The sequence below is a fragment of the Micromonospora sp. NPDC049049 genome (genome assembly GCF_040649115.1).
Classification (GTDB): domain Bacteria; phylum Actinomycetota; class Actinomycetes; order Mycobacteriales; family Micromonosporaceae; genus Micromonospora.
The window spans coordinates 1-56,238 of sequence record NZ_JBEZEX010000033.1; the positions used below are offsets into that span (position 1 = coordinate 1).

Consider the following 56,238-nt stretch of genomic DNA (forward strand, 5'->3'; position numbering starts at 1 on the left):
TGTTGCCGTACACCTGGAGTTGTTTGCCCGAGGTGTAGGTCCAGGCCTGGTTGGTCTGCTTGTTGCAGTCGTAGAGCTGGACCCGGGTGCCGTTGTTACGCGAGGCGTTGGGTACGTCGATACACCGGCCGGACTGGGTGCCGACGATCTCACTGGCGGAGCCCGGTGGGACGGTGGGGGTGGGGGTCGGCGGGTCGGTGGGGGTCGGCGGGTCGGTCGGGGTTGGCGTCGACGGCAGCAGCGGGCAGGTGCTGCGGTAGGTGACCACGCCGCTGGAGTCCAGCAGGGGGCAGAGGAACTGGCTGTACCGGGTGTCGTTGTCGAGGAACATCTTGACGAACGGCAGCATGGTCCGGACCATCACCGGGTTCGACCGCCCGACCATGAAGCCATGATCGGCGCCGGCGACCTCCACGTAGACGCTCTCCGTCGTGGCCGGGAGGCTGTTGTACAGGCCGGTGGCGTAGGACGGGGTGACCACCGTGTCCGCCTGACCGGCGAAGATCATGGTGGGGACCCGGTCGTTGGCCAGGTTCGACGACGGCGAGTACGGCGCGATGCCGACCACTGCCTTCAACGACGGGCGTCGCGTGGCTGCGCTCAGCGCGCCGCCGCCGCCCATCGAGTGACCGGCGACCGCCAACCGGTTGGGGTCGACCCGGTCGCGTACGGGGCTCTGCTGCGTGAGGTAGTCCAGTGCGGCGAGCAACTGGGTGCCTCGGGCCGTGTCGAAGTCGTTGCGGCTGTTGGTCTCGATGCCGATCACGACGAAGCCGTGGGACGCCAGCCACGGCCCCATCCAGGCCAGTTCGGCGGAGAACAACGCCGTGTAACCCGGCGAGATCGCGATGGCCCCGAAGGTTCCCTGGCTGGTGTCGGTCGGGTAGTAGATCCGGCCGCCGTTGAAGCCGTACCCGGTCGGGACGCTGACCGACGTGTTGGCAAAGGGGCCGTTCACAGCGGTGACGCTGGTCCGGGTGGGGTCCGGGCCCCGCTGGTACGGGTTGTCGGCGGCCGACGCCGACCCGGTCGCCAGGGTGATGGTGAGCAACCCGACTGCGGCGGCGATCCCGGCTGCGGCGAGCGTGAACAGTCGGCCCTTCAAGCCGGTCGACACTCGGTCGGCCTTGGTGTTCCCCGTGGGCGGGGAGTGGTCTACAGGTCCTCGCACTGTCGGTACCTCCTGGTGGTGGGAGAGCGAGGGGCGGGCGGGCTCGTCGTGTGCCGAGCCTGCCCGCCCCCGGTGATGTCCGATCGTCAGCGTTGCAGGGTCAGCAGACCCGGCCGGTACGGCAGCAGGCCGTAGTCGCCGCCGGAGCTGGGGGAACGACCCTGGTAGAGCAGTTGCAGGTTGCAGGCGTCGACCGTCATGGTCTGGTCGGCGTTGGTGCGCAGCAGCTCACCGTGGCTGATGTCGTTCGTCCAGGTGGCACCGCTGTTGGCCTTACCCGCGAACGGGTTGCTCTCGCTGGTGGCCTGCGGCGTCCACGACCCACCCAGGCTGCTGGCCGTGAACGAACGGAAGTAGCGCCCGTTCGCGCCGATGGCCTCGACGATCATGAGGTACTTGTTCAGGCCCTGGAGCTTGTAGACCTGGACGGCCTCGAACAGGTTGTTCGTCGAGTCGGTCATGATGGTCGTGTAGTTCGAGCCGAAGCTGCCGGGGAAGTTGCCGATCGGCATGCTGGCCCGGTAGATCCGGCCGTTGTCGCCGGCGAAGAACAGGTACATGTTCTGGTCATCGCCGATGACCGCCTGGTCGATCGGGCCGGTGTTCGAGTTGGAGATGCTGCCGGTGAACAGCGTCTGCGCCGACGACCACCCGTTCGGGTTGGTCGGGTCGCTGGAGGTCCGGTACGAGAAGGCCGTGCCGCCCCACTGGTAGGCCAGCACCCAGATGTTGCGCGGCGCGAAGTAGAACAGCGACGGCGCGACGGTCGCCGAGTTCATCGCGTTCTGGCTGGCCGAGCCCATCTGGGAGTAGTTGCTGAAGAGGCCGAAGTTCATCGAGCCCCACGTGGTGCCGGTGTCGTGGGTGGTGGCGTAGACGAGCTGCTGGCCGTTGTACGGGGCGACGGTGAAGTCCTTCAGCGACACCCACCCGGACCTCGGCTGCGCCAGCGCGCCGGTCGATGACCAGCGGTACGACGAGGGAAGGTCACACGTGGTGGTCGGCGGCGGCGTGGTCGGCGTGGGCGTGGGTGTGGGCGTCTGGGTGCCGCCGCCGAGGGAGGCCAGCCGGAACTGCTGGTTGCTCTGACCGTTGCAGTCGTAGAGCTGGATCTGGGCGCCGTTGGCGGTGCTCCAGACGTCCAGGCATCGCCCGGACTGCACGCCGCTGATGGTGCCATTGGAGTTGACGTTCCACTGCTGGTTGGTCTGGCTGTGGCAGCTGTAGATCTGCACTGCCGCGCCGTTGCCGGTTCCGGCCGCGTCGAGGCACATGTTGCCGTACACCTGGAGTTGTTTGCCCGAGGTGTAGGTCCAGGCCTGGTTGGTCTGCTTGTTGCAGTCGTAGAGCTGGACCCGGGTGCCGTTGGTGGTCGCCGCGTTCGGCACGTCGACGCACCGGCCGGACTGGGTGCCGACGATCTCGCTGGCCGAGCCCGGTGGGACGGTGGGGGTGGGGGTGGGGGTGGGGCCCGGCGTGGTGGGCGTGGGGGTGGTGCCGGGGCCCGCGCTGTTCAGGGCCTCCAGCGTGGAGGTGTAGGCGGCCTTCTTGTTGCCGTTGCAGTCGAAGAGCAGCGGAGTGCCGCCGGAGCGCCACGAGTCGCAGTCCCGCACCCCCCACACGGTGAGCCCGTTGCAGCGAGCCACGGCAAGGCAGTCGTTGACCACGCTGCGGTAGGTGTTGGCCTGCGTCGTGCCGGACCCCTCAATGTCCAACTCGGTGATCTGCACGTCCACCCCGAGCGCGGCGAAGCTGGACAGCGTGGTGCGGTAGTTGCTGTTGTACGGCGAGTTGGCGTTGAAGTGCGACTGGAACCCGACGCAGTCGATCGGCACGCCACGGGACTTGAAGTCGCGCACCATGTTGTACACGGCCTGGGTCTTGGCCCAGGTCCAGTTGTCGGTGTTGTAGTCGTTGTAGCAGAGCTTCGCGTCCGGGTCCGCCGCGTCGGCGGCGCGGAACGCCGCCTCGATCCAGTCGTTGCCGGTGCGCTGGAGGTTCGAGTTGCGACGGGCGCCGCTGTTGCCGTCCTCGAACGCCTCGTTCACGACGTCCCACGAGTAGATCTTGCCGCGGTAGTAGGTGGCCACCCGGGTGACGTGGTTCAGCATCGCGTTGCGCAGCGTGGTGCCCTCCATGCTTTGCATCCAGCCCGGCTGCTGCGAGTACCAGGCCAGGGTGTGGCCGCGGACCTTCCAACCCCGGGAGAGGGCGTGGTTCACGATCCGGTCCGCGTTGCCGAAGGTGAAGTTGTTCTGCTGCGGCTCGGTCGCGTCGATCTTCATTTCGTTTTCGGGGGTGATGGCATTGAACTCGCGGTTCAGGATCGTCGTATAGGCGCTGTCGTTGAGTTTGTTGGCGGCGACTGCGGCACCGAAGTACCGGCCGGACTGGGCTGCGGCGGCACCGAGGGTCGTCTCGGCGGCCTGGGCCAGATTGGGCATCAGTGACACGACCAGGGCCAGAATTATCGCGGCCGTTCCGGAAAGAGTGAGTGTTCGTAGTCGGGTGCGCCCGATGGGACGGGTCCGGGAAACCATGCTGATCCTCCAGTGGTGGGGTAGGGAATTCCTGTCGCTGTTCCAGCGGGAGGCCCCGGTGGAACAGCGGCGGACGCGATGGTGAGTTCGCCCGAGCGGGGGGCGGGACTCAGGTCGGGCGTCCGCCTGGCTGCGAGTCGGTTCGGGCTACCTGGCCAGCGGATAGAGGAGTGGTGACAGGTAGGCCCGGTCGCCCGTGGGGGAGTGGTTGCGGCGTTGGGCTCTTTCGGTGGTGGACGTGGTCTCCTGGCAGGTGGGTGGGCCCGACGGTCGCGTGGAGCGCCTCCAGTGCTAAGTGATCTTGTTAACGTTCACACTTGTCGATGGCTCCCAGGCTGGCAGAAAATTCCAGAGTTTTCAACCGGTAGTTTCGGACCTGTTACGGGTCCGGGCGGACGGGGTGGAGTCCGCGCGCACTGCGGCTGGTCGACCCGCGTCACGCGTGGACCAGACCGGAGGCGACAAGCTGGACGGCCGCATCGGCGGGCTCCACGCGCTGTGGCGGATCGCGGAACCTGCCCCGTACCCGGCGCAGAGTCCGAGTCGGTCTTACGGCTGCTCGTCGGCCTCGGTGTTGAGCTGGCGCATCAGCACCGCGAACCCTTGCCCCGACTCCACAAAACCCAGTTTCCGGTAGAGCGCCAGAGCGCTGTGATTGCTGTCGGTGACCTTGAGTCGTAGTTGTCGGATGCCGGCCGAGTGCGCACGGTGCAGGACCCGCGAGATCATCGCGGTGGCCAGACCACTGCGGCGCCACTGTGCTCGGGTGCCCAGGCAGTGCAGAATCGCCGTCGGCGTGTCCGTGCTGCCGTCGGCGAGTGCGAAGAGGAAGGCGGCCACCGGGTTGTCGCCTCGGTCGGCCTCGGCGAGCACCAGGCAGGAGAGGTCGGGCAGGAACCGCGGGTGCCCGGTCGCGTGCTGGGGCCAGGTGCGCTGGTCTGGTCGAACCGCTGCGGGGCTGTCGGCGTAGGCCTCGTTGTGAGCCAACCGGGCGAGTTCGTCGTAGCGCTCGTCGACAGGTGTCAGCACCAGGCCGGGCGGCAGCGCGGGAGCCGGCGGCTCGTCAGGCACCGCCAGGACGAGGTCCCGTTCGTGCCGGACCAGCGCGAAGCCGCCACGGATCAGCAGCTCGCGGCCGGCCGGGTCGTTCTCGGCAGACCGGATACCGAGGACGGCCTGTGCCGACCCCCGGTCGTCCCGCACCTGCTTCGCCTGGTCGATGAGCCAGTGGTGCAGCTCTGTGCGGACGTCGTCCGCGACGTCGGGATGAAACACGTTGGTCAGGCGGATGCGGAGCATGTCGTCCGCTGTTCCCATGTCGGCGACCTCGCCGTACGCGGCGACGCTGCCGGTGTCGTCGCGGCCGACCCGGGTGCGTCCGGCGCTGCCCGGCCCGAGAGTGTCCAGTCGGTTCCGGACGTCCTCAGCGCGCTGCTCCATGCCGACCGGGGCGACCGCCTCGGCGCGCTGGAAGAGTGCTGCCAGCTCTGCTGCCTCGGCTGGTGTGGCGCGACTCCAACTCGCGATCCTCATCAATGGCCATCCTATGGACCTGGCTCGATGAAGGTCAATCGCGGGCCGGATCGCCGAAGGGCGTCGACCTAACCTCCTAGGATGCTCTACGGATTGTGCCTCAAGCGACAGTGTCGCCACTGCGGCAGTTAGGCGAAGTCGCCAACAGCCTCAGCTGCTCGAACCGCCCGCGGCGACGCTTCTGGCAAGCGGAGCGTGACGCTACGGAGGTGGCCGCACACGCCCTGGAACGCTGCGCTCCGCCGACGCGGGTGGCTGAAAATTCCCGTCGAAATCCGGTAACCAAAGCGGCTTGCCAACCCGTCAGGTCAATGACGGATCGCCACTGCGGGCGGTCGGCCGAGGAGGAACAAGAACATGGGCGACGTGCGTGGGCGTTTCAGGGACGACCTGGCCCGACACCCCGCCCCGCCATTGGGTGACCTGGTCCAGCAGGCGGTGGTGCAGGGCCGCCGACTGCGCCGCCAGCGTCGCCTGGCGCAGTTCGGCGCCGGCGGATCGGCGTTGGCGATGCTGCTCGTGATCGGCCTGGCCGCCGGTCCGCTCGGCATCGGAGCGGATGACACCGGCCAGCCCGGCGGGCCGAACCTGGTTTTGCCGGGCGGGTCGGTCGACACCGGCTCGCCGTCCCCGGCCGATTCCCCGACTGGCGCCCCGCGCGGGTTCGAGCCGGGCACCGACGAGAACCCCGCTCCGCCAGTGGGGCCGACTCCCTCCACCACTGTGATCGACACTGTGAGGATCGGGGCGGGGCCGGACGGTGAGCTGGCGACCACCACACCGCAGGGCGCCCTGGAACTGCTGACGCGGCTGCTGCCCCCGGGCAAGACCAGCGGTTACGCGAATCTGGAGAGCAGTGGGGCGGGCCCCGGCATGCCGTTCGTCCAGCTCTACCTCGACCGCGGCGACGGACCGGGCATGCTGCGGCTCTCCATCTACCGAGACCGCCTCGGCGACGACCCTCGCCCGGGGACGGTGGAGCTGACCGAGGTACCCGGCAACTGCGTGCAGAGCCAGATCATCACCGTGCATCACGACGCCGGCCTCCAGGTCGACCTCATGATCGCTACCTGTCTGGTCTGGGACCCCAAGGGAACCGTTGCGGCACCGGCCGTCCTCTCCGTGGAGGAGGCGACCGAGATCGCCGCCAACCCGACCTGGGGGACGCGACTGCCGGCCGAGTACGTCATCAACGGTGCCAAGAGGTTCCCCAAGTTGGCCCGGTCGAATGGCTGACGAAGACTTCGTGGAGTTCGCGCAGGCGGCCGCCGGCCGGCTGCGCGACGCCGCCTTCCTGATGTGCCGCGACTGGCATCTCGCCCAGGACCTCACCCAGACGACGCTGGCCAAGGTGTACGCCAACTGGAGGCGGGTCCGCCGGGCCGACGATCCCCACGCGTACGCCCGCAAGATACTGCTGCGCTGCATGCTCGACCAGCAGCGGCGTCGTTCCAGCCGCGAGTTGGCGATGTCGACGCCGCCGGAGCGGGGCGAGGAACATCCGGCTGAGCTGCGCATGACGTTGCTGGACGCGGTCGCCACCCTGCCGTTGCGGGACCGGGCGATCATCGTCCTGCGTTACTGGGACGACCTGAGCGTGGAGGCGACCGCCGAGGTTGTGGGCGTCTCCATCGCCGTCGTCAAGAGCCAGAGCATGCGCTCCCTCAACCGGCTGCGCGAGCTGCTCGGCGAGACCCGTTCCGAGCTGTTCGCCGAGGAACGCCATTGACGGGTCCCGTCTGCGGGCGGGGTGTGGCGGATCCCAATGGGGTCGGACCGTCGGCCGGCGAACCGCCGCCTCGGTGCTGCGGCGGCGACGAAGGTGCCGCCACGCCTCGTCGGCCGAAGCGCCACGTGTGGTGGCAGGTATCTGCGTTTGGGGAGGTTTTCGGTGTCCGTATCGAGCAGCAGGACGAGCCGAGGCCGGATTCGCGGCAGAGGCCGAGGTTCGGTCGCGGTCCTGTCGGCGTTGTTGGTGATGGCCGCAGGGTGCCATCGGGGGGAGGCCGGTGTCGGCTCCGACGAGCTGCACACAGTGAACGCGGACCGGGGCGACCCGGGTCTGCTGCTGGGAGCGGGCGATCTGGGAGCGGACTGGTACGAGGACGACGCGCGACCCAGTCTGGCGGCCTGGCCGTGGGAGCAGGACAGCTGCCCCAACTACCGGAGCAGCGACTACCTGGCCAAGTCGCATCGGCGCGTTGCCGTGGAGCGCTACTACCGGCTGTCTGACGGCTCGTCGCGGGCCCACCACGTCGTGGAGACGTACGAACCTGGATGGGCCGAGCGGAACGTCGATGACGTCCGTCGGGTCCTCCTGCGGTGTGCGAGCTACGCGGTCCTCGGGTCGCATGTCTCGTTCGACGTCGTGGATCCGCATTATCTGGAGGGCGCCGGGATGCTCATTCGAGGTCGTATCGCGCGTGCGGACACCCCGAGCACCGTCACGTACTTCGTGATGGTGAGACGAGGCGAGACGGTCTCGACGGTCCGCCTGCCCGATCCGGGCAGCCAGGCCGTGGTGGACTCGATCGCGACGAGGGTGGTGGCCCGCCTTGGCTGAGCGGACAGGGCGGCAGCTGTCGCGACGCTGGGTCCTCTCCGCGGCCACCGTGTCGCTGGCCGGCGTTGCGACGGCGGCCTTCGGTGCCACGCGCGGCCGCGACGGCGACGGAGCCGGACCATCGCACGGTTCCTCCCCGGCCAGCCCGATCCCCACGACGCCGGCCATCGACTGGATCGGCCAGGCGAGAACGCGCATCAAGGCCTACGTGGAGCGGTACGACGGCCACCTGGCGGTCGCGGTACTGGATCGGCTGGGAACGGCTTCGGTGACGGTCGGCGCCAAACGGTTCGAGACCGCCAGCATCGTCAAGGTCAACATTCTCGCGGCTCTCCTGCTGCGCCAGAACCCGCCGGGCAAGGCCCTGAGTTCTGGCACCCGGCGGTTGGCCGAGGCCATGATCGTGTCCAGTGACAACGATGCGGCGGTGGCCCTGTGGCAGCGGATCGAGGGCTCGCGCGGCCTCAACGCCGCGAACCGCGAGCTCGGCCTGCGTGAGACGAAGCCCAACTCGCACTGGGGACTCACCACGACCACGGTCGCCGACCAGCTTCGTCTGCTGACCGCGCTGACGTCGCCGACGGGACCGCTGACCCCGCAGGACCGTACCTTCGTCATGGGTCTCATGAAGAAGGTGATCCCCGAGCAGCGGTGGGGAGTCACCGCCGCGCGGGAGCCGGGCGGTCGTTCCGAGTACGTCAAGAACGGCTGGGACACCGCTGATGTCGACGGGGGCCGCTGGCTGGTCAACAGCATCGGGCGGATCGTCGAGGCCGATCATGACTGGCTGATCGCTGTGCTCTCCGACCATCACGTGAGCCAGAAGGAGGGCATCCGCGTCGTCGAGAAGGCTGCCACGTACGTGCTCAAGGAGCTACGCGCCGCCACTGCGCACGACGGGCTGCCGCAGGGGTAGGTCCAGTGCTGTGACGCATGGCGGTGACGCGCGGGCGAAGCGACAAGAGATTGCCCCGCGCTGTACCGCATTTCCCGTAGCGCGCGGACGTGAGGGTCTCCGATTCGGCGCCCCCATTCGTCGAGCACCTGCCAGAGTGGTTCATGCCCTTGAGTACGTACCACCTCAGAGCCTCGGTCGCCGTGTCCGACATTCAGAGGGCCGTGGCCTTCTACGAAGGGGCGCTCGGTCTGCGGGCGTTGCGGTCCGGTCCCAGCGCCACCATCGCCGACGGCAGCCGCGTCTATGGCTCCGGTGGCGGGCCGGCGCTGAACGTGTACCAGTCAGTCACCGCCGGGAAGACCTCGGCGACGCTGGCGACGTGGTACGTCGAGGATCTCGACCAGATCGTCGACGAGCTCACCTCGTCCGGCGTCGAGTTCGTTCGCTACGAGCAGTTCGAGCACGACGACAAGGGGATCACCGCGCGGGCCGGAGGTGGACGTATCGCGTGGTTCCAGGACCCGGACGGCAACACCTTCGCTCTCGAAGCCGACGTGTGACCTCCAAACGGAAGGACCAATCCGGCTCAGGGCGTCAACGCCCTGAGCCGGATCAGCATCGCAGTTGTTGGAACTGTCGATCAGGTGACGTTGATGTCGCTGCACCACATGTAGGTCTGGTCCAGGTGCGACGCCCGCCAGAGCACGAACAGGATGTGGTTCCCGCTGCGTGACGGGAGCGAGACGTTGAACGAGATGTTCTGCGCCGGCGCGTAGCGCCCGGTCGTCGTGATCAGGTCGAGGTTGCCCCATCCGAGCTTCTGGGTGGACGGGTTGAACCCCTGCTTGGTGACGTAGACCTGGAAGTAGTCAGCGCCGTGGCTGGCCTGGTCGTACAGCTGGACCGTGAGGTTGCGGCTGACGGTGGTCGTCTTCCACGCGCCTGGCTGGTTCACGCTGTCGTTCCGGGACAGGGCGTTGCTGCACAGCTGCCCGTCCGGGGTGCGAGCCTGGTACTGGCCGCCGAGGCCGTCCCGCAACTGACTCATCCAGTTCCACATGGTGTCGGGGTTGGCCTGGAACGCCTGCCAACACATGGGGTCCTGCTGCTGCATGGCGGGGTTCATGTGCTGGTTGCCCCACGCCTTCCAGCACTGGTAGGCGCGGCTCATCGGGTTGATGATCGTGCCGTGGGCCTGGGCTGCCCCGGTGAAGGGCAGCATGCCGGCCACGATGGCGAACACCATGACGAATGCTCGCAGGGACCGACGGACTGGTGACCGGGATCGTCCGCCGGATCGATCGGACTTGAGTGAACGCACTGTTCATCCTCCGCTCTTCGGGACTGCAACTCAGAATGGGAACGCTCCCAAGCCAACTGTTGCATCTATCGACTTAGATATCAATGCTTATCTATCTATGGTCGGATGTGGATCGAGCTGACCGGGGTGTCCGCAGCCGCCCGGTTCGGATCCGGGTGCGGGATACGTCCACGGCACCGGCCGCCCAGCCTGGTTACAGGCCGGCTGCGGCGTCGTACCGACGCCGAAGGTCGGCCATCTCCGACTCGGTCAGCGCTTCCCTGGTCGCCGGTTCGGCGTACTTGGGCGGGAACATCTGCCGCAGTCGGTCGATGAACCTGACGTCGGCGGTCGCCTCGACCACCTGGATGCCCGGAGGTGTGGTGGACACGTCCATGATCACCGGGCCGGCCAGTTTGACCGCCACGTCCCAGGGGCGCTGCTTCTCGGCGACCCCGCAGAGGTGGAAGCCGTAGACGGTCTGCACGTCGGCGAGCGCGGTGGCCTCGGTCGGCTCGTAACCGTAGACGCGGACCCCGCAGATCACTGCCGCCTTCTCCGCGGTCGCCGCCTGCTGGGCCCCGTGGCCGGCGTGGTTGTGCTGCCCCGGGTCCGCCTTCTCGAGCGTGGTGCGCATCCGGGCGATGATCTGCGACTGCAGATCCGCCGGCTTCGCCTCCGGGTCGGCCCGGTTGACCAGTACGACAGCGCCAGCCGACACCACCAGCAGAATCACCGCCACCCACACGAAGCGGTTTCGGTACCAACCCGCGAAGTTCTCTCGGGACATCATTGTTGCTTCTCACCTCGTCGCCGGTTCTGGTGCTGGCAGGCCGAATCGGACGCCCCCGGCGGGTCAGGCGTCGAGCGCGTCAGCCGTGGGGGACACGTGCCAGGGGTTACCTACGGCGGGCGAGGATGATTGCCCGGCAAAGCGCCCGTCGTCGTAGAGGTGGCCCGGCGATCCGCCAGGCGAGCGTCCGCCGAGGCGGCGCGCTGCCGGCGCTGCGATGCTCCCGTGCTGGCCGTTCCCAGCGCGGTTGCCCCCGCGCTGCGGCGATATGAGCCATTCCAACACGTCTGGATCGGCTTCGCAACATCGACGAGCGTCAGCGAGGGCTCGGCCGGCCACCAGCACCCTCCTCGCGCGGGTGCTCATCGCCGCACCGCCGCCGGGTCCCCCGGAACGGAACTGCGGCGGGCGCAATCGGGATTGGATATGGTCGGTTTAACCCGATTTACTGCATACTGCTAACAAGGGGAAACATGAGTCGCTTGCCGTACGTGAACCCCGCCGACGCCCCGGCGCCGGTCCGCGAGACGCTGCAGGCCGCGCTTCCTCTGGGCTTCTTCCGCGTCATGGCCCACGCCGAGACGGCGTTTCCAGACTGGATGCGCTGGGGCGGCACGCTGCTCAAGGACCTGGCCCTCGACCCACTGCTCCGCGAAATCGCGATCCTGCGAGTCGCTCAGTTGAGCAACGTGACATACGAGTGGGTTCAGCACGAGCCCATCGCCCGCTCCGTCGGCGCCACGGACGAGATGATCCACGCGCTCGGGCGCGACGAGATCGGGGACGACTGTTTCACGTCAGAGCAACGGATCGTCCTGCGCTTCACGACCGACGTCGTCCGTGACGTCCGCCCGCCCGACGACACCACCACCGCGCTGACCGGGCTGCTCTCCCCGCGCGAGGTGGTCGAGCTCCTGATGGTGATCGGGCAGTACATGATGATCGCCCGGGTCGCCGCGGTGACGGACCTCGACGTCGACAAGCCGATGGGCGCCGCCGTCTACGGCGGGCGGGCCTGACTAATGTCATGAGTGCCTGTGCGCACCGCATCGAACGTCGTGACTAAGCGCACTGGAGCCCACCACGTCCCGTCGATGAGACTCGATTCGACGCCGGAACAACAGCCGGCCGAGTTCGAGAGGCGGCGAGACGGTGGACGAACGCTACGACAGCTACTGCGCCGCGGATCGGTTGTTCTACGACTCGCTCGGCAGCGCCGTCGCCCAGCCCGTCTTCCCGGCCGCCGAACGAGCGCTTCCGACCGGCTGGCGTCGTGAGCCACTCGACGACTGGCTGATCTACGCGCCGGACGGCGGCTCGCTGCCGCAGCAGGGCTGGAAGATTCATGTCTCGGCCGGTCTGGCGAACGCCGAGCGGGTGCTGGACGCGGTCTGGAACTACTGCGTCCCCCGCGGCCTGTCCTTCAAGTTCCTGCGCGGGCCGCGCACGCTGCTGCTGCGCAACTCCAAGTACGCCGCCCGGGCCGCCAGCGGCAAGTTCGTCACCGTCTATCCGCGCGACGACGCGGAGCTGGAGCTGGCCTGCAAGGAACTCGACGAGCTGCTGACCGGCGAGACCGGGCCGTACATCCTCAGTGACCTCCGCTACGGCGCCGGCCCGGTCCACGTGCGCTACGGCGGCTTCGCCGCCCGCTACTGCCACTCACCCGACGGTCAGGTGGTGCCGGCGATCGAGGACGACTCCGGCACGCTGGTGCCCGACCGCCGCGAGCCCGTCTTCCACGTACCCGCCTGGGTCACGCTGCCCGACTTCCTCGGCCCGCACCTGGCCGCCCGCAACGACACCAGCACCAACGAGGTGCCGTACCGGATCGAACGGGTGATCCACTTCTCGAACGGCGGCGGGCTGTACGTGGGCAGGGACCTGCGTACCGACACCGAGGTGGTGCTCAAGGAGGCCCGGCCGCATGCCGGCCTGGACGCCGACGGCACCGACGCCGTCGCCCGGCTGGCCCGTGAGGCGCAGGCCCTGCGGAAACTCGCCGACCTGCCGCAGGTGCCTCGGGTGCACGACGAGTTCGTCCTCGGCGAGCACCGGTTCCTCGCGCTCGAGTTCATCGAGGGCCGACCGCTGAACAAGGTGCTGGTCGACCGGTACCCGCTGATCGACGCCGACGCGACCGACGGCGACCGGGCGGAGTACGCCCGGTGGGCCCGCCAGACCTACGAGCAGGTCGAATCCGTCGTGGCGGCGATCCACGAACGCGGCCTGGTCTACGGGGACCTGCACCTGTTCAACATCATGATCCGGCCGGACGACCGGGTCGCCCTGGTCGACTTCGAGGTGGCCGCCCCGATCGCCGGGCACCGCCGACCCGGGCTGCGCAACCAGGGCTTCGCGGCCCCGAGAGACCGCAGCGGACCCGCTGTCGACCGGTACGCCCTGGCGTGCCTGCGGCTGGCGCTGTTCCTGCCACTGACCCAGCTCGTCCGGCTCGCCCCGGCGAAGGTGACTCACCTGGCCGACATCATCGCCGCGAACTTCCCGGTGCCGAGGTCCTTCCTCGATCCGGCGGTCGAGGAGATCACCGGTGAGCCGCGTGTCACCGCAAACCCGCGAGGGAATCTCCGCGCCGCCGATTGGCCCACCTCGCGGGACCGGTTGACGACGGCGATCCTGGCCAGCGCCACCCCCGAACGCGACGACCGGCTCTTCCCCGGTGACATCGAGCAGTTCCGCAGCGGCGGCCTCAACCTCGCCCACGGGGCGGCAGGAGTGCTGCACGCGCTCGACAAGAGCGGCGCCGGACGGTGGCCCGAGCACGAAGAGTGGCTGGTGCGGCGGGCGACATCGCCCCCGTCCGGCACCCGCTGCGGCTTCTACGACGGGCTGCATGGCGTCGCCTACGCCCTCGCTCACCTCGGACGCCGGCAGGACGCGCTGGACGTTGTCGACATCTGCCTGCGGGAACCCCTCGACGGGCTCGACCACAGCCTGGCCAGCGGACTGTCCGGGATCGCGCTCAACCTGGCCGAGATGGCCACGCGTACCGGGGAGCTGTCGCTGTACGACGCCGCGTGGCGGGCCGCCGAGCGTGTGATTCGGCAGCTCGCCGACGACCCGGGCCCGGACGTCAGCGGCGGACGAAACCCGTACGCCGGGCTGCTGCGGGGCCGGACCGGACCGGCGCTGATGCTGGTGCGGCTCTACGAGCTCAGCGGCGACGACGAGTTGCTAGCGCACGCCGCCACGGCTCTGCGTCAGGATCTGCGCCGGTGTGTGCTGCGCCCCGACGGTGCGCTGGAGGTCAATGAGGGCTGGCGCACCATGCCCTACCTGGCGCACGGCAGTGTCGGGATCGGGCTGGTCCTCGACCAGTACCTGCGTCACCGGGCCGACGAGCAGTTCGTCGAGGCGAGCGCGGGAGTCCGCCTCGCGGCGCGCTCACCGTTCTACGCGCAGTCCGGGCTCTTCGCCGGCCGGGCCGGCATCATCGCCTACCTCGCCGCCTCGACCGACGCCGCCGACCGCCTCGAACTTCGCGCACAGGTGGACCGGCTGGCCTGGCACGCGCTGCCGTACCGGGAAGGGACCGCCTTCCCCGGTGAGCAGTTGCTGCGCCTCTCCATGGACTTCGGCACCGGCACCGCCGGCGTGCTGTACGCGCTGGCCAGCGCGCGGCACGACCAGCCGCCGGCGCTGCCCTTTCTCGCGCCCCTGCCGGGCGCGGACAGACTCCCTCGCGACAGCGGGGGCGACCCGATCGGCGAACGGATGGAAGGGAGGTGAACGACATGGCACTTCTGGACCTCCAGGGCCTGGAGATGGCTCCGGCCGACCGTACCGGTGGCGGTAGCCGGGCGAGCCTGCTGCTCTGCGGCGACAGCTCGCTCTCCGTCACGACCTGCAACTGATCCACGCACACGTGGGCCCTGGGTGGGTAGACGTGCCCACCCAGGGCATCCGTGTACCAACGGGAGGACCGATGCCGACGTTCGCCGCGGGGGACAGGCTGCTGCGGCAGACGGTCCTGGCGGGCGGCGGCTGGACGGCCGCGCTCGCGGCGGTCGCGCTGCTCGGCGCGGCCGCCGAACTGTTGCTCCCCGCGGTCCTCGGCCGCGCCGTCGACGCCGCCCTCGACGCCGGCTCCGCCTGGTGGGCGGTGTCCGCCGGCGCCCTTGTCGTCGTCCTCATCTGCGTCGACACCCTGACGGACCTGGCCAGCGGGTTCGGTGCGGCGCGCGCCACCGCCGGGCTGCGCCGGCGTCTCCTGCGTCACCTGTTCGCCGTGGACGTCCGCGCCACCCGCCGGTACCCGGTGGGTGACCTCGTCGGCCGACTGGTCGGCCAGGCCGCCGACACGGGACAAGCCGGCAACGCGGTGGTGCTGGCCATCGTGGCGGTGCTTCCGCCGCTCGGCAGCGTCGTCGCGCTCGCCATCATGGAACCGGTCCTCGGAGTCACCCTGCTCGCCGGTCTCGGCCTGCTCGCCGTCCTCATGCGCGCCTTCGTGGCCGACGCCTCGACCGCGACCGCCGGGTACCAACGGGTCCTCGGCAGCATCGCCGGCCGGCTGTTGGAGTCGCTGACCGGTGCCCGGACCATCGCCGCCGCCGGCACCACCCGCCGCGAGGAGGACCGGGTGCTGGCGGCCCTACCGGAGCTGGACCGGCACGGCCGGCGTACCTGGGGACTGCTGGCCCGGGCGAGTGCGCGCACCTCGGCCGTGGCGCCGCTGCTGAACCTGAGCGTCATCGCGGTCGGCGGGTACGCCCTGACCGCAGGCTGGCTCACACCGGGTGAACTGGTCGCCGCGGTCCGGTACGCGGCCATGGGCGCCGGGCTCGGTGCGGTGCTCGCCACCCTGAACCACCTGGTCCGCAGCCGCGCGGGAGCACACCGGGTCGCCGAGCTGCTGACACAGCCCACCACGTCGGTGGGCGATCGGCCCCTGCCACCCGGCGGCGGCGCCCTGCGACTGCGTGGGGTATGCGTGCACGCCGACGACGGGCGACCCGTCCTGGACGGCGTCGACCTGGACGTGCCGGCCGGCGCGACAGTGGCCGTCGTCGGAGCGTCCGGTGCCGGCAAGTCGACCCTGGCTGCCGTGGCGGGACGCCTGTACGACCCCGACCGCGGTGAGGTGCTCCTCGACGGGGTGCCGCTGCGGGACCTCGACGCGGTGGCGCTGCGCCGGGCCGTCGGCTACGCCTTCGACCGGCCGGTGCTGATCGGCGTGACCGTCCACGACGCGATCGGCTTGGCGCTGCCGGTCGATTCGGCGGTGCCGCCGGCCGATCGGAGCCCGGCCACACCGGCGGTTCTGCGGGCGGCCCGGATGGCGGCGGTCGCCGACGTGATCGAGCGTCTGCCCGGCGGTTACCGCACTCCGCTGGTGGACACACCGCTCTCCGGGGGCGAGACCCAACGCATCGGCCTGGCCCGCGCGTTCGCCGCCGAGCGGCTGCTCATCCTGGACGACGCGATGTCCAATCTCGACACCGCGACCGAACACCGGATCACCGAGGCGGTTCTCGGGCACGCCGGGGGGCGTACCCGACTGGTGGTCACCTACCGGACCGCGGCGGCCGCGGCGGCCGACCTCGTCGCCTGGCTGGACGGCGGTCGGCTGCGCGGCCTGGCACCGCACCGGCAACTGTGGGCCGACCCGGACTACCGTGCCGTCTTCCAGCCGGCCGGCGGTGGGTCGTGAGCCGTCCCGGCGTACGCCGGGTGACCTGGCGGGCGCTGCGGGCCCGTCGGTGGGAACTCGCCGGGCTCGGCGGCTGGTCGCTTGTCGAGTCGCTGCCCGCGCTGCTCGCCGGCTATCTGGTCGCCCGCGCCGTCGACGAGGGTTTTCTGGCCGGACGTCTCCTCACCGGCCTGGCCTGGTTGGGGGTCCTCGCCGTGGCCGTGCTGGTCGGCGCGGCGGCCACCGGCCGGACGTACCGGAGCCTCGGCGCCGTGGTCGAGCCGTTCCGCGACGAGGTGGCCGCCCAGGTGATCCGGGGTGCGCTCCGCGACGCCACCAGAGCGGGTGGCCGCCCGGACAGCGCCGCCGTGACCCGGCTGACCCACCAGATGGAGATCGTCCGCGATACCTTCGCCGGTCTGCTGATGGTGACCCGCGGCTTCCTCTTCTCCGCTGGCGCGGCCCTGCTCGGCCTGCTCGCGCTGGCGCCGGTGGTGGCGGCGCTGGCGTTCGCCCCGCTGGTCGCCGGTCTGGTCGTGTTCCTCGCCGCGCTGCCGTCGATGGTCACGCACCAGCGCGCCTACGTCCGGGCCGGTGAACAGCTCGGCCAGTCCGCGGCGACCGCCCTGGCCGCTCACCGTGACGTGCTGGCCTGCGGCGCCCAGACACGCGTGTCGGCGGAGGTGGAACGTTGGGTGTCGGCGCAGGCCGCCGCCGAACGCATGCTCGCCCGGATGGCGGCGATCCGCAGCCTCAGCCTCGGCATCGGCGGCTGGCTGCCACTGCTGGTGCTGATGGTGACCGCCCCGTGGCTGGTCGAGCGTGGTCTCACCGCCGGCGCGGTGCTGGGCGCGCTGATCTACGTCTCCACCGGACTGCAACCCGCCCTGCACACCCTGGTGCAGGGCATCGGCGGAGGCGGGCTGCGCTACGCGGTCACCCTGGAGAACATCCTTCGCACCTGTCCGGTCTCCGACGACCCGCGCCCGCCAGCCCTCACCGCCCGGATGCCTCGCTGCCGACCACCCGCAGCCTCTGCCGATCGTCCGGCAGCCGTCGAGGTCCGGGGACTGACCTTCGGCTACGGCCCGCGCGCCCGGCCCGTCCTGCGGAACTTCTCGCTGACACTGGCCGACCGGGACCATCTCGCCGTGATCGGCCCGAGCGGTGCGGGCAAGTCCACACTGGCCTCCCTGATGGCCGGACTGGTGCCGCCGCAGGCAGGAACGGTCCACCTGGCCGGCACGAGGGTCGCCGACATCGAGCCGGCCGTCCTCGCCCGGATGCGAGTGCTGGTGCCCCAGGAGGCGTACGTCTTCACCGGCAGTCTCGCCGACAACATCCGCTACCTCCGGCCGGACGCCGACGACGACACGCTGGAGGTCGCCCTCGACACGCTCGGCGCGCGTCCTCTGGCGACCCGCCTGGGCGGCCTGGACGCGCCGGTCGCGCCGGCCCTGCTGTCCGCCGGCGAGCGGCAGCTCATCGCGGCGGTCCGGGCCTGGCTGGCACCCGCCCCGCTGGTGGTCCTCGACGAGGCGACCTGCCACCTGGACCCGGCGCTGGAAGCGACGGTCGAGGCTGCCTTCGCCCGGCGGCCCGGCACCCTCGTCGTGATCGCGCACCGGATCAGCTCCGCGTTGCGGGCCGGACGGGTGTTGGTCCTCGACGGCGACGAGCCGCTGGTGGGGACGCACGAACAGTTGATGACCCGCTCGGCCACCTACCGGGTGCTCGTCGGCTGCTGGGACGACCCGGTGGTGCCGTCCCCGGCGGCGTCGGCGCCGCCGGGCTGAACCCCGCACGACCGCGCCGACGGCGCCGGTCAGATCCAGCCCGCCTCGCCGGCCATCCGCACGGCCTCCACCCGGGTACGGGCGCCCACCTTGCGGGCGATCCGACCGAGATGGTTGCGGACGGTGCCACGGGTGAGCCCGAGCGACACCGCCACGTCCGCGACCGGCGCACCTGCGGCCGTCAGCCTCAACACCTCCGTCTCACGGCTGGTCAGTGGGCTGTCCGAGTGCAGCGCGGCGACCACGAGATCCGCGTCGAGCACGGGTTCCCGGCGGGCGAGCCGGCGGATCCCGTCGATGACCCGCTCGGGGGTGGCGTCACTGCGCAGGATGCCGACCGCCCTGGTCGGGCCCAACATGCCTCGCAACCGTCGCGCTCGATGCGGGTGCGCCAGCACCAGGACGGGACACCGGCCTAGACGGTCGGGATCGACTCCCTCGACGAAGTCGAGGTCGGCCACCACCACGTCGGGGCTTTGCGCGCGGACGGCCGCGGAGACCTCGTCGCCGCGATCCACCTCCGCCACGACACGGATGTCGTCCTCGGCGGCGAGGACGAGCGACAACGCGCCCAGAACCAGGGCGCCGTCCAGGGCGAGCAGGGTACGGATCACGATGAACCTTCCCGCACTCCGACAATGATCACGGTACGTCAACATTCAAACACGCACCCGGTGGGGTCGCACGGCGACGGGTGGGTCCGGACGTTGCCTCCGGACCCACCCCCCCAACGGCTACAACCAGCCGTTACGCCGCGCGTGCGACACCGCCTCCAAGCGGTTGCGAGCCCCGGTCTTGCGCAGAATCACCGACAGGTGATTGCGCACCGTCCCGTGTGCCAGGTAGAGGCGGCCGGCGATCTCCTTCAGCGGCAGGCCCTCGGCCGCCATCCGGAGCACGTCCATCTCCCGAGGCGTCAACGGCATCTCCGGAGGGCTCAGCACCGCGATCGCCGCGGCGGGGTCGATCGCTCGCTCCCCGGCCGCGAGCGCGCGGATCGCGCGCACCAACTCGGCCAGCGAGCTGTCCTTCCCGACCAGGCCGCGCGCGCCGGCTGCCAGCGCCGCCTCCACCAGCGTCGGGCTCCACCGTGGGCTCATCGCCAGCACGGCGGCGTGCGGCGCCTCGACGTCGATGCGGGCGACCACCTCCACCGGGTCGGGCAGCTCCGGTGTCAGTGCCAGCACCACCACCTGCGGTCGGCACCGCCGGACCACCGTCAACAGTTCACCGACACCCTCGACGTCGGCGACCACCTCCATGTCCTCCTCACGTGACAGCGCGGCGCAGAGCGCCCCGCGGAGCAAACCCATGTCCTCGGCGACGACAACGTGGATCACCACGTCTTCTCCGATCTCAGGTACGCGTCACGACGGCCACCGATCCCGGAACATCCACGGGTTGATCGGGGAGGTCGTGCGCTACAGACAGGTAGGCATCGGCCCGCGGCACCGTCACGGCGGACGGGCGCGGACACGAATCGACCGGCCAGCGGTGAAACGGGCTGCGGGCACCAGTCACCGGGGTCGGTCGACAGGCCTCAGCCGGGGCGGGTCATCGGAGAGAGGGCTCGGCTCTCGACCGGGAGCGGCACGAGATCGGCGGGCGGCCCAGCATCGACGTGCGACTGCCTCTCGAGCGGCCGGGCCAGCCCCGGGCCGGGCGTCGATCCGTTGTCGACGCTAGCGGCATCCTGGTCGGCCGGCGCTATGGGCTGACCCGACAGCAACTCGCCCACGTCCACAGGTGACGGGTGTGCGGTGGGATGCCCCGTCGAGACGGCGGCACGCGCGGGGCCGACGACGGACATCCGCTGCGGCGCGCTGGGTGGCGCCGCAGCGTGTACGGCGGCCGGGGCAGGAACCGCCGGTAGCGCCGCCACCGCCGCTGCGGGAGCCGGGCCTGTCACCGGCGTGACCGCTGGGGGTGCCGGAAGCGGAGGTGTCGCCGCCGGCACGGTCACCGGGCGTGCGACGGGTGGGAGTACGGCATCGGCGACACAGAGGAGCGCCATGACGATGGGCCGGATCGGCACCGCGTTGACGATGTCGACGACGGATGGCAGCGGCGCGGCGATCAGGCCCACCACCGGCGAGACGGTCGGCGCGCGCACCACGGGCGGGGCGGGGGCAGCTGGCTGTCGCGGTGCGTCGGCGGCGGGCTGGGCCAGTTCGACATGGCGAACTGGCCGATGAGCCGCTCGGGCCACTGAGGCCGGCCGGAGCCTCTCGCGCTCCGCCGCGCGGACCGGAACGGGCGCGGTGATTCTCGGCGCACCCGTTGACCGTCGAAGGTCCGTCGGGGGTGGCTTCTCGCGGGAGGCGACGACGTCACGGATGGGCCCTCCCAGCGGGGCGCGAAGCCCGCCGCGGCGTCTTTCGTCGGCACCCGGGGGTGCCTGGCGGACGTCGCGGGGGCGCTCGGCGACCGTGAGCTGCGCGACCGACTCGACCAGACCGCCGACTATGCGATGGGGCTCGTCACCAGACCCGTCGCGCAGCCCGTCGGCGGCGGCCGGCCCCTGGAACAGGGCGGCCACGACGAAACCGGCCCCGGCGGCAGCCGCGATCAGCACCAGCCGTCGGATAAGCCTGTGCAGCCGAGCGGCCACAAGTGGCGCGGATCGGCCTGGCCCGGACGTTGGCGTGGTGCCGATGACGGGACTTCGCACGCGGGTACGGCCCCTTCCCTCTGGATAGCTGACCCATAGTAGCGATGTGCTCACGTAGCCGCATCCGGTGACGTGTGCGCGCACCATCGCTGTTCGATCAGGTGCTCTGCCCAAAGGGCGAGGCAGGGCCGCCGGGTCACTGCTCGGGCGGGTTCGGGTCGGTCCGGGCTGATGCCGTGACAACAATCTGACTGATTGCTCAGGGCGCCGTCTGTACCGCGATGCCGATAGTGTCACTCGCGGCACCGACCTGAACTCACACTGTCACCGCAGCGAGCGCCCTGGGGGGTTGATGGCGTCGAGCAGACGTTGGGCAGTCCTGATCGGGGTCGACCAGTGCGGCCGCGACGTCCAACTGCCACCGCTTCGATACGCCGAAAGTGATGCTCTGGCCCTGCGGGATGTGTTGTTGGACCAGGACATCGGCACCTTCGACGACGGTGCGGTACAAATGTTCGTCGGTCGCGACGCCACCTGGCGCGAGATCAAGCTGTTCCTGCGTGACGTGGCCCTCCGCTCGGCGCCATCGGACGTTTTGTTCGTCTACTTCGCCGGCCATACCCTCGTTCCGCAATGGAGTGATCAGCTCGACGCCTATCTGGTCACGGCCGACCTTGACCCGGAGACGCTTGCCCGCGAACCTGACAACGGGTTACGGATGTCCTTTCTGAAACGGGACATCTTCGATGCCTTCGCCGGTGCCTCGTTCCTGGTGCTCGACTGCTGCCATGCAGGCGTGTACGCCGATGCCGACCGACGCAACATCAAGGTTCTGCAGTCGTACGCGGAGGCGGTGGACCGACCACGGCACAACGCGCTGCTCGCCTGTCCCAGCGGATCGGTGACCCGGGAGAGCGCCGAGCATCGCCACGGGACACTGACGCACCATGTCTTGCGGGCGCTGCGCGGCGGGGCGGGTGACGAGGCTGGACGGGTGTCGTTCGCGCAGATGGCGACGTTCGTCGCCGAGCAGGGCATGGATCCACCGCCGGTGCACTCGGCGCACGTCTACGGGGCGACCACGGTGCTGACCCAACCGCCGATGTCCCGCCACGACCGCCAAGCGCTCAACAGCCCGGCGAACCCGGGCGTCTCGCGCCCCTGCCTCAACCCGCTCGAAGACCAGACGAGCTCGATCCGGCAGCTGCTGGACCGGATCTTCCGTGCGGACGTCCGTTCCCCGCACCAGTCTCAGCAGAGCGAACGCGACGGACGTGTCGAACTCATCCGGCAGGCACTCGACGCGGAATCGGTCGCGGTCGTCGAGTTCACGGGCAACAGCTTCGCCGTGGTGGACCGGACGGCGCGGTTCGACAAGGACAGCCTGTCGCCGATGCTGGAGACCGCTGCCGTCGACAGGGTGAAGCATCCGAGGGCGACGCCAGGGTTTGTCGTCTCGCACGGGGTCGGTCGCCGGATGCTCTGCGTGCCTCTCGCGTTCGCCAGCGACCGCACCCTCAACCTTGCCGTGGTCGATCCGGCACTCACCCAGCTGGACATGGGCGAACCGCTGGCCGTCATGCTCCGTGCGGTCTGGGAGTCCGATCCGGTGGCCGATCCGTTGCAGTCGGAGATGACCGTCCTGACCGCCCTGCGTACCTCCTTCGGTCGACTTCCGCTCAAGCTGTATGAGGATGCCTTCGGCCTCTACCAACAGCTGATCGATTCGATGATCATGGTGTTTCAGCCGGTCGTCGAGCTGGACCAACGCGCCACCGGGGTCAGCGTGCAGAGTTTCGAGGCCCTGGCCCGCCGCAACGACCGCGAGCGGCGCGCTCCCTTGTCCGCATTGCGCATGGCCCACGACTGGGGTGACCGTTTCGTCGTCGAGCGTGACGCGATCCTCGCGGCCAAGGCGATCCACTCCTATGCCGAGGCCGACGCGGCGTCAGGATGGCAGGGCACCAAGCCGTTGTCGGTCAACGTGGCGGTCCGCTCGCTGCTCAGCGACGCGTACCTCAACCAGGTGAGCAAAGCGCTCGCCGAGGCAGGGTTGCATCCGCGAACCTTGACGTTGGAGATCTCCGAGCAGGATCCGATCACACCGGAGCCGGGCGAGCGATGGCCGCAGGAGCCCTTGGTCTACTTCCACAACCGGCTGACCACACTCGCGCGAGAACTCCGGATCAGCTTCGCAGTCGACGACTTCGGAGTGGGTTACGCATCGCTGGCGCGTATGGCCGAGCTTCCGCTCACCCAGATCAAGGTCGACCGGGCGATCCTGCACCACCCTATGGCGTTGGAGGAACTCGCACTCGTGGCGCGCGTCGCTCGATACGCCAGCGACCAGGGGCAGACCGGGCAGCCGAGGACGGTCATCGTCGAGGGCTTCGACGATGACGCCCCGGTCAGTCTCTACGAGATCTTCCGGCTGGGGATCCATCACGTGCAGGGCTACTTCAGCGGCGGGGTCGCCTCAGCCACGCTGCGCGAGTTGGACCCAGCCGTGCAGGAGCGGATCGCCTCACTCGTGAGAGGGAAGACGTGACCAGCGTCAAGCTACTGCTACCTGCTGAAGTGATCGAGGAACTCGATCTGCCCTACGAGGGTGTTCGCGACAGCGGTGCGATCACCGTGGCGATCGAGGGGATCGCGGTGTTGGCGAATCTCGCCACCCTGGCCACGCTGCAGCCACAGGCGGAGTCGTTGGTTGCCGCGATACGCAATTGGCGCCTGCGCAACCACCAGAAGCCGGCGGTGTTGACGGTCGAGGGGGCGAACATCAGCCTGCGGATCGAGCTGCCCCCCAACGTCAACCGGGCGACCCTGCTTCGCCAACTTGAACCACTGCTCGACGAAGAGAGCCGCTAGGGCGGCCTCCAGGACTGACCGGCCCACGCCGCGCCCGGTGACTGGACGGGTGGTCGCCTCGGGATCCGTGGTGCGAGAAGCGTCATCTACTGGCGGACAGGCCTGCCATGGCCCTATTGTGCTAGGCAACTAGTGAAATGGGGTGGCGAGGTGATCGAGTTTCACCTGGACGCGCGGTCCGGGGTCGCGCCGTACATGCAGCTCATCCGACAGGTACGGCACGCGCTCCGGCTCGGAGTCCTGAACGAGGGCGACAAGCTGCCCACAGTGAAGGAGGTGGTGGCCCGGGTCGCCATCAACCCGAACACGGTGTCCAAGGCGTACCGCGAGTTGGAGTACGAGGGCTTGGTCACCGCTCGGCCCGGGCTGGGCACGTTCGTCACCCGCTCGCTGGTCGGCGATTCGCTGAGCAAGCATGAGCCGCTGCGGCAGGGCCTGGCCCGCTGGCTGACCGAGGCACGGGAGGCGGGCCTGGACGACGAGAGCATCGAGGCGCTCTTCCTCAGCAGCTTTCGGGCATTTTCGGAGGTCCGAGGATGACTAGTGCCCTGTTGGCGGACGGTCTGACCAAGTGGTACGGGCGGCGCTCCGCACTGAAGGATTGCACTCTGGACATTCCGGCCGGCCACGTCGTGGGCCTGGTCGGGCCGAACGGCGCCGGTAAGTCCACGCTGCTGCAACTGGCCTGCGGGCTGCTCGATCCGACCGCGGGGCGGATCGAGGTGCTCGGCGCGCGGCCGGTTAGCGGGTCGCCGCGGGTCGGGTTCGTGGCGCAGGACACCCCGGTCTACGCCGGCCTGACCGTCGCCGACCACCTGCGGATGGGCGCGCACCTCAACCCGTCCTGGGACGCTGCCCTCGCCGAGCGGCGCATCGCCCAGGTCGGCCTGGACCCGGCACAGAAGGCGGGCAAGCTCTCCGGTGGCCAGCGCGCCCAACTGGCCCTGACCATCGCCGCGGCGAAGCGTCCCAGCCTGCTGCTGCTCGACGAGCCGGTGGCGGCACTCGACCCGCTCGCCCGGCGCGGTTTCCTGCAGGGGCTGATGGAGCTGACCGCCGAGCAGGGCATGAGCATCGTGATGTCCTCGCATCTGGTCGCCGACCTGGAACGGGTCTGCGACCACCTGATCGTGCTGGTCGCCTCCCGGGTGCGGGTGGCCGGCGACGTGGACGACCTGCTCGCCACCCACCACCGTCTGGTCGGGCGGCGGCGCGACACCGCCGAGCTGGGCGCCGGGCGAGCTGTGGTCGAGCAGAGTCACACCGAGGTGCAGTCGACCCTGGTGGTGCGCAGCACAGCGCCGATCGTCGACCCGTCCTGGCAGGTCGACCGGCTGGACCTGGAGGACATCGTGCTGGCGTACATGAGCGGTGCCACCGGCGAGGGCACGGGTCGGATTCTGGAGGGACAGCGATGATCTGGATGACGTGGCGGCAGTTCCGCACCCCGGCCCTGGCCACCGGCACCCTGTTGCTGGTGCTCCTGGGCGGTCTGGCGCTGACCTGGTCCGAGGTCACGGAGCTGGCCACGCAGACCGGATACACCGGCTGCCAGGGCGATGCCTGTCGTGCCGCCGGCGAGGCGTTCCTGCAGGCGTTGCAACGGGGTTGGGCGAGTGAGTTCCACATCGCCGCCATCGGGACCCTGTACCTGCTGCCCGCCCTGGTGGGCATCTTCTGGGGCGCGCCGCTGGTGGCCCGGGAGTTGGAGTCCGGCACGTACCGCATGGTCTTCAGCCAGTCCGTCAGCCGCGGCCGCTGGCTGCTGGTCAAACTGGCGGCCGGCTGCGGTGCCGCCGCGCTCGGCGCCGGCCTGCTCAGCCTGGTGCTGACCGAGTGGGCGCAGCCGATCGACGGGGCCTCGGCGGACCGCATGAACCCGCTGGTGTTCGCGGCCCGGGGGATTGTGCCGATCGGCTATGCCACGCTGGCCTTCGTGGTGGGTGTCGCCACCGGGCTGCTGCTGCGGCGGACTCTCGCCGCGATGGCGGTGACCCTGCTGGTGGTGGTCAGCCTGCAGATCGCCGCGCCGTTCGTGGTGCGCCCCTGGCTGGCTCAGCCGGTCACCACGGTCAGCCCCCTGCAGTTCGACGGTGATTACGGGATCTCGATGAGCCCTGACACAGGGCGGATGACGGTCCATGTCGAGCCCGACCGCAGGGGTGACTGGATCGTGTCGAGCACCACGATCACCTCGACCGGAGCGGAGTTCACTGGTCCGGCCGATATGACCCAGTGCGGGCCGAGGGCGTCCGGTGGGCGCGAGGCGTGCCAGAGTTGGCTGGGGAAGCAGAACCTCAGCCTGAAGGTGAGCTACGTGCCCGGCTCGAAGTTCTGGGACCTGCAATGGCGGGAGTTCGGCGCGCTGTTCGCGCTGACCGTCGCGCTGTCCCTGTTCTCCCTCTGGTGGGTCCGCCGCCGACTGGTCTGACGGCACAGCCAGCGGCCGAGATCGAGGACGTGCAGCGTCCCGCCCGGACTACGTCGTTTCAAGTGGTTGACCTGTCAAATTTCCGCCGGTAGTTTAAATTCCGCATCTACCGGTATCTATGAAACCAGGTGAACCGTGCTGTTGAAATCCATCGCCATCGCCGCGTCCGTCGCAGGCGTGCTGGCCACCGCCCCCGCCGCCTCGGCGGCAGCACCCGGAGTGTCGATACAAGGCTGGGGGTCCGGGAACTGCCCGCAGGGCATGCTCTGCATCTGGCCCAACTGGAATCACCCGCCGCAAGGTCCCGTGGAGACGCCGTCTCTGACGACCAACAGCGAGTGGACCGGCAGCATCCAGGGGTTCAACTTCTACAACGGCACGGGCCGCGACGCCGTGATATCCGGGTTCACTTTCGGCTCGTCGATTCCCTTCACGAATTGCGCTCCTGCCGGCGGGACCGGGGGAAACCTGTATATACCGGTCAACGTGACGAAGGTGACTTGGCAGCTGACCCCCTGCTGATCCTGGCCGGGTTGCCGTCCGCGTCGCGCGACACCCCCACCTCCACTCGTGGCGCGCAGGTGGGTTGAAGTGGGGCGTTCGATGTTCGGTGCCGCCAGGGAAAGTGTCTCGGCGCGGCTCCACCGCAGAGGCCGGCTTAGTTCCTTGCGCGGCCGGCGACCCGGCGGAGGGCCAGGTAGGCGACCCCCGCGGCCAGCACCCAGGGCGCGGCGACGAGGACCGGGTCGAGCGGATGGTGGACGCGGTCGACCCGGTTGCCGCTCAGCCGGGACGAGAGCCCGTGGTGCGTGAACTCGCTCAGGACACCAGTTTCGGTGATCGGATTGTCAGGGTGGCGGGTCAGGAACGACGCCAAGGCGCCCTCGACCGCGTCCACCCGGTCGGCAGCGAGCAGGAGCAGCCAGTGGGCGGCCCGTCCCTCGCTGTACCTGCGGTAGGAGTACCGACGGATCACCCCGGACAGGCCTCTGGGCGGGCACGAGGTACCGAACACCGGGGTGAGGAACTTGTGCTCGATCGACCGCTCCCTCGGCCACTTCTCAGGCTGCCGCTCGGGGAACTCCCAGTGCGCACCGTTGAGGGTCGGGTCGAACCGCTCCTGCGGCACCGAGGGTCGGTCCTTCGGGTCCAGGTCGACACCCCAGCCAGGGATCCGGGCACGCAACTCGTCGCTGGACTCGGCGAGTTTCGGCTTGTCTGCTGTGTAGGCCATGTCGGGCTCCCGATCAGGTCAGGCGGGGTTCGGAACGATCAGCGGCTTGATGCAGCCGTCGAGCTTGGCGGAGAAGATGTGGTACGCCTCGGCGATGTGCTCCAGCGGAATCCGGTGGGTCACGATGTCGCTGGGCTTGAGGTAGCCGTTGCGGATGTGCTCGAACAGGCGCGGCCACTGCCGCTTCACCGGGCACTGGTTCATCCGCAGGGTCAGGCCCTTGTTCAGCGCGTCACCGAACTTGACCGCGCTGAACATCGGCCCGTACGCGCCCATCACCGAGACGTTGCCGCCCTTGCGTACCGCGTCGATCGCCCAGTTGAGGGCGACCGGGGAGCCACCCTGCAGTTTCAGCTTCGCGGCGGTGACGTGCTGGAGGAGGTTGCCGTCCGCCTCCGCGCCGACGGCGTCGATGGCCACGTCGGCGCCCAGGTGGTCGGTCATCTTCTTCAGGTGCACGACGATGTCGTCGTACTCGCCGAAGTTGTAGGTCTCGGCGTGGGCGAACGACGCCGCCTTCTCCAGCCGGTAGTCGAGGTGGTCGATGACGATGACCCGGCCGGCGCCCATCAGCCAGGCCGACTTCGCCGCGTACAGGCCCACGGGTCCGGCGCCGAAGACCACGACCACGTCACCCTCGACGATGTCACCGAGCTGCGCACCGAAGTAACCGGTGGCGAGCGCGTCGGTGAGCAGGACGGCGTCGTCGTCGTCCATCCACTCGGGGATCAGGCTCGGGCCGATGTCGGCGAACGGCACCCGGACGTACTCGGCCTGACCGCCGTCGTAGCCGCCGCAGGTGTGTGAGTAGCCGTAGATGCCGCCGACGGCTGTGGCGTTGGGGTTGACGTTGTGGCAGTTGCTGAACAGCCCCCGGGCGCAGAAGAAGCACGACCCGCAGTAGACGTTGAAGGGAACCATCACCCGGTCACCCGGCTGGACGTTGCGCACCGACGGACCGACCTCGTCGACCACGCCGACGAACTCGTGACCGAAGGTCATCCCGACCCGGGTGTCGGGCATCATTCCGTGGTAAAGGTGCAGGTCGGACCCGCAGATCGCCGCTCGGGTCACCTTGATGATCGCGTCGTTGGGATGTTCGATGGCGGGACGGTCCTTCTCCTCCACCCGCAGGCGGTACGGACCGCGGTAGACCATTGCTCGCATTGACTGCCTCCTGGACCTGAGCGATGGCGGACGTGTCGCCCCGGGTCCCCGTCCGAAGCACTGCGACGCTGGTACCCCTGTCTATTGCCGACAAACCGGAGCTGGTTGAGCGACGCTTGGCCTACTCGGCGCAACGACGCGGTGACGCCGTGCAAGGCGGTGGCCAGGTCGGTGCCGACGAACTGGTGGGGCGAGGCGATGACGTTCAGTGGCTCAGACGGCGGATGACCAGCAGAGCGATGTCGTCGTTGGGACGCTCCTCCGCGGTGGTGACCATGATGTGGTCGCACAACGCCTCGGCTGGCCCCGACTGCACGGCGCCGGCGAGACGCTCGATGCCGGTGTCGATCACTTCGCTGCGGCGTTCGACCAGTCCGTCGGTGTAGAGGACGAGTGACGCACCCGGCGGTAGGTCCAGAACGGTGGTTCGGCGATCGACTGATGGTCGACCCACACCGAGTGGGCGGTCCACCGCCAGGTCGACAGGCCGGGTGGGGTGGCCGGGGACGGCCAGCAGCGGTGGCAGATGGCCGGCGGAGGAGAGGTGCACAGTCGTGCGGTCGGGTGCGATCAGGGCGTAGACGGCGGTGGTGAGGCTGCCGGCCTCGAAGTGGTGGATCTTGCGGTCGAGAGAGGTCAGCGCGGTGGCGGGATCGTCGGAATCGAGAGCGTAGGCGCGTAGCGCGCTGCGGATGCGTCCCATGACGACGGCGGACGGCAGCCCGTGGCCGGAGACATCACCGATGACGGCACCCAGCCAGCCCGACGGCAACGTGAAGACGTCGTACCAGTCGCCGCCGATGCCGAGGTCGTGGCCGGGCACGTACCGGGCGGCCAGGTCCAGGCCGGGGATGTCGGGCAGCCGGCCGGGTAGCAGGCTGCGTTGCAGGGCCAGCGCCGCCTGCCGGTCGAGAACCTGTGCTCGGGCCTGCCCTGCCAGGCCGGCGCGATCGGCAACGAGCTGCAGCAGCCGCACGTCGTCGGGACCGAACCGCCGCAGGGCCAGAGAGCCGACGTGCAGTACGCCGACGAGGTTGCCGTTGACGAGCATGGGCACGCCCAGCAGGGCACGTATGCCCGTGGCGAGCAGGATCGGATTCACCACGTCGTCGGGCGTCACGTTGTCGATCGTGACCGGGGCGCGTGTCGCTGCCACTCGGCCGGCGAAGCCGCGCCCGACCCGGATGCGGAAACCGCGGCGCACCTCCTCCTCCAGGCCCTTGGCCGCGGTCGCGACGAGCTCGCCGGTGTGGTCGTCGAGCAGCAGAATGGTGGCGGTGTCGACCTTGAGCAGGTCCCGGACCCGCTCAAGGAGCTCGTCGAGCAACTCGGCGATGTTGAGCCCCGACAGGGCGGCGTCGGTGATCGCCTCGATACGTCTCAGTCGCTCCTCGTTCGTCACCAGGTCGGCGTCGGTCACCCAAGCAGCCTAGACGTCGACGCGACGCCGACGGCACGTCAGGAGCTAGATCAACAGTGTCGTGGCTCCGACGTGGGGTACCTGCCCGCCGAGTGACCGCCCCGGTCCGACACGGGAGGAACGGGCTTGTGGGCGCCGGTCCTATCTGGAGTATGAGCGGGTGTACCGTCGCCGCATGACGGTGCTGCAGGAGTTTGTCGCCGCTCTCTCCAGCGGCCGGATCCAGGTTGTCGACCTCACCGCTCCGCTCTCGGACCAGACCCCGATCCTGGGTCTGCCCGAGCAGTTCGGCCAGACCTGGCCGTTTCAGCTCAGCGAGATCAGCCGGTACGACGAGAGGGGTCCGGCCTGGTACTGGAACAACTTCTCCACCGGTGAGCACACCGGCACCCACTTCGACGCCCCGGTGCACTGGGTCACCGGTCAACAGGGCGCGGACGTGTCGCAGGTTCCGGTGAGCCAGTTGATCGCCCCGGCGGTGGTGATCGACCACGCCGCCGACGCCGCCGAGAATCCCGACTTCCTGCTCGAGGTCGAGCACGTCAAGGCATGGGAGGCGGAACATGGCGCCCTGCCCAGCGGTGGCTGGCTGCTCTACCGCACCGGCTGGGACGCGTACGGCGACGACCCGGAGCGGTACGCCAACGCCGGGCGTACCCCGGGCATCTCCGTGGAGTGCGCCCGCTGGCTGGCCGAGGAGTCACCCATCCAGGGCGTCGGGGTGGAGACGGTCGGGACCGACGCGGGCGCCGCGCACTCGTTCGACCCGCCGTTCCCGTGCCACTCGTTCCTGCTGGGCCAGGACAAGTACGGCCTGACCCAGCTCCGTAACCTGGCGCAGTTGCCGGCGACCGGCGCGGTGGTGATCGCCGGGCCGCTGCCCATCGTCTCCGGGTCGGGCAGCCCGTGCCGGGTCCTCGCGCTGGTCGAACGGTAGGCCGGACCACCGATGCGGGTAGCCGAGGTGGTCGGGCGGGTCCTGTACGGACACGGCGCACGGCACGTCTTCGGGGTGGTCGGCAGTGGCAACTTCCATGTCACGAACGCGCTCGTCGCGGCCGGCGCCCGGTTCGTGGCGGCGGCCCACGAGGGCGGCGCGGCGAGCATGGCAGACGGGTACGCCCGCACCGCCGGGACGGTGGGGCTGCTCTCGGTGCACCAGGGCCCCGGCGTCACCAACGCGCTGACCGGCCTCACCGAGGCGGCGAAGAGCCGTACCCCGATGGTGGTCCTGGCCCCGGAGGCGACCGCGCCGCTGTCGAACTTCTTCATCGACCTGCCGGCACTCGCCGCCTCGGTCGGGGCCGACTTCCACCGGGTACGCGCGACGCACGCGGCCGAGGACGCGGGCGCGGCCTACCGGGCCGCCGCCCGGGGCGCGACAGTGGTGCTGGGCCTCCCGTTGGAGGTGCAGCAAGCAGTGACCGAACCATGGTCCGGCCCGGTCCCCGCGGCCGCGCCGACCCCGGTCACCGCCCCGCAGATCGAGCCGTTGCTGGCCGCGCTCCAGGCTGCCCGCCGACCGGTGTTCATCGCCGGTAGGGGCGCACGCTCGGCCCGGGAGCCGCTGATCCGGCTCGCCGACGCGTGCGGCGCGTTGCTCGCGGTCTCGGCCGCGGCGAAGGGGCTGTTCGCCGGGAACCCGTGGAACCTCGACGTGGCCGGCGGCTTCGCCACCCCGCTCGCCGCCGAGCTGATCGGCGGGGCGGATCTGGTCGTCGCCTGGGGCAGCACGCTGAACATGTGGACCACCCGGCACGGCGAACTGATCCCGCCCGCCGCCGTCGTCGTCCAGGTCGACCGCGACCCGGCCGCGTTCGGGGTCAACCGCCCGGTCGACCTGGCGGTGGCCGGCGAGGTGACGGCGGTCGCCGAGGCGTTGCTCGCCCGGCTGGGCGTCGGCTCCAGCGGGCCCGGGGGCGCGCGGACCGGCGGGTGGCGTACGCCGGACCTGGCACAACTGATTCGCCACCATGGCCGGTGGCGGACCGTTCCGTACCAGGATGAGGGCGGCGGTGCCCCGGCGACGATCGACCCGAGGACGCTCTCGACCGCCCTGGACGACCTGCTGCCGGCCGACCGGACGGTGGTGGTCGACTCCGGCAACTTCATGGGCTACCCGTCGATGTGGCTCGACGTGCCGGACGTGGCCGGATTCTGTTTCACCCAGGCGTTCCAGTCGGTCGGGCTCGGGCTGGCCAGCGCGCTCGGCGCGGCGGTCGCCCGCCCGGACCGGCTCACCGTCGCCGCGGTCGGCGACGGTGGCTTCGTCATGTCCGCCACCGAACTGGTCACCGCCGTCCGGCTGGCGCTACCCCTGCTCGTGGTGATCTACGACGACGCGGCGTACGGGGCGGAGGTGCACCACTTCGGCCCGGACGGGCACCCGTTGGAGACGGTCACCTTCCCCGAGACCGACCTGGCCGCGATCGCCGGTGGCTACGGCTGCGACGGGTTGACCGTCCGGACCGTCGACGACCTCGAACCGGTACGCCACTGGCTCGCTGGTCCCCGTACCCGACCGTTGGTGATCGACGCCAAGGTCAGCGCCGCGCGCGGATCGTGGTGGTTGGAGGAGGCGTTCCGTGGCCACTGAGCCACCGTCGTACCCACGCCGACGCTGCCGCCCGGCCTGCTGGTGACACGGTGTCACAACTCGCGTACGTTGGCTCGATGGCCACTCTCTGGACCCTGGGATGCGACGCCGATGATCCCCAACGGATCGCTGCCTTCTGGGCGTTGGCCCTCGGCTATGTCAAGGAACCCGGTTTCGACGAGCCCGACAACGCGTCCATCGTCGACCCGGACGGTCGGGGCCCGGCCATCGGCTTCCTCAAGGTCCCCGAAGGCAAGTCCGCCAAGAATCGCATGCACATCGACATCCGGGTGGCTGGGCCTGACTCCGGCGACATGGTCGAGCGCGCCCGGCTGATCCGGCAGAGGGTGCCCGAACTGGTTGCCGCCGGCGCGACTGTGGTCCGCGAGGAGTGCTACGGCGATGTCCTCGGGCACGTCGTCATGCTCGACCCTGAGGGCAACGAGTTCTGCGTCGCCTGACGCCGTGGTCAGGCGTTTGCGGGTGGGGCCGGAGTGTCCGGCGGCAGGTGGCAGACTCATCGGCGTGGACGACGTGGCCGCATCGACGGTGGATGGTGAGCTGGAGAGCGTCAGCCTGGTGGACCTCGCCGTCTCTCGGCTGACCCGGGAAATCCTCAGCGGCAAGAGTGACCCGGGCGAGCGCCTGGTGGAGGAGCAGTTGACCCGGCGGCTGGGGATCAGCCGGGCTCCGTTGCGGGAGGCGCTGCGGCTGCTGGCCCAGCAGGGGCTGGTCGAGCACGTGCCCCGGCGCGGTGTTCGGGTCGCCACCCTGTCGGACCGCGACGTGCGGGAGCTGTACGAGCTGCGTGACGTGCTGGAACGCTTCTCGGTACGGGCGGGGATCCCGGTCGCCAGGGAGAGTGACCTCGCCGGACTGCGGGCGACGCTGGACCAGTTGAGGGAGGCGACCCGGGCCGGCGACCGGATGGCGGTCGCCGAGTCGCACCGGGAGTTCCACGTCGCGCTTGTGGCGCTCGCCGGTAACCGTCAGCTTTCCGCTGTGTACGGCTCGATCCTGGTGAAGCTTCAGCTCTACATGGCGATCAACCTGCGCCGGGAGGCGGAACTGGCGCAGCCGCTGGACGGTGTCCACCGGCATGAGCGGTTGTTCGAGGCTGTCGCCGGGGGAGACCCGGAAGAGGTACTCACAGTGCTCTCCGGGCACGGCGCTCGCTCGTATCTGGGCTAGCCGGAGGTCGGCCGTGGCCCGGCGGAGTCGGGGCCACGCGCCGTCATGGTGTCGTTACGTGACGCGCGGGTTCCTGTAACAGAACAGTCGACAATCGACAGTATGCCAGAGCGAGTAGGGTCCATTTCGGAGCTTCGGTCGGCGTACCGTGAGGGCAGCCTGACCCCGGCGGACCAGGCCGAGCGAGTCCTGGACGGGCTCGCCGGGCGCGACGACGGACCGGTCTGGATCAGCACCGTCCCGGCCGATCGTCTGCGTGAGCGCGCCGAGTCGCTGAGCCGCTACGGCGATCCCGCGCTGCCGCTGTACGGGATCCCGTTCGCGGTGAAGGACAACATCGACGTGGCCGGCATGGTCACCACGGCGGGCTGCCCCGACTTCGGGTACGAGGCCGTCGAGGACGCGCCAGTGGTGCGGCGACTCCTCGACGCCGGCGCGCTGCTTGTCGGCAAGACCAACCTCGACCAGTTCGCCACCGGTCTGACCGGCGCCCGCTCGCCGTACGGCAGTTGCCAGAGCGTGTTCGGCGGCGGCCTCATCTCCGGGGGTTCCAGCTCCGGCTCGGCGGTCGCCGTAGCTGCGGGCCAGGTCAGCTTCGCCCTGGGTACGGACACCGCCGGCTCCGGTCGGGTGCCGGCGGCGCTCAACGGGATCGTCGGCCTCAAGCCCACCCGGGGTCTGCTCAGTACGGCCGGCGTGGTGCCCGCCTGCCGCTCACTGGACTGCGTGTCGGTCTTCACCTCCGACGTGGCTGGCGCCCTCGACGTGCTGCACGCCGCCCGGGCGGTCACCGCGGCCGACCCCTGGGGGCGTCCATTCCCGGCCGAGCGGGTGGTTCCCCGCCTGCCGGGGACGCTCCGCCTCGGGGTGCCGTGGGCGGAGGACCTGGAGTTCTTCGGCGACAGCGGCCAGCAGGCCCGGTTCGCGGCAGGGGTGGAACGCCTGCACACTTTCGTCGGGTCACGTCGGTCGGTGCCGCTCGGTGCCTTCTTCGAGGCGGGCGACCTGCTCTACCGGGGGCCGTGGGTGGCCGAGCGGCTCGTCGCCCTGGACGGCTTCCTGCGGTCGCACCCCGAGTCGGTCTTCGAGGTGACCCGTGCCGTACTGGAGACCGGGCGTCGTTACGACGCGATCGACGCCTTCCGCGGTCAGCACCGCCTGCGCGAACTGCGAGCCCAGGTCGACCAGCTCTGGCAGGACGTCGACGTGCTGGTGGTGCCCACCGTCGGCACCACCTTCACGCTCGACGAGATCGCCGAGGATCCGATCGGGCGCAACGCGATGCTCGGCCGCTACACCCAGTTCGCGAATCTGCTCGACCTGGCCGCGGTGACCGTACCCAACGGGTTCACCAGCTCCGGCCGCCCGGCAAGCCTGACCCTGGTCGGCCCGGCGTTCAGCGACACCACCCTGGCCAGGCTGGCCGCCGCGGTCACCGAGGGCGGGCCGTCGGCCCAGATGGTCGAGGCGAGCCCGCCGCCTCCCCAGCGCTCGGCTGAACTGCTTGTCGCCGTGGTCGGCCGGCACCTGACCGGCGAATCCCGCAACGGCGAGCTGCTCGGGCGCGGCGCGGTCCTCGCCGGTACCGCCCGCACCGCGCCGCTCTACCGGCTGTACCGGATGGACACGCCCGATGGCGAAGGGCTGCCAGGCCTGGTCCGGATCGGCCCGGACGGGGCGAACGGTCACCCGATCGAGGTCGAGCTGTGGCGGCTGCCCAGCGCGGCTCTCGGTGGGTTGCTGGCCGGAGTGCCAGCACCCCTCTCGCTCGGTTGGGTCCAGCTGCACGACGGACGTGACGTGCTCGGTTTCCTCTGCGAAGCGTACGCGGCGGGCCCGCCGGCCGAGGACATCAGCGCCAGCGGAGGGTGGCGGGCCTACCGGCGATCCGCCGCCCGGCGCTGACGCGCCAGCATCAGCGATCACGACAGGAGGCGAGAGGATGGGCAGCATCGGGCCGGTAACGGCCAACCCCTACCCGTGGCCCTACGACGGCGTGGCGGACACCGCGCGTACCGCACTGCTCTGCATCGACTGGCAGACCGACTTCTGCGGGCCGGGCGGCTACGTCGACGCGATGGGTTACGACATCGGCCTCACCCGGGCCGGCCTGCCGGCCACTGCCCGGCTGCTCGAGCACGCGCGATCGCTCGGGATGCTTGTCGTGCACACCCGGGAGGGACACGACCCGCAGTTGTCCGACCTGCCGGCGAACAAGCTGTGGCGTTCGGCGCGCATCGGCGCCGAAATCGGCGCGCCCGGCCCGGCCGGCCGGATCCTGGTCCGGGGCGAGCCGGGCTGGGAGATCGTGCCGGAAGTGGCCCCGGTGGCCGGCGAAGTGATCATCGACAAGCCCGGCAAGGGTGCCTTCTACGCGACGAACCTCGACCTGGTGCTCCGCAGCAGGGGCATCACCCACCTGATCCTCACCGGCATCACCACCGACGTCTGCGTGCACACCACGATGCGCGAGGCGAACGACCGGGGGTACGAGTGCCTCATCCTCTCCGACTGCACCGGCGCCACCGACAAGGCCAACCACGACGCGGCACTGCACATGGTCACCATGCAGGGCGGCGTCTTCGGCTGCGTCACCACATCCGACGACGTCATCGCCGCCACGGCCGAGTGAGGTGCCCATGGTGACCATCGCGGCGGCGCGGCCCGGCCCGTACGCCTTCGACATCTCGACCACGGCTCTGCTCGTCATCGACATGCAGCGCGACTTTCTGGAGCCCGGCGGGTTCGGTGAGAGCCTGGGCAACGACGTCGGCCAGTTGCGCCGCACCATCGCACCGCTCGCGGCGCTGCTGGCCGCCGCCCGCGCCGTCGGCCTGAGTGTCGTGCACACCCGCGAGGGGCACCTGCCCGACCTGTCCGACTGTCCGCCGGCCAAGCTCAGCCGCGGTGCGCCGAGCAGGCGGATCGGTGATCCCGGACCCAAGGGTCGCATCCTCGTCCGGGGCGAGTACGGCCACGACATCATCGACGAGCTGAGGCCGCTGCCCGACGAGCCGGTCATCGACAAGCCCGGCAAGGGTGCCTTCCACGCCACCCACCTGGACGTCCTGCTCGCCGAGCGGGGTGTTCGTAGCCTCCTGGTCACCGGGGTCACCACCGAGGTCTGCGTGCACACCACCGTCCGGGAAGCCAACGACCGCGGGTACGAGTGCCTCGTGCTCGCCGACTGCGTCGGGTCCTACTTCCCGGAATTCCACCGGGTCGGCCTCGACATGATCGTCGCCCAGGGCGGCATTTTCGGCTGGGTCGCCGACTCGGCGCAGGTACGCGCCGCGCTACCCGCCACCCCCGTGTTGCAGCCCTCCTCCTGACCGGGAGCAGTCATGGTCTCGACCAAACCCACAAGCGTCGCGCTGCCGTACTGGGTCCGCGGCGACACCAACGCGTTCTTCGGATTCGGCGTCAACGTCCTTGTCAACGTGCTCACCCTGACCGGGCTCTGCCTCGCCGTGGTGAACCTCCCCGAGGGGGAGGTGTTCGGCACCATCCTGCCGGCACTGGGCATCGCCCTGGTCGCCGGGAACATCTACTACACCTACCTGGCCCGCCGGCTGGCTCGACGGGAGAACCGCACCGACGTGACGGCCCTGCCGTACGGGCCGAGCGTGCCGCACATGTTCATCGTCATCTTCGTCATCATGCTCCCCATCTACCTGCGCACCCAGGATCCGGTGCGGGCCTGGGAGGCCGGGCTGGCGTGGGCCTTCATCATCGGCGTGATCGTGCTGATCGGCGCGTTCGTCGGGCCCTACATCCGCCGGTACGCGCCACGGGCCGCGCTGCTCGGCACCCTTGCGGGAATCTCCATCACGTTCATCTCGATGAACCCCGCCGGGCAGATGTGGCGGATGGCCTGGGTCGCCCTGCCGGTCCTCGCGCTGCTGCTGATCGGGTTGTTGACCGACGTGAAGTTGCCGTTCAACTTCCCGATCGGGCTCGCCGCACTGCTGCTCGGTACCGCGATCGGCTGGGCCGGCGGTGCCATGTCGGTGCCGGACGTCACGGCCGCCGCCCGGGACATCGCGATCGCCGTACCCTCGTTCAAGCTGGACCTGCTCTTCACCGGGCTGGCCGACATGGCGCCTCTGCTGGCGACGGCGATCCCCCTCGGTGTCTACAACTTCACCGAGGGAATGACGAACGTGGAGAGCGCGGCCACCGCGGGAGACAACTACAACCTGCGCAGCGTGCTGCTCGCCGATGGCGCGGGTGCGGTGATCGGGGCCGCGCTCGGCTCGCCGTTCCCACCGGCCGTCTATGTCGGTCACCCGGGTTGGAAGGCCGCGGGTGGACGCAGCGGTTACTCGATGGCGACCGGTGTGGTGATCGCGTTGCTCTGCTTCCTCGGCATGTTCGGGCTGCTCGGCGCGATCTTCCCGACGGCGGCGATCGTGCCGATTCTGCTCTACATCGGGTTGCTGATCGGGGCGCAGGCGTTCCAGGCGACCCCCAGGGCGCACGCCGCCGCAGTGGTCGCGGCGCTGATTCCGAACATCGCCGCCTGGGCGACCGGGCAGATCGACAACGCTCTGGCAGCGGCGGGCACCACCGCCGCGGCGGTCGGCGACGATGCGCTCAACGGCGCTGGCGTGATCTACGACGGGCTTCTGGTGCTGGGTCAGGGCGCGATCCTCGCCGGCCTGGTGCTCGGCGCGGTGGTGGTCTTCATCATCGACAAGCGGTTCGTTCGGGCCGCGATCTTCGCCGGCTCCGGTGCGCTGTTGTCGTTCATCGGGTTGATCCACGGCGAACGGATCGAGTGGAACGCCAACGGCCAGGTGGCGCTCGGCTACCTCTTCGTCGCGGTGATCTGTGTGGTCTTCGCGCTGGGCCGCCCCACGCCCCGCGATCCCGGCCCGGAGGAGGTCGAGCCGGACGTGGAACCGGGTCGGGCCGGGCCGGTCACCGATCGGTCAGCGGAGGAGCAGCGGACGTCGGCCCTGAGCGGGTGAGCCGGCCGGCCCGGTCGGGGGCGTCACGGCTCCCGACCGGCCCGGTAAGTTCCTGACCGAACGGATCGAAGGGACGTACCGCATGGAGATCGACCGGACGGACGTGGCCGCCGAGGTGGCGGCGGCCTTCACCGCCTACGAACAGGCGCTGGCAGTTGGCGACGCCGACCTGATCTGCGGGTACTTCTGGGACTCCGAGCGGACCGTACGGTTCGGCCTCGCCGACCATCAGTACGGGCTGGACGAGCAGCGCAAGTGGCGCGCGGCGCAGCCACCGTTGCCGGCCGGTCGCCGGCTGGTCGACCCGATCATCACCACGTTCGGCCCGGACCTGGCGGTCGTGACAACCCGGTTCGGGTACGACGGCACCGCCACGACCGGGCGGCAGACCCAGACCTGGGTACGCCTGCCCGTCGGCTGGCGGATCGTCACCGCGCACGTCTCCGTCTCGGCCCCGGCCACCGACTGACGGAGTACGCGCCGCCCGGGACAGGACCCGGGCGGCGCGTACTCCGACGTGGCGCGCGGTACTAGTTGCGCCTGCTCCACTGCTGGTTGGCGCCGCCGTGGCAGGCCCAGAGGTGAAGTTGCGTCCCGTTGGCCGTGCCGGATGCGACGGCGTCGAGGCACAGCCCCGACTGGGCGCCGGTGATGGTGCCGTTGGAGTTCAGGTTCCACTGTTGGTTGGCCTGGCCGTTGCAGTCCCAGATGATGACCGCGGTGCCGTTGCTGCTGCCCGCTCCGCTGGCGTCCAGGCACTTGTTGCCGTACACGGTCAGCGTGCGGTTGGCGGTGTAGGTCCAACGCTGGTTGGTGCCACCGTGACAGTCCCACAGCTGCGGACGAGCACCGTTCGTCGTGCTCGAGTTGGGAATGTCGATGCACCGGTTGGCCGGGCTGCTGGCGATCAGCACGTTCTGCTGGCCGGCCGGTGGGGTCGACGGCGGGGGAGTGGTGGGCGGCACTGTGGACCCGAACTGGGCGAAGAAGTTCCAGACCTCCTGCTTGACCCAGCTCCGCGCGCCGCTCTCACAGCCGGCGCAACCGTCCACCGGGCCCTGCTGGTGGCCGCCGTCGAAGGCGGCCCAGAGCACCGGGTATCCGGCCTGGCAGGAGTACGCGGTGGTGATGTGGGTCAGGCTGCCAGCCCTCGGCTCGGGCGGGCTCTGTGCGGCGCATCCGTTGTTGCGGACGAACCTGTCGCGCAGCGACCGCCCGCTGGGGATGTTGTCGTTGATGCCGTGGATCCCCAGGTACGCGACCGGGCCGGTGCCGCCGCTGCATCCGCTGATCGCCCCCGGGGCCGCGATTGCCGCGACCGCACGGAACACCGTCGGTCGGGAACACGCCAACGAGTAGCTCATCGCGCCGCCGTAGCTGAACCCGACCGAGAAGCGTTGTGTGGTGTCGACGCAGAGAGCGTTGTCGATCATGCGGATCATGTCGTCGGTGAAGGTGACGTCTTCACCGTTGGAGTTGCCCCAGCCGTTGTTGAGGCCCTGCGGGGCGACGAAGATGGTGCTGTTGTTCGCCTGCGACTGCATGCCGTAGTAGGCCCACGCCGCACCGTCGCTTCCGCCCGACGCGACCTGACTGGCGGTGCCGCCCAGCCAGTGGAACCCGAAGGCCAGCCGGTGGGCGTAGGTGTTGTTGTAGCTGTCCGGCAGTCGAAGGATGAAACTACGGCTCTTCCCACCGCTCTGGATGGTGTGGGTGCCGCTGTTCAACCCGGGCGCCTTGCCGCAGCCGGCAGTGGTGGCCGCCGCCGCCGGTGCGACGGTCGTGACAACGTACATTCCGACGGCGATCAGAACCATGACCGCCATGGCTGCCCCCAGCCAGGGGCCGGAGAGTTTGCGAAGCGGCACGGTTGCGCCTCCCTGCGGGTCGTTGAACATCCGTTGGACCGGTCCCCTCTGCGGGAACCTCGTCGGGCTCAACTCCGGCTCCAGCGTTGGTTGGCCGCGCCGGTGCAGTCGGAGATCTGCACGCGCGTGCCGTTGGCCGTGCCGTTGCCGACCAGGTTCAGGCAGCGACCCGAACCAACTCCGGTGATCGAGCCGTCGGCGTTGAACCGCCACTTCTGGTTGGACTGGCCGTTGCAGTCCCAAATGATCACCGAGCTGCCGTTCGCGGTGCTGGCGCCGTTGACGTCGAGGCACTTGCCGCCAAAGACGCGCAGCTCCTGGGCGGCTGTCGAGGTCCAGCTCTGGTTGCTCTGACCGTGGCAGTCCCAGATGATCGCCGCCGCGCCATTGGTTTGCGAGGCGCCGTTGACGTCGAGGCACCGTCCGGAGGACGTGCTGCGCAGGGCCGACGTGTCGCTCGGCGGCGGGGTGGTCGGCGGCGGGGTGGTCGGCGGCGACGTGGGATCGGTGCCACCGAACTGGGTGAAGAACCTCCACACCTCGCCCTTGGTCCAGGTCCTGGCGCCGCTGTCTCCGCCGCCGTCCACCGGGCCGGGGGTGTGCCCGCCGTCGAAGGCTGCCCAGACCACCGGATAGCCGGACCGGCAGCCGGAGTAGGTGGTGGTGATGTGGGTCAGACTGCCCGCCCTCGGTTCGGGTGGGCTCTGGGCGGTGCACCCGTTGTTCCTGACGAACGTGTCACGCAGGGACCGTCCGGCGGAGATGTTGAGCACCGAGTCCCCGATGCCGTGGATTCCCATGTACGCGACCGGCTGGGTGCCGCCGCTGCACCCGCTGAGCTGCCCACCGGAGTAGACCGCGACAGCGCGGAAGACACCCGGCCGGGAACAGGCCAGCGAGTAGCTCATGCCCCCGCCGTAGCTGAAACCGAGCGCGAAGCGCTGGGTGGTCTCGACACACAGATCGGCCTCGATCAGGCTGATCATGTTGTCGACGAAGGTGACGTCCTGGCCGCCGGGGTTGGCCCAGCCGTTCCCGTTGCCCTGGGGTGCGACGAAGATCGTGCTGTTGTTCGCCTGCTGCCGCAGCCCGTAGTAGGACCAGGCCGCCCCGTCGGACCCGCCGCCGTCGACGTCGTTCGCGGTGCCGCCGTTCCAGTGGAACCCGAAGATCAACCGGTAGGGGTGGTTCCTGTCGTAGTTGTCGGGGATCCTCAGGATGAAGCTGCGGTTCTGGCCGTTGCTCTGAATGGACCGCTGGCCGCTGGTCAACGCGGGCGCCTTGCCGCACCCGGCGGTCGCTGCGGCCGCTCCGATGTCCGCGGCCGACGCGGTGGTGCTCAGACCACCGGCCAGTGCCCCTGCGCTCACGGTCACGACGACGGCCGCCGCCGTCGCGAGCAATCCAAGGATGGGTCTACGTCTTGTCATGAAGGGGCTCCCGCCATTCGGCACGAACTGGTTGAAAGGGGTCCACGGCCGACCGGCTCATCGACGCAGGTGTCTGCCGCTGGTCTCGCCGCCCGCGCGGGACCAGTCGGCAATCGGTTCGACAGTGGTCACCTCGTGCGCCCAAACATCACGAGACCGTTCGACCGACGGTGCCGTAGCACCTGGCTCGGCGTCGAATCGATTCGTTCCGACGCTAGATCGCGCAGTGAAAGATGTCAATGCCGTGTCCGGCAGGTTGCGGGCCGGCCCTGTCGGTCAGGCGCTCGTGAGATCGGCCGCGCCGAAGGAGACCGCGAACCGCTTGCACCAGATGGAGACGCTCCGGAAGTCACCTGGATCCACCGACGCCGGTAGCTCGTACACCTGGTTGCCCTTGTTTCCCTTGAGCTTGGCCAGCTCGACCCATTCGCCGTCGTCGAACACCCGCCAGCCGGCCGTGCCCCGGATGACCGGTTGGTCGGTCAGCCACACCCGCAGGTCCGGGCCGTTCGACGTGTCCAAATTGCGGATGACCAGCTGGTGGCGCCCGTCGGCGAGCCGGTGGATCTCGGCACTGCCGGTCGTCCGGTGCTCATGGGTGACGAACTCGCCGGCGGTCAGGATCTCGTTCGCCGCCGGCCTGGCTGCCGACGCCGCAGGGGTTGGGGTGGCTGCCGACGCCGCCGGGGCCGGGCTCGCGGACACCGGGGTCGGGGTGACAGATGTCGTCGCGACGCGGGGAACGGCCTCGTCGACGTAGGTGTCGGTGAAGAGCTTCCACGGCTGGAACCAGTACAGGGCCAGCATCGACACGACGACAGCGCAGGCGAGACCGGCTCGGACCACCGGCGACCGGAACATCCGTTCTCCCATCACCGCAGCGTACGGCCGCAGCCGCCGTCGAACTGTTCGCGAACCATTTCGGAACTCTTACGACGGTCACTTCTGCGTATCTGCCAGCGCCTGTCCGCACCGGCAGGCGCCCTGGTCCTCCGGCAACGTCTGCACCGCGTCGCCGAGCAGGAGGCGCAGGCGCTCGATGTTCCGGGCGAAGACCGTGAACACCTCCTGCTGAGTCACGCCCTGACCGACCTCCACGCCCGAGTCGAGGTCGGTCACCAGGGACAGCGCGGTGTAACACAGTGCCAGTTCGCGGGCCAACACCGCTTCCGGGTGACCGGTCATGCCGACGACCGACCAGCCCTGCCGGCCGTACCACAGCGATTCGGCGCGGGTGGAGAACCGGGGCCCCTCGATGACGACCATCGTTCCACCGTCGACCGGCTGCCAACCAGCGGTTCGGGCGGCGTCGAGGACGGTGGCTCGTCCGACCGGGCAGTAGGGGTCGGCGAAGGGAACGTGAACGACCGGGGAGGGCTTCCCGTCCGCGCGCGGCTGTCCGTCGTAGTAGGTCTGCTCCCGGCCGCTGGTCCGGTCGACCAGTTGGTCCGGTACGACGAGGGTCCCCGGGCCCAGATCCGGTCGCAGGCCGCCCACGGCGCCCGGTGCGAGCACCTGGCGGACGCCGAGTGCGCGCAGCGCCCACAGGTTGGCCCGGTAGTTGATGCGGTGTGGGGGGAGGGTGTGCCGGCGTCCGTGGCGTGGCAGGAACACCACCGGCCGCTCGGCGACACTCCCGACGGACAGCGTGTCGCTCGGCGGCCCGTACGGTGTGTCGACGGTGACCTCGGCGACGTCGTCGAGGAACTCGTAGAACCCGGATCCGCCGATCACGCCGATCGGCGGGCGACCGGTCGTGCTGAGGTCTCCTGCTGACATGTGTACCCCTCCTGGACGAACAGTGAAGAACGGCTGGGGCCGACTCAGCGACGCTCGGCTCGTCGGCCCGCGACACGTCTGTCGACAGTGGTGGCGACGACCAGGACGACCACGATCGCGGCCCAGAGCACAGCCAGCCCGACAGCGAGCCCCAGCGGGTAGTCGCGGTCCGGTAGGCCCGGGTTCGGCGGCGCCGAGGGTGGCCGCCACAGCAGGGGCACAGCGATCAGCAGCAACGTGGCGCTGGCCAGCAGACCCGCGGCGATCCAGGCCAGGCGCAACCGGTTCCTCACCAGTCGGCCCAGCGCCAGTCCGACCAGCCCGACCAGCGGCGCCACCAGGACGTCGTGCAGCACCGGGCCGCCGATCAGCCACGGCAGGGCGCTGCCGAGCTGGGGGAGGAGCAACCAACCGCCGTACGCGGTGGCCGCGGCACCGACCACGAAAAGGAGCAGCCGGACGGTTCTCACCGCAACACCTCCAGCTTTGCCACCCACTTGGTCTGCAGGACGCCCGGCCGGCTCGGCGCGATGAGTCGGCAGGGGTAGCCGTGGTCGGGAGACAGTTGCTCGCCGTTGATCCGCAGAGCGAGCAGGGTCAGCGGGTCGCGGGCATGGGCCGCAGGGAGTGTGCTGGCCGCGTACAGACCGTCGGTTTCCAGTGAGCTGACCCGAACCGGTCGGCCGGTCGGTGCGCCGGCCCAGCGCAGCAACTCGACGACGGGCACGCCGGTCCAGTGGGCCGACGCGCTCCAGCCCTCGACACAGGCGATCGGCAGTTCCGCCGTCAGTTGCGGCAGGGCCGCCAGGTCGGCCAGGGACAGGCTGCCCCGCCCGCCCGGCCAGACGACCTCCAGTCGCCAGTCCGGGGGAACGGCGATGTGCGCGGCAGCCGCCGTACGGTTGATCGGTACGCCCTGCGGCCCGGACGCGGAACGCCAGGCCAGCGGCGACACCCGACGTAGCCACGGCACGGTGACCCCGGCGGTGGCCAGCACGGCGATGCCGGCGACGCCCGCCGAGGTACGCAGGAACGCCCGTCGCTCGGACGAGTCCCGGTCGTCAGCCTCCGGTGTCGCAGCCCGCACCGCTCTGCTGCGCCGCAGTGGTGTGCGCAGCGCCGCGCGTGCGATCGGGAGCTTCACCGCGACGTGCAGCAGCATCGCGCCCGCCACCAGCCAGGCGACCGCGTAGTGCGCCGTCGGGAAGAAGAATCCCCACGGGTACGACTGGGCGACGTTGAACAGGCCCGTGACCAGTTCGAAGAACGCGGCGCAGACCAGCACCAGGACGGAGATCCGTTCGAGGGTGTGGGCGGTCAACCGGATCGGCTGACGTAGGGGCGGGCGGACGAACAGCCGGGGGTAGACGCTCCACAGCTTGGCCAGCAGCAACGGGATCGCGGCGACACCGGAGAGCACGTGCACGCCCTGGGTGACCCGGTACAGGTTGACCGGCCGGGTCGGCCAGGTGAACCAGCCTGGCGGGTGCTGGATGTAGTGACTCAGCAGCCCGGTGCCGAAACACAGCCCGAACGCCATCCCGAGCCAGAGACCGAGCCGCGCGGCGACCAGCGGTGAGTGCGAGGGCGCTGTGAAGTCCTCGGGTACGGGCACGCGGGGCCGGCGGATCATGAGCGCGCCAACTCGGCGAACCAGCGTGGACCGAACCGGAAACGGTCGACGACCCGCAGGCCGGCAGCGGCGGCGGACCGGGCCACCGCCTCCGACCCGACCCGCGCCCAGCGGAACACCGGTCCGCGCGGCTCCCGATCGCCGGACGACCCGGACACGACGTACGCCTTCCCCTGCCACAGCCCGGCCCCCGGGGGTTCCACCTCGACCACCAGCGTTCCGTCGGCCGCGATCAGGGTGCCGCACCGGCGCAGCAAGCGGACCGGGTCGCCACCGATGCCGATGTTGCCGTCGATGAGCAGGGCGTGCGCCCACCTCCCCTCCCCGGGAAGGGGTTCGAAGACGTCGCGTCGCAGGGCGACCACCCCTCGGTCCTGGGTCAGACGTACCGCCTCGGCGGAGATGTCCACCCCCAGTGCGACGAGGCCGCGGCGAGCGAGCGCCATCGTCACCCGCCCGGGGCCGCAGCCGAGATCGATCGTGGGCCCGGTGCAGCGTGCGGCGACGGACTCGATGGCCGGCTCGGGCGGCCCGTGCCATCGCCGTACCGGCAACAGGTCACGTCGCCCGTCGGTGTGCACCAGCCAGTGGTCGGGTTGGGTAGCAGGCCTCGGGTCGACCGGCGTGCCGTGGGCGTCATGATCGGCGGACCACCCGCCGAGTCTGCCCAGCACCACGGCGAAACCGTCGAGACTGACAGTCGAACTCACCGGGGGTGTCCGCTCAGCAGATGGTCGCCCACCGACGCGACGGCATCCGCGAACCGGGTGCCGGGTAGGTCGGCCGCGACTGCCAACGCCGTCGACCAGTCGTCGACATCCCGCTGCACGGGCAGGATCGCCGGTCGTACGCCGTGCCCGCGCAGCGCGGCGAGGGTGCGGCGCCCGGTGTCGTCGGTCGACATGGGTACCTCGCGTAACGCGCTCGCGTACCTCGAATCGCGTAACCCGAGCGCCCACCAGCCGCCGTCCAGCGCCGGCCCGAACACCGCCTCGTGTTCCGAGAGCAGGTCCAGCGCGGCGCTGAGCAGGGCCGGCCCGATCTGCGGGGTGTCCATGCCGATCTGCAGCACCGGTCGGCCGGGAAACGCCGCAGCGGTGTCGGCGTGGGCGTTCGCGAGGCGGTCGGCGAACGTGTCGCCGCGTTGCGGAAGCAGGTGCCAACCCGCCAACGCGGCGGTCAGCTCCGCGCTGTACTCGGCATCGGCGAACCGACCGGTGTGTGCCAACACGGGAATGGTCGAGGCGGTGGCGCGCACCGCCGCGAGGGTGTCCAACAACGACGCCGCAGCGATCCGGGCCGCCTGGGTGGGATCGGCGGGCGGGCAGAGGCGCGTCTTGGCCTGCCCGGGGACCGGTGCCTTCGCGACCAGGAGCAGGACGTTCACCGGCCACCACCGGCGCGCAGCACTCCGGTGAAGTCCCGGGTCGCCCGCAGCGTGCCCCGGACCGACCCGGAGACCTTCGAACTGGTGCCGGCGGCGCGGGGCGCGTACGCGACGTCCAGTTCGAGGATCCGCCAGCCCGCTCCGGCCGCGCGCAGCAGCAACTCCAGGGGGTAGCCGAACGCGCGGTCGTCGACACCGAGGCCCAGCAGCGCCGCCCGGCGGGCCACCCGGATCGGGCTGATGTCGTGCACCGGCACGCCGCGACGCCGCAGCAGGGCGGCAACCACAGCGTTCCCGGCTCGGGCATGCCATGGCCAGGCATCCGCCGAGACCGGCCGACGCCGCCCGACGGCGAGATCGGCCCGTCCGTCGTGCACCGCCGAGACGAGCCTGGGCAACTCGGCCGGGTCGAACGAGCCGTCCGCGTCGAGCACGCAGACCAGATCCGCCTCCGCGGCCAGCAGGCCGGCGTGCACTGCCGCTCCGTACCCCCGCCGCGGCTCGTGGACGACCCGGGCCCCATGCTCGGCCGCGACGACCGGTGAACCGTCGGTGGAGCCGTTGTCGACCACGATGGCGTGGTAGCCGGGCGGTAGCCCGCCCAGTACGGCAGGCAGTGCGGCCGCCTCGTCCAGACACGGCAGCACCACGTCGATCGTTGTGTGCATACCGGCGACGCTAGGCCCGCCACCGGTCGTCGGGACCGTGGTTCGTCCTTACGAATCGCTTACACGGCAACGGATCTTACGACTCGCTGACGTATCGCCTTCGGGCAGTCGAATGCCTGGTGGGAGGCCGTAAGGTCGGCCGTCACCATGACCATGATGACCCGCCCGGGACGAACCCGGTCCGCCGACCTGATCGTCCTCGGCGTCGAGGTGGCAGTGCTCGCCGTCGCTGTCGCCGTCGGCGCCCTTCTCAACCATCAGGGCGTACGGCTGCACGCCGACGCGGCACCGCTCTACGCGAGTTGGCAGCCCCATCTGGGCCCCGGTACCCCCGCCGCGTTGCTCGTCGCGGCGCTGTTCGTCTGGCGGGGCGTGCGCTGGGCGACCGACACGTCGTGGTCGCGGCTGCTGGCGGTCGGCTATCTCGCCTCGCTGCTCTGGACGCTGTCGCTGGCCCTGGTGGACGGCTGGTCCGCGGGGTTGACCGAGCGGCTCACCGTGCAGGCCGAGTACCTGCACGAGGTGCCCCGGGTGACGGACGTCGGCATCATGCTGTCCGGCTTCGCCGACCGCATTCTCGACTTCCAGCCCGATTCGTGGTCCACCCACGCTGCCGCTCATCCACCGGGGGCGTTGCTGTTCTTCGTCTGGCTGGAGCGGATCGGCCTGGGCGGCGGGACCGCCGCCGGGCTCGCCTGCGTGCTGCTCGGTGCCACGGTGTCGGTGTCGGTTCCGGTGACGCTGCGGGCACTCGGCGTCGAGGACGCGGCGCGGGCGGTGTGGCCGTTCCTGGTGCTCCTGCCGGGGGCGGTCTGGGTGGGCGCGTCCGCGGACGGGATCTTCGCCGCGGTGGTCGCGGCCGGGTTGGCGCTGCTGGCGGTGGGTGGTCGACCAGGTGCCGCACTGGGCGGGTTGCTCCTCGGCTTCGCGCTCTACCTGTCGTACGGGTTCGTCCTGGTCGGGCTGCTCGCGTTGACGGTGGTGCTGCTCCGGGCGCGGGACCGACTCGGAGTGCTCCTGGTCGCGGCGACGGCGGTCGCGGGCGTCGTCGCAGTGTTCACCCTGGCCGGCTTCTGGTGGCTGGACGGCTACCACCTGGTGGCGCGTCGCTACTACCAGGGTTGGGCGGCGGAGCGTCCGTACGGTTACTGGGTCTGGGCGAATCTCGCGGCCCTGCTGCTCTCGGCCGGCCCGGTGGTCGGGCCGGCGCTGCGCCGGGCGGTGGCCGCCGTGTCGATCCACGCACCGCATCCACCGCTCGCCACGACACTCCGGCAGCGGATCGTCAGCGCCGGACCCACCGTGTGGTTGCCCGTCGCGGCGACGGCGGCGGTGCTCGCGGCGGACCTGTCCGGGCTCAGCAAGGCCGAGGTCGAACGGATCTGGCTACCGTTCGCCGTCTGGATGCTGGTCGCCACCGCGCACCTGCCCCACGGTCACCGACGGTGGTGGTTGGCCGCCCAGGCCGCCACGGCTCTCGCCGTCAACCACCTGCTGTGGACCGTGTCGTGACCGATGCCGGATCCCGCATCACCGCGTTGGTGAAGTCGGCGACGCCAGCGGCGAAGCCGACCCGGGCGGTGAAGCCAAGCACCCGGACGGCGCGTGCCGGATCGGCCACGACGTGCCGTACGTCAGCCGCCCGTCCGCCCCCGACCGTGACCGGCGCTGGCCCGCCCATCGCCGACGCCAGCTCGTGGGCCAATTCGCCGACGGTGTGCGGTTCGCCCGAGCAGACGTTGATCGGGGTCAGGGGATCCGGTGCCGGTGTCGTGAGGGCCAGCAGATTGGCCGCGGCCACGTCGGTCACGTGCACGAAGTCGCGCCGTTGCCGGCCGTCCTCCAGCACCCGGGGCGGTCGTCCGGCGGCCAGGGCCGAGCGGAAGATCGACGCGACCCCCGAATACGGGGTGTCGCGGGGCATTCGCGGACCGTAGACGTTGTGATAGCGCAGGGCCCAGACCGATCCGCCGGTCTGCCGGGCCCAGGCATTGGCGAGGTGTTCCTGGGCCAGCTTGGTGGCGGCGTACGTGCTGTGCGGCTCCAGCGGCGCGTCCTCGGGCACGAGACCGGGGGAGAGCGCTTGATCGCACCGAGGGCAGGTCGGCTCGTACCGGCCCTCGGCCAGGTCGACCACCCGGCGGTCGGCAGGCCGGACGATGCCGTGGGTGGGGCAGTGGTAGCGGCCCTCGCCGTAGACCACCATCGAGCTGGCCAGCACCAGTCGGCGCACCCCGGCGGTGTGCATCGCCGCGAGGACTGTGGCCGTGCCGAGGTCGTTGTGCGCGGCGTACCGGGGGGCGTCGGCGGGGTCGAGGCCATGGCCGACCATGGCTGCCTGATGGCAGACCGCGTCGACCCCGGTCAGGAGCCGGGTCAGCAGTTCGTTGTCGCGGACGTCGCCGACCACCAGGTCGTGCCGCTCGGTCCAGGGCGGCGCCGTCGCAGCGTGCGCCTCGGGCAGGAGCGCGTCAACGGCCACCACCTCGTGCCCGTCGTCGCTGAGCAGGTCGGCGATGTGTGAGCCGATGAACCCGGCCGCACCGGTGACAAGGATCCGCATTCCGGTCACCGTATGACCCCACGTACGCCCGGGCGGGTTTCCGCGTCCAGCCGTAAGAACCTCGCAAGGTTTGCTGGTCCGGGCATAGTCTGCCGCGTGGCTAGGCTGGGCCGATGGACATCCGGGGGAGACGTTGACGGGGCGGAACGGGGAAGGCTCGTGACGCAGCGCGTGCTGGTGGTCGACGACGATCAGACCGTGAGCGACGTCATCCGTCGTTACCTTGAGAACGACGGCTTCCAGGTGAGCCTCGCGGCGGACGGTGCGGCGGCACTGGCGGCCGTGGAGCGGCAGGCGCCAGACCTGGTCGTGCTCGACCTGATGCTGCCGTTGATCAGTGGCCTGGAGGTGTGTCGGGCGCTGCGGGTACGGCCGGACGGCGTACCGATCGTCATGCTCACCGCGCGCGGCGACGAAGCCGACCGGATCCTCGGTCTGCAACTCGGCGCGGACGACTACCTGACCAAGCCCTTCTCACCCCGGGAACTGGTGCTGCGGGTCCGTTCGGTGCTTCGTCGCGCCGGCGGTGGGATTCCACCAGAGCGGCCGGAGGCGCTCACCGACGGCAACCTGGTGGTGCACACGGCCTCCCGAACCGCAGGCCTCGCCGGTGCGGATCTGGCCCTGACGTTGCGCGAATTCGACCTGCTCGTCCACCTCATGCGGCATCCCTCCCGGGTCTTCAGCCGGGCCGAACTCCTTGAGCAGGTCTGGGGCTGGAACTTCGGGGACCACTCCACAGTGACAGTGCACGTACGCCGGCTGCGGGAGAAGATCGAGGCCAACCCCGCCGATCCGCAGCGGATCGTGACCGTCTGGGGCGTCGGCTACCGGTACGAGCCAGCCAGTGCGTGACATCGTCCTGATCTTCGCGATCGCCCTCGGCGCGGCACTCGGCATCGGGCTCGCGGGGGCGGTTCTGCTCCGCGCCCTGCGACGCCGCTCGATCACCGTGCACCTCAACGTGCTGCTCACCACCACTGTGGTCGCCGTCGCCGTCGGGGTGATGGCGGTCGCGGAAGCGATGTTCCTCTCCGCGCACGACCTTGAGGTGGTCCTGATCACCGTCGCGGCGGCAGCGGTGGTCAGCCTCGCCGTCGGCGGGCACTTCGGCCGGCGACTGGCCCGCGCCGCGGTCTGGCGCGACCAGGCCCGGGAGCGGGAACGGCAACTGGAGAAGGGCCGGCGCGACCTGGTCGCCTGGGTCTCCCACGACCTGCGGACCCCGCTCGCCGGGCTGAGGGCCATGGCGGAGGCGCTGGAGGACCGGGTGGTTCGTGATCCGGACACTGTCGACGAGTACCACCGACGCATCCGACTGGAGACCGACCGGATGACGCGACTCGTCGACGACCTGTTCGAGCTGTCCCGGATCAACGCGGGAGCGTTGCGGTTGTCGTTGACGGCGGTGCCGCTCGGAGAGGTGGTCTCGGACGCGCTGGCCAGCACCACCCCGTTGGCCGACGCTCGCCGGATCAAGCTGATCGCCAGCGAGTCGGGGTGGCCCACGGTTGCCGCGAGCGAACCGGAGTTGGCCCGGGTCGTGGCCAACCTGCTGCTCAACGCGGTCCGCTACACCCCGGAGGACGGCACCGTACGCATCGAAGCCGGCCGGGAGGACGACCACGCCTGGCTGTCGGTCGCCGACACCTGTGGCGGCATCCCCCCGGCCGACCTTCCCCGCCTGTTCGACATCGCGTTCCGTGGTGAACCGGCCCGTACGCCCGGCCCCGGCGACGGTGGGGCGTCCGGAGGGCTCGGCCTGGCCATCGTCCATGGCCTGGTGGAGGCGCACGGCGGTCGGGTCGAGGTGCGCAACACCCCGGACGGCTGCCAGTTCATGGTCCGCCTGGCGACCGCCTGAGACAACGTTTCGCTCTCCGGTGGCCCACCGCCGCCAGCGCGGTCTCGGTCAGCACGAGCACGTCGGGCGGCACCGCCTCGCGGGACTACACGATTTGCCGGATCTGACTACGCTTTCCACTGTCTTGGAGGCGATCGATGGAGGGCGCATGTCGGTGAATGAGCCGGCGAGCGGGGAGTTCGCTCGCATGCTGGACGCGACGGTCGGCGCGTTGCGCGCCGCCGGCACTGCGCCGGAGGACGAGGAGGCCGCGCGCCTGCGTCGGGTCGGTGAGTCCGCCGAGGGGCAGGTCCGCGCCGAGTTCGGCGCTGATGGCCGGTTGGAGTCGCTGACGCTGGACCCACGGATGATGCGGCTCGGCTCGGCCGAGGTCTGCGACCACGTGATCGAGGCCGTGAACGCGGCAATCGACTCGATGCGCGGCGGCCCAGCCGTGGCCTCCGGCGACCTGTCGCAGCTCACCGAGCAGCTGGAACAGGTTCGTGACACTGCCGTGCCGCGGCTCGGTGCGTTCCTCCAGGCGCTCACCGACGCGCAGGAGCGGATGGCCCGAGGAGGCACCCGGTGAACGGCTTCGAGGTCGATCCGGCGCTGCTGCGGTCCGGCGGCGACGAGGTCATCGGCGCCGCCGAACGCTTCATCGGCCAGCTGGAGAGCTTCGAGGCGCAGATGCAGGGGTACGGCGAGCCGTGGGGCGCCGACGACATCGGCTCGCTCATCGGCATCGCGTACACGGAGGCGTCCACCTGGGTCCTGGACTGCATCGGCGTCGCCGCCGAGGAGATCGGCTCGGCCGGTAGCGACCTGACCAAGATGGCCGACAACTACGAGTCGGTCGAGGAAGCCTCCGTGGGCGCGCTGCGGGACATCCAGGGAATGCTGGGGTGACGGCATGGGGCTCCAACTGCCCGGCGAGCTGATCACGGCACTCAGCTGGATCGGCTACACCTGGCCTGAGGCCGACGAGGAGAAGCTGTTCGAGATGGGCCAGGCCTGGTTGGACTTCTCCGGCACGGTCGCCGAGGCCTCCGGGCAGGCCGGAACGGCTGCGGCGGCGATCTGGTCGCAGCACCAGGGCGAGTCGATGCAGGCGTTCCAGAAGTGGTGGGCCAACCCGGAGAGCGGTCCCGGAACCCTCTCGGACTACTCCCAGGCCGCGATGCTGATCGGCACCGGCCTGATCATCGCGGCTGCGATCGTGCTCGCGCTGAAGATCCAGGTGATCGTGCAGCTGGCGATCCTCGCCTTCGCCGTGGCGCAGGCGATCGCCACAGCCGTCGTCACGTTCGGCGCATCGCTGGCCGAGGTTCCGATCTTCCAGATGATCACGCGGGAGATCGTGGGCCTGTTGATCGACCAGGTGATCCAGGAGCTCCTGGATGCCTAGCAGGGCGCCGAAGAGTTCGAAGAAACGCGGCGGCGCGGCCAAGCCGAAGGTCGGCAAGGGCGTCCGGGCGGCGGTGAAGAAGGCCGCCGCGAAGCCGGTGGTGCGCAACAACAGCCTGCCCGAGGTCACGATCAAGGTGCAGCGCAAGCCGTTCCACGCGCGCGGACAGTTCGACCGCAAGATGAACGCGCTGAAGAAGCTCAGCGACGAGGGCAAGCTGTTCAAGCAGGCGAACCCGGTCGCTCGGGACAAGAAGATCACGGCCGACTACAAGAAGCGCATTCGGCAGAAGATCTTCGACAAGTACTGGCCCCACAACAAGAAGATGGCGAACGCCCTCGCCGCCCGGCTCCGCAAGCAGCAGCCGGACCATGTGTGGGAGCTGCAACTTGGCGGCGCCGACGACGTTAGTAATCTGAAGCTCCTGCACGGTCAGACAAACTGGGATGTCGGCGGGCAAATCTGGCAGCAGATCAAGAACCTGCCCGACGGCACACCGATCCGAATAGAGGTAGTGGATTGAATCCCGAGCTGCGGGAGCTCATCGCGGAGCTGCGTACCGACCTGGAAGCGGACCAGCCGGCGACGCTGGCGTGGGCACAGATCAATGAGGGCGCTCCGGCCGACCAGATTCCCGCCGAGCTGCCGCAGCCGGTCCGGGAGCTGCTGGAGACCGCCAACGGCATCCTGGCCGGCGCGTTCGACCTGCCCGCGGTCGCGGATCTCGACGACATCCAGTACTACCTCGAGCAGATGCCCGAGTTCACCGGCGTCGCCGACGAACCCGCCGAGTGGCTGGTCATCGGCACACTGAGCGACGAGCCGCTGCTGATGCGACGCGACACCGGTGCGGTCTGGTACTTCCCGGCGGAGACCACCGACGAGTGGTTCATGCGTGAGATGTTCCTCGACGTCGCGCCGGACCTCGACTCGTTCCTCGCCTACTACGTCTTCGGCGCCGGTTACGGCGAGATCGGCTTCGACGACGACGAGTGGTGGGGCTTCCTCGACGAGCATGGTCTCACCACGCCCGGTGACGATGACGAGGAGGCGGACGATTGACCGCGACACATGAGGAGCTCACGGCGCTCTGGGGCGCCGATGGGATGATCTACTTCCCGGTCGACCGGTTCGACGACGTCCTCGGCCCGCTGACGCCAGAGGTCTTCCCGCCGTTCGGGGCCATCCCGGTCGACGTGCCGATCCTGTTCACCGTCGACGTCGACGTGTCCGGCATCGAGTTGTTCTCCAAGCTGAAGATCGAGATCGGCGAGGCCAGCCCGCGCATCCACATCGTCCTCGGCAGCTCGCCCGAGGACCCGCAACTGCTCTTCTGCCTCGACGCGCTGACCGGCGCCGTCGTGTTGCTGGACCTGGAGACCCCCAACTTCGAGGCGGTCAACGCGACCTTCGCCGCGTTCGTCGAGTTCCTCTACCGGCTCGGAGGGCTCATCGCCACGGACCCGGGCGGTCGGGCCCGCGCGGCCCGCGCCGCCGCCATCCGCGAGGAACTGATGGGCGTGGACTCGTCCGCGTTCGCCGATCCGAAGTCGTGGTGGAGCCTGGCCTTCGATCAGCTGGAGTCCACCAGCGGCTAGCCTCCTCGCCGCCGCCACGCGGGTCGTCCAACCGTGACGCTGTAGGTTCACCGCGCTCGCGGCACCGGCATGGACGCGGCCGGGTGCTCCGGCGGTGGTCCCTTTCGATGCCGTGCCTCGGCGATGAGGGCGTAGGTGTAGCCGTCGACCCAGCCCAGTTCGGCGTGCCAGGAATCGCCGACGCCGTGCTGTTCACGACGCATGCCGACCTTCTCGAGGATTCGCACCGAGGCGAGGTTGTCCGCGAAGCAACCGGCGGTGATTCTCCGAACGCCCAGCCGGTCGAATGCGTACGCCACCACAGCGGTCACGGCCTCGGTCGCGTACCCGTTTCCGCCGTAGGCCGGATCGAAGATGTAGCCCAGGTGGGCCTCGGTCCGTGGTGGCATGCCGGGTTGACCCATGCCGTCGACGACGTCGAGTGAGACGGTGCCGATCACCACGCCGTCGAGGGTGGCCGCCATGCTGTGGTCGTCGGGGTTCGCGGCCGCGCGTCGCCATGCCGCGCGGAAGGACGCGGGGTCGACCTGCGTGCGGAGTAGCCAGCGTGTGACCTGCGGCAGGTTGCGGTACTCCAGGATCCGGTCGATGTCCTCGTCCCGCACCGGGCGAAGCTCGAGGCGTTCAGTGCGTACTGTGGTGTTCGCCATGAGGCGGGACGCTAGTGGACGCAGCCCGGCGAGACGCCCGAATATCGCTCCGATGGCTCCAGCCCCACCCTCGCTGGCAGAGGGCGCGCGGCTCAGTCGACCCGTTGGGCCAGCACCTGCCCCGGCCAGGATCCAACCAGGAAGGTTTCGGTGGGAGTGAACCCGTGGCGCTCGTAGTACGCCACCAACTCGCCACCGCCGCCCGCCCAGCAGTCGACCCGTAGCAGTCGCACGCCGGCTTGCCGGGTTTCCTCGACGGCGTGCGCCAACAGGGCCGACCCGAGTTTCCGGCCGGCGAATCGTCGGTCGGAGACCAGGAGGCGGACGAACCGCTCCGGTTCTGCCGCAGGCGAGATCGGTACCCGGGGGTCGGGCCCCGAATCCAACACGAGGGCTGCGGCCGGCGTCCCGTCCACCTCCGCGATGTACGGGAGGCTCTCGGTCAGGTACCGGTCGACCTGTTCGACCCTCTCGGGCTTCTCCGAGAACGACGTCGTGCCCCACTGCTCGGTGTTGCCGCGGTCGTTCATCCAGACCACCGCGGAGTCGAGCATGTCCAGCACGGCAGGTGCGTCGGCCGGGCCACCGTGTCTGATGCGTACGCCGCGGATGGTGTCGTCCATGGCCGAATGGTAATCCGAGGACTGGTCGACCCCGGTCTGTCGATGCT

General features: G+C 70.1%; 57 protein-coding genes. 34 read left to right on the forward strand and 23 right to left on the reverse strand.

Translation table 11 applies throughout. The annotated features are described in order from the left end of the window. The 3 genes from AB0B68_RS26665 to AB0B68_RS26675 form a co-directional block, all read right to left on the reverse strand. The coding region (locus AB0B68_RS26665) for a ricin-type beta-trefoil lectin domain protein (RefSeq protein WP_357263515.1) at positions 1-1,117 on the reverse strand (1,117 nt) is incomplete at its 3' end. A gap of 140 nt (positions 1,118-1,257) precedes the next feature. Next, entirely contained in the window at positions 1,258-3,615 is a 2,358-nt protein-coding gene (locus AB0B68_RS26670; RefSeq protein WP_357263518.1) for a non-reducing end alpha-L-arabinofuranosidase family hydrolase, read from the reverse strand. 645 nt (positions 3,616-4,260) lie between these two features. Next, positions 4,261-5,244 (reverse strand): GNAT family N-acetyltransferase, encoded by a 984-nt coding sequence (locus tag AB0B68_RS26675; RefSeq protein WP_357206675.1) that lies wholly within the window; start codon positions 5,242-5,244, stop codon positions 4,261-4,263. A 357-nt stretch (positions 5,245-5,601) separates the two neighbouring features. On the opposite strand from AB0B68_RS26675, the gene AB0B68_RS26680 reads away from it, so the two are divergent. The 5 genes from AB0B68_RS26680 to AB0B68_RS26700 all read left to right on the forward strand — a co-directional run bounded on the left by AB0B68_RS26680 (position 5,602) and on the right by AB0B68_RS26700 (position 9,265). Continuing rightward, positions 5,602-6,480, forward strand: coding sequence for a hypothetical protein (locus AB0B68_RS26680; RefSeq protein WP_357263521.1), 879 nt, complete (start codon positions 5,602-5,604; stop codon positions 6,478-6,480). After that, positions 6,473-6,973 (forward strand): SigE family RNA polymerase sigma factor, encoded by a 501-nt coding sequence (locus AB0B68_RS26685; RefSeq protein WP_357206671.1) that lies wholly within the window; start codon positions 6,473-6,475, stop codon positions 6,971-6,973. The genes AB0B68_RS26680 and AB0B68_RS26685 overlap by 8 nt, the downstream gene beginning before the upstream one ends. Positions 6,974-7,279: 306 nt before the next feature. Next, positions 7,280-7,807, forward strand: coding sequence for a hypothetical protein (locus AB0B68_RS26690; RefSeq protein WP_357263524.1), 528 nt, complete (start codon positions 7,280-7,282; stop codon positions 7,805-7,807). Then, positions 7,800-8,723, forward strand: a complete 924-nt coding sequence (locus tag AB0B68_RS26695) for a serine hydrolase (protein WP_357206667.1) — start codon at positions 7,800-7,802, stop codon at positions 8,721-8,723. The genes AB0B68_RS26690 and AB0B68_RS26695 overlap by 8 nt, the downstream gene beginning before the upstream one ends. Before the next feature lie 182 nt (positions 8,724-8,905). Continuing rightward, the gene (locus AB0B68_RS26700) at positions 8,906-9,265 is read left to right on the forward strand and encodes a VOC family protein (protein WP_357206665.1); all 360 of its coding nucleotides are present in this window, start codon (positions 8,906-8,908) and stop codon (positions 9,263-9,265) included. Between the two features lie 80 nt (positions 9,266-9,345). Here AB0B68_RS26700 and AB0B68_RS26705 read toward each other — a convergent pair whose 3' ends face one another. Further along, positions 9,346-9,951, reverse strand: coding sequence for a lytic polysaccharide monooxygenase (locus AB0B68_RS26705; RefSeq protein WP_357206664.1), 606 nt, complete (start codon positions 9,949-9,951; stop codon positions 9,346-9,348). 268 nt (positions 9,952-10,219) lie between these two features. Continuing rightward, positions 10,220-10,798 (reverse strand): hypothetical protein, encoded by a 579-nt coding sequence (locus AB0B68_RS26710; RefSeq protein WP_357206663.1) that lies wholly within the window; start codon positions 10,796-10,798, stop codon positions 10,220-10,222. 473 nt (positions 10,799-11,271) lie between these two features. On the opposite strand from AB0B68_RS26710, the gene AB0B68_RS26715 reads away from it, so the two are divergent. The 5 genes from AB0B68_RS26715 to AB0B68_RS26735 all read left to right on the forward strand — a co-directional run bounded on the left by AB0B68_RS26715 (position 11,272) and on the right by AB0B68_RS26735 (position 18,247). Then, entirely contained in the window at positions 11,272-11,817 is a 546-nt protein-coding gene (locus AB0B68_RS26715; protein ID WP_357206661.1) for a carboxymuconolactone decarboxylase family protein, read from the forward strand. A 133-nt stretch (positions 11,818-11,950) separates the two neighbouring features. Continuing rightward, positions 11,951-14,548 carry a class III lanthionine synthetase LanKC gene (gene lanKC, locus AB0B68_RS26720; RefSeq protein WP_357263528.1) on the forward strand — a complete coding sequence of 866 codons (2,598 nt, stop codon included), beginning with the start codon at positions 11,951-11,953 and terminating at the stop codon, positions 14,546-14,548. A 5-nt stretch (positions 14,549-14,553) separates the two neighbouring features. Further along, entirely contained in the window at positions 14,554-14,673 is a 120-nt protein-coding gene (locus tag AB0B68_RS26725; protein ID WP_013734295.1) for a SapB/AmfS family lanthipeptide, read from the forward strand. Positions 14,674-14,744: 71 nt separating this feature from the next. Beyond that, positions 14,745-16,472: an ABC transporter ATP-binding protein gene (locus AB0B68_RS26730; protein ID WP_357207893.1), complete on the forward strand. Its 1,728-nt coding sequence runs from the start codon at positions 14,745-14,747 to the stop codon at positions 16,470-16,472. Beyond that, positions 16,469-18,247, forward strand: a complete 1,779-nt coding sequence (locus AB0B68_RS26735) for an ABC transporter ATP-binding protein (protein WP_357263531.1) — start codon at positions 16,469-16,471, stop codon at positions 18,245-18,247. Before AB0B68_RS26730 ends, AB0B68_RS26735 begins: the two co-directional genes overlap by 4 nt. A 29-nt stretch (positions 18,248-18,276) precedes the next feature. Here the strand turns inward: AB0B68_RS26735 and AB0B68_RS26740 are convergent, their stop codons facing one another. The 3 genes from AB0B68_RS26740 to AB0B68_RS26750 all read right to left on the reverse strand — a co-directional run bounded on the left by AB0B68_RS26740 (position 18,277) and on the right by AB0B68_RS26750 (position 20,822). Next, positions 18,277-18,861 carry a response regulator transcription factor gene (locus AB0B68_RS26740; RefSeq protein WP_357263535.1) on the reverse strand — a complete coding sequence of 195 codons (585 nt, stop codon included), beginning with the start codon at positions 18,859-18,861 and terminating at the stop codon, positions 18,277-18,279. 120 nt (positions 18,862-18,981) lie between these two features. Continuing rightward, positions 18,982-19,590 (reverse strand): response regulator transcription factor, encoded by a 609-nt coding sequence (locus AB0B68_RS26745; RefSeq protein WP_357197236.1) that lies wholly within the window; start codon positions 19,588-19,590, stop codon positions 18,982-18,984. 197 nt (positions 19,591-19,787) lie between these two features. After that, positions 19,788-20,822: a hypothetical protein gene (locus tag AB0B68_RS26750; protein WP_357263538.1), complete on the reverse strand. Its 1,035-nt coding sequence runs from the start codon at positions 20,820-20,822 to the stop codon at positions 19,788-19,790. Between the two features lie 388 nt (positions 20,823-21,210). On the opposite strand from AB0B68_RS26750, the gene AB0B68_RS26755 reads away from it, so the two are divergent. From AB0B68_RS26755 to AB0B68_RS26780, 6 genes are all read left to right on the forward strand, one after another. Next, positions 21,211-23,406: an EAL domain-containing protein gene (locus tag AB0B68_RS26755; protein ID WP_357263541.1), complete on the forward strand. Its 2,196-nt coding sequence runs from the start codon at positions 21,211-21,213 to the stop codon at positions 23,404-23,406. Beyond that, complete coding sequence (locus tag AB0B68_RS26760) at positions 23,403-23,729, forward strand: hypothetical protein (protein ID WP_355006381.1); 327 nt, start codon at positions 23,403-23,405, stop codon at positions 23,727-23,729. Before AB0B68_RS26755 ends, AB0B68_RS26760 begins: the two co-directional genes overlap by 4 nt. A gap of 150 nt (positions 23,730-23,879) precedes the next feature. Next, positions 23,880-24,269 (forward strand): GntR family transcriptional regulator, encoded by a 390-nt coding sequence (locus tag AB0B68_RS26765; protein ID WP_357197247.1) that lies wholly within the window; start codon positions 23,880-23,882, stop codon positions 24,267-24,269. Continuing rightward, positions 24,266-25,147, forward strand: a complete 882-nt coding sequence (locus AB0B68_RS26770; protein ID WP_357197250.1) for an ABC transporter ATP-binding protein — start codon at positions 24,266-24,268, stop codon at positions 25,145-25,147. The genes AB0B68_RS26765 and AB0B68_RS26770 overlap by 4 nt, the downstream gene beginning before the upstream one ends. Beyond that, positions 25,144-26,160, forward strand: coding sequence for an ABC transporter permease subunit (locus AB0B68_RS26775; RefSeq protein WP_357197253.1), 1,017 nt, complete (start codon positions 25,144-25,146; stop codon positions 26,158-26,160). The genes AB0B68_RS26770 and AB0B68_RS26775 overlap by 4 nt, the downstream gene beginning before the upstream one ends. Before the next feature lie 135 nt (positions 26,161-26,295). Beyond that, entirely contained in the window at positions 26,296-26,682 is a 387-nt protein-coding gene (locus tag AB0B68_RS26780) for a hypothetical protein (protein ID WP_357263545.1), read from the forward strand. Between the two features lie 136 nt (positions 26,683-26,818). Here the strand turns inward: AB0B68_RS26780 and AB0B68_RS26785 are convergent, their stop codons facing one another. The 3 genes from AB0B68_RS26785 to AB0B68_RS26795 form a co-directional block, all read right to left on the reverse strand. After that, positions 26,819-27,394, reverse strand: a complete 576-nt coding sequence (locus AB0B68_RS26785) for a hypothetical protein (RefSeq protein WP_357197259.1) — start codon at positions 27,392-27,394, stop codon at positions 26,819-26,821. An 18-nt stretch (positions 27,395-27,412) separates the two neighbouring features. Then, positions 27,413-28,561 carry a zinc-dependent alcohol dehydrogenase gene (locus tag AB0B68_RS26790; RefSeq protein ID WP_357263549.1) on the reverse strand — a complete coding sequence of 383 codons (1,149 nt, stop codon included), beginning with the start codon at positions 28,559-28,561 and terminating at the stop codon, positions 27,413-27,415. A 205-nt stretch (positions 28,562-28,766) separates the two neighbouring features. Next, on the reverse strand, positions 28,767-29,981 hold the full coding sequence (locus AB0B68_RS26795) for a GAF domain-containing SpoIIE family protein phosphatase (protein ID WP_357263552.1): 1,215 nt from the start codon (positions 29,979-29,981) through the stop codon (positions 28,767-28,769). 175 nt (positions 29,982-30,156) lie between these two features. Here AB0B68_RS26795 and AB0B68_RS26800 point away from each other — a divergent pair, with 175 nt between their 5' ends. The 9 genes from AB0B68_RS26800 (at position 30,157) to AB0B68_RS26840 (ending at position 39,210) form a co-directional block, all read left to right on the forward strand. After that, the gene (locus AB0B68_RS26800) at positions 30,157-30,918 is read left to right on the forward strand and encodes a cyclase family protein (RefSeq protein WP_357263555.1); all 762 of its coding nucleotides are present in this window, start codon (positions 30,157-30,159) and stop codon (positions 30,916-30,918) included. A 12-nt stretch (positions 30,919-30,930) separates the two neighbouring features. Beyond that, positions 30,931-32,577, forward strand: coding sequence for a thiamine pyrophosphate-binding protein (locus AB0B68_RS26805; protein WP_357263558.1), 1,647 nt, complete (start codon positions 30,931-30,933; stop codon positions 32,575-32,577). 77 nt (positions 32,578-32,654) lie between these two features. Beyond that, positions 32,655-33,038, forward strand: coding sequence for a VOC family protein (locus AB0B68_RS26810; RefSeq protein ID WP_355006372.1), 384 nt, complete (start codon positions 32,655-32,657; stop codon positions 33,036-33,038). A 64-nt stretch (positions 33,039-33,102) separates the two neighbouring features. Next, complete coding sequence (locus AB0B68_RS26815; protein WP_124853711.1) at positions 33,103-33,768, forward strand: GntR family transcriptional regulator; 666 nt, start codon at positions 33,103-33,105, stop codon at positions 33,766-33,768. Positions 33,769-33,870: 102 nt separating this feature from the next. Further along, positions 33,871-35,673, forward strand: a complete 1,803-nt coding sequence (gene atzF / locus AB0B68_RS26820; protein ID WP_357263561.1) for an allophanate hydrolase — start codon at positions 33,871-33,873, stop codon at positions 35,671-35,673. Between the two features lie 37 nt (positions 35,674-35,710). Beyond that, positions 35,711-36,400: an isochorismatase family cysteine hydrolase gene (locus AB0B68_RS26825; protein WP_357197275.1), complete on the forward strand. Its 690-nt coding sequence runs from the start codon at positions 35,711-35,713 to the stop codon at positions 36,398-36,400. 7 nt (positions 36,401-36,407) lie between these two features. Beyond that, the gene (locus tag AB0B68_RS26830; protein WP_357197278.1) at positions 36,408-37,100 is read left to right on the forward strand and encodes an isochorismatase family cysteine hydrolase; all 693 of its coding nucleotides are present in this window, start codon (positions 36,408-36,410) and stop codon (positions 37,098-37,100) included. A gap of 12 nt (positions 37,101-37,112) precedes the next feature. Continuing rightward, complete coding sequence (locus tag AB0B68_RS26835; RefSeq protein ID WP_357197281.1) at positions 37,113-38,741, forward strand: regulator; 1,629 nt, start codon at positions 37,113-37,115, stop codon at positions 38,739-38,741. 82 nt (positions 38,742-38,823) lie between these two features. After that, positions 38,824-39,210 carry an AtzH-like domain-containing protein gene (locus AB0B68_RS26840; protein WP_357197284.1) on the forward strand — a complete coding sequence of 129 codons (387 nt, stop codon included), beginning with the start codon at positions 38,824-38,826 and terminating at the stop codon, positions 39,208-39,210. 61 nt (positions 39,211-39,271) lie between these two features. Here the strand turns inward: AB0B68_RS26840 and AB0B68_RS26845 are convergent, their stop codons facing one another. From AB0B68_RS26845 to AB0B68_RS26885, 9 genes are all read right to left on the reverse strand, one after another. Further along, on the reverse strand, positions 39,272-40,609 hold the full coding sequence (locus tag AB0B68_RS26845; protein WP_357197287.1) for an RICIN domain-containing protein: 1,338 nt from the start codon (positions 40,607-40,609) through the stop codon (positions 39,272-39,274). A 68-nt stretch (positions 40,610-40,677) separates the two neighbouring features. After that, complete coding sequence (locus AB0B68_RS26850; RefSeq protein WP_357197290.1) at positions 40,678-42,039, reverse strand: ricin-type beta-trefoil lectin domain protein; 1,362 nt, start codon at positions 42,037-42,039, stop codon at positions 40,678-40,680. Between the two features lie 276 nt (positions 42,040-42,315). After that, positions 42,316-42,846: a DM13 domain-containing protein gene (locus AB0B68_RS26855; RefSeq protein ID WP_357197357.1), complete on the reverse strand. Its 531-nt coding sequence runs from the start codon at positions 42,844-42,846 to the stop codon at positions 42,316-42,318. A 132-nt stretch (positions 42,847-42,978) separates the two neighbouring features. Beyond that, positions 42,979-43,818, reverse strand: coding sequence for an S-methyl-5'-thioadenosine phosphorylase (locus AB0B68_RS26860; protein WP_357197293.1), 840 nt, complete (start codon positions 43,816-43,818; stop codon positions 42,979-42,981). Between the two features lie 44 nt (positions 43,819-43,862). Further along, positions 43,863-44,288, reverse strand: a complete 426-nt coding sequence (locus AB0B68_RS26865; protein WP_357197296.1) for a hypothetical protein — start codon at positions 44,286-44,288, stop codon at positions 43,863-43,865. After that, a complete protein-coding gene (locus AB0B68_RS26870; RefSeq protein WP_357197299.1) occupies positions 44,285-45,433 on the reverse strand; it encodes a molybdopterin-dependent oxidoreductase in 1,149 nt (382 codons plus the stop codon). Before AB0B68_RS26870 ends, AB0B68_RS26865 begins: the two co-directional genes overlap by 4 nt. A gap of 14 nt (positions 45,434-45,447) precedes the next feature. Continuing rightward, positions 45,448-46,035, reverse strand: coding sequence for a class I SAM-dependent methyltransferase (locus AB0B68_RS26875; protein WP_357263582.1), 588 nt, complete (start codon positions 46,033-46,035; stop codon positions 45,448-45,450). Between the two features lie 122 nt (positions 46,036-46,157). Next, on the reverse strand, positions 46,158-46,838 hold the full coding sequence (locus AB0B68_RS26880; protein WP_357263564.1) for a DUF2064 domain-containing protein: 681 nt from the start codon (positions 46,836-46,838) through the stop codon (positions 46,158-46,160). Further along, positions 46,835-47,506, reverse strand: coding sequence for a glycosyltransferase family 2 protein (locus AB0B68_RS26885; RefSeq protein WP_357197305.1), 672 nt, complete (start codon positions 47,504-47,506; stop codon positions 46,835-46,837). The genes AB0B68_RS26880 and AB0B68_RS26885 overlap by 4 nt, the downstream gene beginning before the upstream one ends. 147 nt (positions 47,507-47,653) lie before the next feature. Between AB0B68_RS26885 and AB0B68_RS26890 the strand changes: the two genes are divergently transcribed. Continuing rightward, positions 47,654-49,018, forward strand: a complete 1,365-nt coding sequence (locus AB0B68_RS26890; RefSeq protein ID WP_357263567.1) for a hypothetical protein — start codon at positions 47,654-47,656, stop codon at positions 49,016-49,018. Here AB0B68_RS26890 and AB0B68_RS26895 read toward each other — a convergent pair. Further along, the gene (locus AB0B68_RS26895; protein ID WP_357263570.1) at positions 48,990-50,069 is read right to left on the reverse strand and encodes an NAD-dependent epimerase/dehydratase family protein; all 1,080 of its coding nucleotides are present in this window, start codon (positions 50,067-50,069) and stop codon (positions 48,990-48,992) included. The genes AB0B68_RS26890 and AB0B68_RS26895 overlap by 29 nt on opposite strands. A gap of 159 nt (positions 50,070-50,228) precedes the next feature. Here AB0B68_RS26895 and AB0B68_RS26900 point away from each other — a divergent pair, with 159 nt between their 5' ends. From AB0B68_RS26900 to AB0B68_RS26935, 8 genes are all read left to right on the forward strand, one after another. After that, positions 50,229-50,924, forward strand: a complete 696-nt coding sequence (locus tag AB0B68_RS26900) for a response regulator transcription factor (protein WP_357197314.1) — start codon at positions 50,229-50,231, stop codon at positions 50,922-50,924. Continuing rightward, positions 50,917-51,933 carry an ATP-binding protein gene (locus AB0B68_RS26905; RefSeq protein ID WP_357197317.1) on the forward strand — a complete coding sequence of 339 codons (1,017 nt, stop codon included), beginning with the start codon at positions 50,917-50,919 and terminating at the stop codon, positions 51,931-51,933. Before AB0B68_RS26900 ends, AB0B68_RS26905 begins: the two co-directional genes overlap by 8 nt. Positions 51,934-52,081: 148 nt before the next feature. Further along, positions 52,082-52,501: a YbaB/EbfC family nucleoid-associated protein gene (locus AB0B68_RS26910; protein WP_357197320.1), complete on the forward strand. Its 420-nt coding sequence runs from the start codon at positions 52,082-52,084 to the stop codon at positions 52,499-52,501. Beyond that, positions 52,498-52,821, forward strand: a complete 324-nt coding sequence (locus AB0B68_RS26915) for a hypothetical protein (protein WP_357197324.1) — start codon at positions 52,498-52,500, stop codon at positions 52,819-52,821. The genes AB0B68_RS26910 and AB0B68_RS26915 overlap by 4 nt, the downstream gene beginning before the upstream one ends. Positions 52,822-52,825: 4 nt before the next feature. Continuing rightward, positions 52,826-53,320 carry a hypothetical protein gene (locus AB0B68_RS26920; protein ID WP_355006354.1) on the forward strand — a complete coding sequence of 165 codons (495 nt, stop codon included), beginning with the start codon at positions 52,826-52,828 and terminating at the stop codon, positions 53,318-53,320. Then, entirely contained in the window at positions 53,313-53,843 is a 531-nt protein-coding gene (locus AB0B68_RS26925; RefSeq protein ID WP_357263573.1) for an endonuclease, read from the forward strand. The genes AB0B68_RS26920 and AB0B68_RS26925 overlap by 8 nt, the downstream gene beginning before the upstream one ends. After that, on the forward strand, positions 53,840-54,382 hold the full coding sequence (locus AB0B68_RS26930) for an SUKH-4 family immunity protein (RefSeq protein WP_357197330.1): 543 nt from the start codon (positions 53,840-53,842) through the stop codon (positions 54,380-54,382). The genes AB0B68_RS26925 and AB0B68_RS26930 overlap by 4 nt, the downstream gene beginning before the upstream one ends. Continuing rightward, entirely contained in the window at positions 54,379-54,918 is a 540-nt protein-coding gene (locus AB0B68_RS26935) for an SUKH-4 family immunity protein (RefSeq protein ID WP_357197333.1), read from the forward strand. Before AB0B68_RS26930 ends, AB0B68_RS26935 begins: the two co-directional genes overlap by 4 nt. A gap of 47 nt (positions 54,919-54,965) precedes the next feature. Here the strand turns inward: AB0B68_RS26935 and AB0B68_RS26940 are convergent, their stop codons facing one another. Both AB0B68_RS26940 and AB0B68_RS26945 read right to left on the reverse strand, forming a co-directional pair. Further along, positions 54,966-55,568, reverse strand: coding sequence for a GNAT family protein (locus AB0B68_RS26940; RefSeq protein ID WP_357197336.1), 603 nt, complete (start codon positions 55,566-55,568; stop codon positions 54,966-54,968). A gap of 92 nt (positions 55,569-55,660) precedes the next feature. Then, positions 55,661-56,191 carry a GNAT family N-acetyltransferase gene (locus AB0B68_RS26945; RefSeq protein WP_357197339.1) on the reverse strand — a complete coding sequence of 177 codons (531 nt, stop codon included), beginning with the start codon at positions 56,189-56,191 and terminating at the stop codon, positions 55,661-55,663. Between the last annotated feature and the right edge of the window lie 47 nt (positions 56,192-56,238).

Excerpts from the sequence above, each read along its gene's own strand:
- AB0B68_RS26840 (WP_357197284.1), top strand. The coding sequence starts at position 38,824 with ATGGAGATCGACCGGACGGACGTGGCCGCCGAGGTGGCGGCGGCCTTC.
- AB0B68_RS26825 (WP_357197275.1), top strand. The coding sequence starts at position 35,711 with ATGGGCAGCATCGGGCCGGTAACGGCCAACCCCTACCCGTGGCCCTAC.
- AB0B68_RS26785 (WP_357197259.1), bottom strand. The coding sequence starts at position 27,394 with ATGGCCTACACAGCAGACAAGCCGAAACTCGCCGAGTCCAGCGACGAG.
- atzF (WP_357263561.1), top strand. The coding sequence starts at position 33,871 with ATGCCAGAGCGAGTAGGGTCCATTTCGGAGCTTCGGTCGGCGTACCGT.
- AB0B68_RS26835 (WP_357197281.1), top strand. The coding sequence starts at position 37,113 with ATGGTCTCGACCAAACCCACAAGCGTCGCGCTGCCGTACTGGGTCCGC.
- AB0B68_RS26775 (WP_357197253.1), top strand. The coding sequence starts at position 25,144 with ATGATCTGGATGACGTGGCGGCAGTTCCGCACCCCGGCCCTGGCCACC.
- AB0B68_RS26705 (WP_357206664.1), bottom strand. The coding sequence starts at position 9,951 with ATGGTGTTCGCCATCGTGGCCGGCATGCTGCCCTTCACCGGGGCAGCC.
- AB0B68_RS26810 (WP_355006372.1), top strand. The coding sequence starts at position 32,655 with ATGGCCACTCTCTGGACCCTGGGATGCGACGCCGATGATCCCCAACGG.
- AB0B68_RS26895 (WP_357263570.1), bottom strand. The coding sequence starts at position 50,069 with ATGCGGATCCTTGTCACCGGTGCGGCCGGGTTCATCGGCTCACACATC.
- AB0B68_RS26885 (WP_357197305.1), bottom strand. The coding sequence starts at position 47,506 with ATGCACACAACGATCGACGTGGTGCTGCCGTGTCTGGACGAGGCGGCC.
- AB0B68_RS26685 (WP_357206671.1), top strand. The coding sequence starts at position 6,473 with ATGGCTGACGAAGACTTCGTGGAGTTCGCGCAGGCGGCCGCCGGCCGG.
- AB0B68_RS26790 (WP_357263549.1), bottom strand. The coding sequence starts at position 28,561 with ATGCGAGCAATGGTCTACCGCGGTCCGTACCGCCTGCGGGTGGAGGAG.
- AB0B68_RS26945 (WP_357197339.1), bottom strand. The coding sequence starts at position 56,191 with ATGGACGACACCATCCGCGGCGTACGCATCAGACACGGTGGCCCGGCC.
- AB0B68_RS26675 (WP_357206675.1), bottom strand. The coding sequence starts at position 5,244 with ATGAGGATCGCGAGTTGGAGTCGCGCCACACCAGCCGAGGCAGCAGAG.
- AB0B68_RS26890 (WP_357263567.1), top strand. The coding sequence starts at position 47,654 with ATGACCATGATGACCCGCCCGGGACGAACCCGGTCCGCCGACCTGATC.
- AB0B68_RS26710 (WP_357206663.1), bottom strand. The coding sequence starts at position 10,798 with ATGATGTCCCGAGAGAACTTCGCGGGTTGGTACCGAAACCGCTTCGTG.
- AB0B68_RS26850 (WP_357197290.1), bottom strand. The coding sequence starts at position 42,039 with ATGACAAGACGTAGACCCATCCTTGGATTGCTCGCGACGGCGGCGGCC.
- AB0B68_RS26805 (WP_357263558.1), top strand. The coding sequence starts at position 30,931 with ATGCGGGTAGCCGAGGTGGTCGGGCGGGTCCTGTACGGACACGGCGCA.
- AB0B68_RS26680 (WP_357263521.1), top strand. The coding sequence starts at position 5,602 with ATGGGCGACGTGCGTGGGCGTTTCAGGGACGACCTGGCCCGACACCCC.
- AB0B68_RS26725 (WP_013734295.1), top strand. The coding sequence starts at position 14,554 with ATGGCACTTCTGGACCTCCAGGGCCTGGAGATGGCTCCGGCCGACCGT.
- AB0B68_RS26730 (WP_357207893.1), top strand. The coding sequence starts at position 14,745 with ATGCCGACGTTCGCCGCGGGGGACAGGCTGCTGCGGCAGACGGTCCTG.
- AB0B68_RS26830 (WP_357197278.1), top strand. The coding sequence starts at position 36,408 with ATGGTGACCATCGCGGCGGCGCGGCCCGGCCCGTACGCCTTCGACATC.
- AB0B68_RS26940 (WP_357197336.1), bottom strand. The coding sequence starts at position 55,568 with ATGGCGAACACCACAGTACGCACTGAACGCCTCGAGCTTCGCCCGGTG.
- AB0B68_RS26715 (WP_357206661.1), top strand. The coding sequence starts at position 11,272 with ATGAGTCGCTTGCCGTACGTGAACCCCGCCGACGCCCCGGCGCCGGTC.
- AB0B68_RS26670 (WP_357263518.1), bottom strand. The coding sequence starts at position 3,615 with ATGCCCAATCTGGCCCAGGCCGCCGAGACGACCCTCGGTGCCGCCGCA.
- AB0B68_RS26925 (WP_357263573.1), top strand. The coding sequence starts at position 53,313 with ATGCCTAGCAGGGCGCCGAAGAGTTCGAAGAAACGCGGCGGCGCGGCC.
- AB0B68_RS26770 (WP_357197250.1), top strand. The coding sequence starts at position 24,266 with ATGACTAGTGCCCTGTTGGCGGACGGTCTGACCAAGTGGTACGGGCGG.
- AB0B68_RS26860 (WP_357197293.1), bottom strand. The coding sequence starts at position 43,818 with ATGTCAGCAGGAGACCTCAGCACGACCGGTCGCCCGCCGATCGGCGTG.
- AB0B68_RS26800 (WP_357263555.1), top strand. The coding sequence starts at position 30,157 with ATGACGGTGCTGCAGGAGTTTGTCGCCGCTCTCTCCAGCGGCCGGATC.
- AB0B68_RS26910 (WP_357197320.1), top strand. The coding sequence starts at position 52,082 with ATGTCGGTGAATGAGCCGGCGAGCGGGGAGTTCGCTCGCATGCTGGAC.
- AB0B68_RS26755 (WP_357263541.1), top strand. The coding sequence starts at position 21,211 with ATGGCGTCGAGCAGACGTTGGGCAGTCCTGATCGGGGTCGACCAGTGC.
- AB0B68_RS26855 (WP_357197357.1), bottom strand. The coding sequence starts at position 42,846 with ATGCTGGCCCTGTACTGGTTCCAGCCGTGGAAGCTCTTCACCGACACC.
- AB0B68_RS26920 (WP_355006354.1), top strand. The coding sequence starts at position 52,826 with ATGGGGCTCCAACTGCCCGGCGAGCTGATCACGGCACTCAGCTGGATC.